At 69.7% G+C, this 56,431-nt stretch carries 52 protein-coding genes and 1 tRNA gene (1 of these 53 cut by a window edge); 30 read left to right on the top strand and 23 right to left on the bottom strand.

Annotated features, from left to right (window positions below):
• Window positions 1–600 carry the 5' portion of a CHRD domain-containing protein gene (locus ITJ67_RS14840; RefSeq protein WP_194678147.1) on the bottom strand. It extends 123 nt beyond the left edge of the window, so the window shows 600 of its 723 coding nt (coding positions 1–600); its start codon is at window positions 598–600; its stop codon lies beyond the left edge, outside the window.
• A gap of 250 nt (window positions 601–850) precedes the next feature.
• Between ITJ67_RS14840 and ITJ67_RS14835 the strand changes: the two genes are divergently transcribed.
• The 3 genes from ITJ67_RS14835 to ITJ67_RS14825 all read left to right on the top strand — a co-directional run bounded on the left by ITJ67_RS14835 (window position 851) and on the right by ITJ67_RS14825 (window position 4,342).
• The gene (locus ITJ67_RS14835) at window positions 851–1,369 is read left to right on the top strand and encodes an RNA polymerase sigma factor (protein ID WP_194678146.1); all 519 of its coding nucleotides are present in this window, start codon (window positions 851–853) and stop codon (window positions 1,367–1,369) included.
• Window positions 1,362–2,132, top strand: coding sequence for a hypothetical protein (locus tag ITJ67_RS14830; protein WP_194678145.1), 771 nt, complete (start codon window positions 1,362–1,364; stop codon window positions 2,130–2,132). The genes ITJ67_RS14835 and ITJ67_RS14830 overlap by 8 nt, the downstream gene beginning before the upstream one ends.
• Window positions 2,133–2,638: 506 nt before the next feature.
• Window positions 2,639–4,342: an HNH endonuclease signature motif containing protein gene (locus tag ITJ67_RS14825; protein WP_194678144.1), complete on the top strand. Its 1,704-nt coding sequence runs from the start codon at window positions 2,639–2,641 to the stop codon at window positions 4,340–4,342.
• A 439-nt stretch (window positions 4,343–4,781) separates the two neighbouring features.
• Here the strand turns inward: ITJ67_RS14825 and ITJ67_RS14820 are convergent, their stop codons facing one another.
• Entirely contained in the window at window positions 4,782–6,026 is a 1,245-nt protein-coding gene (locus ITJ67_RS14820; protein ID WP_194678143.1) for a helix-turn-helix domain-containing protein, read from the bottom strand.
• Between the two features lie 163 nt (window positions 6,027–6,189).
• Here ITJ67_RS14820 and ITJ67_RS14815 point away from each other — a divergent pair, with 163 nt between their 5' ends.
• Window positions 6,190–7,557 (top strand): MFS transporter, encoded by a 1,368-nt coding sequence (locus tag ITJ67_RS14815; protein ID WP_194678142.1) that lies wholly within the window; start codon window positions 6,190–6,192, stop codon window positions 7,555–7,557.
• A gap of 109 nt (window positions 7,558–7,666) precedes the next feature.
• Window positions 7,667–9,055, top strand: coding sequence for an ArgE/DapE family deacylase (locus tag ITJ67_RS14810; RefSeq protein WP_194678141.1), 1,389 nt, complete (start codon window positions 7,667–7,669; stop codon window positions 9,053–9,055).
• 93 nt (window positions 9,056–9,148) lie between these two features.
• Here ITJ67_RS14810 and ITJ67_RS14805 read toward each other — a convergent pair whose 3' ends face one another.
• Complete coding sequence (locus tag ITJ67_RS14805; protein WP_194678140.1) at window positions 9,149–10,042, bottom strand: MBL fold metallo-hydrolase; 894 nt, start codon at window positions 10,040–10,042, stop codon at window positions 9,149–9,151.
• Window positions 10,043–10,357: 315 nt separating this feature from the next.
• On the opposite strand from ITJ67_RS14805, the gene ITJ67_RS14800 reads away from it, so the two are divergent.
• The 9 genes from ITJ67_RS14800 to ITJ67_RS14760 all read left to right on the top strand — a co-directional run bounded on the left by ITJ67_RS14800 (window position 10,358) and on the right by ITJ67_RS14760 (window position 21,015).
• Window positions 10,358–11,896, top strand: coding sequence for an ABC transporter substrate-binding protein (locus ITJ67_RS14800; RefSeq protein WP_160075093.1), 1,539 nt, complete (start codon window positions 10,358–10,360; stop codon window positions 11,894–11,896).
• A 137-nt stretch (window positions 11,897–12,033) separates the two neighbouring features.
• Window positions 12,034–12,975: an ABC transporter permease gene (locus ITJ67_RS14795; RefSeq protein ID WP_160075091.1), complete on the top strand. Its 942-nt coding sequence runs from the start codon at window positions 12,034–12,036 to the stop codon at window positions 12,973–12,975.
• Complete coding sequence (locus tag ITJ67_RS14790) at window positions 12,972–14,978, top strand: dipeptide/oligopeptide/nickel ABC transporter permease/ATP-binding protein (RefSeq protein WP_194678139.1); 2,007 nt, start codon at window positions 12,972–12,974, stop codon at window positions 14,976–14,978. The genes ITJ67_RS14795 and ITJ67_RS14790 overlap by 4 nt, the downstream gene beginning before the upstream one ends.
• The gene (locus ITJ67_RS14785; RefSeq protein WP_104329997.1) at window positions 14,975–16,051 is read left to right on the top strand and encodes an ATP-binding cassette domain-containing protein; all 1,077 of its coding nucleotides are present in this window, start codon (window positions 14,975–14,977) and stop codon (window positions 16,049–16,051) included. The genes ITJ67_RS14790 and ITJ67_RS14785 overlap by 4 nt, the downstream gene beginning before the upstream one ends.
• Window positions 16,052–16,125: 74 nt before the next feature.
• The gene (locus ITJ67_RS14780; RefSeq protein ID WP_194678138.1) at window positions 16,126–16,872 is read left to right on the top strand and encodes an arylmalonate decarboxylase; all 747 of its coding nucleotides are present in this window, start codon (window positions 16,126–16,128) and stop codon (window positions 16,870–16,872) included.
• Window positions 16,873–16,901: 29 nt separating this feature from the next.
• Window positions 16,902–18,092: an FAD-dependent oxidoreductase gene (locus tag ITJ67_RS14775; RefSeq protein WP_194678137.1), complete on the top strand. Its 1,191-nt coding sequence runs from the start codon at window positions 16,902–16,904 to the stop codon at window positions 18,090–18,092.
• Entirely contained in the window at window positions 18,089–18,802 is a 714-nt protein-coding gene (locus ITJ67_RS14770; protein ID WP_104240496.1) for a GntR family transcriptional regulator, read from the top strand. The genes ITJ67_RS14775 and ITJ67_RS14770 overlap by 4 nt, the downstream gene beginning before the upstream one ends.
• 3 nt (window positions 18,803–18,805) lie before the next feature.
• Complete coding sequence (locus tag ITJ67_RS14765) at window positions 18,806–20,179, top strand: MFS transporter (RefSeq protein WP_194678136.1); 1,374 nt, start codon at window positions 18,806–18,808, stop codon at window positions 20,177–20,179.
• Window positions 20,180–20,238: 59 nt separating this feature from the next.
• Entirely contained in the window at window positions 20,239–21,015 is a 777-nt protein-coding gene (locus ITJ67_RS14760; protein WP_194678135.1) for an isochorismatase family protein, read from the top strand.
• Window positions 21,016–21,601: 586 nt separating this feature from the next.
• Here ITJ67_RS14760 and ITJ67_RS14755 read toward each other — a convergent pair.
• The gene (locus tag ITJ67_RS14755) at window positions 21,602–22,429 is read right to left on the bottom strand and encodes an SDR family NAD(P)-dependent oxidoreductase (protein ID WP_194678134.1); all 828 of its coding nucleotides are present in this window, start codon (window positions 22,427–22,429) and stop codon (window positions 21,602–21,604) included.
• Between the two features lie 112 nt (window positions 22,430–22,541).
• Here ITJ67_RS14755 and ITJ67_RS14750 point away from each other — a divergent pair, with 112 nt between their 5' ends.
• Window positions 22,542–24,023, top strand: coding sequence for an aldehyde dehydrogenase family protein (locus ITJ67_RS14750; protein WP_194678133.1), 1,482 nt, complete (start codon window positions 22,542–22,544; stop codon window positions 24,021–24,023).
• A gap of 163 nt (window positions 24,024–24,186) precedes the next feature.
• Here the strand turns inward: ITJ67_RS14750 and ITJ67_RS14745 are convergent, their stop codons facing one another.
• Window positions 24,187–24,507, bottom strand: coding sequence for a hypothetical protein (locus ITJ67_RS14745; protein ID WP_160071428.1), 321 nt, complete (start codon window positions 24,505–24,507; stop codon window positions 24,187–24,189).
• Between the two features lie 28 nt (window positions 24,508–24,535).
• The gene (locus ITJ67_RS14740; protein ID WP_194678132.1) at window positions 24,536–24,862 is read right to left on the bottom strand and encodes an ATP-dependent DNA ligase; all 327 of its coding nucleotides are present in this window, start codon (window positions 24,860–24,862) and stop codon (window positions 24,536–24,538) included.
• Between the two features lie 270 nt (window positions 24,863–25,132).
• Between ITJ67_RS14740 and ITJ67_RS14735 the strand changes: the two genes are divergently transcribed.
• Genes ITJ67_RS14735 through ITJ67_RS14715 form a run of 5 tightly spaced genes read left to right on the top strand, consistent with a single transcriptional unit; the run spans window position 25,133 to window position 28,111 of the window.
• Entirely contained in the window at window positions 25,133–25,396 is a 264-nt protein-coding gene (locus ITJ67_RS14735; RefSeq protein WP_194678131.1) for a hypothetical protein, read from the top strand.
• Window positions 25,397–25,443: 47 nt separating this feature from the next.
• Complete coding sequence (locus ITJ67_RS14730) at window positions 25,444–26,223, top strand: SDR family oxidoreductase (protein ID WP_194678130.1); 780 nt, start codon at window positions 25,444–25,446, stop codon at window positions 26,221–26,223.
• Window positions 26,224–26,255: 32 nt separating this feature from the next.
• Window positions 26,256–26,597: a hypothetical protein gene (locus ITJ67_RS14725; protein WP_194678129.1), complete on the top strand. Its 342-nt coding sequence runs from the start codon at window positions 26,256–26,258 to the stop codon at window positions 26,595–26,597.
• Complete coding sequence (locus ITJ67_RS14720; protein WP_194678128.1) at window positions 26,594–26,866, top strand: hypothetical protein; 273 nt, start codon at window positions 26,594–26,596, stop codon at window positions 26,864–26,866. Before ITJ67_RS14725 ends, ITJ67_RS14720 begins: the two co-directional genes overlap by 4 nt.
• 54 nt (window positions 26,867–26,920) lie before the next feature.
• Window positions 26,921–28,111 carry an alpha/beta fold hydrolase gene (locus ITJ67_RS14715; protein ID WP_323741475.1) on the top strand — a complete coding sequence of 397 codons (1,191 nt, stop codon included), beginning with the start codon at window positions 26,921–26,923 and terminating at the stop codon, window positions 28,109–28,111.
• Between the two features lie 85 nt (window positions 28,112–28,196).
• Here ITJ67_RS14715 and ITJ67_RS14710 read toward each other — a convergent pair whose 3' ends face one another.
• Window positions 28,197–28,568 carry a RidA family protein gene (locus ITJ67_RS14710; protein WP_194678127.1) on the bottom strand — a complete coding sequence of 124 codons (372 nt, stop codon included), beginning with the start codon at window positions 28,566–28,568 and terminating at the stop codon, window positions 28,197–28,199.
• A 93-nt stretch (window positions 28,569–28,661) separates the two neighbouring features.
• Window positions 28,662–30,662, bottom strand: coding sequence for a BCCT family transporter (locus tag ITJ67_RS14705; protein ID WP_194678126.1), 2,001 nt, complete (start codon window positions 30,660–30,662; stop codon window positions 28,662–28,664).
• Window positions 30,663–30,859: 197 nt separating this feature from the next.
• On the opposite strand from ITJ67_RS14705, the gene ITJ67_RS14700 reads away from it, so the two are divergent.
• From ITJ67_RS14700 to ITJ67_RS14690, 3 genes are all read left to right on the top strand, one after another.
• Complete coding sequence (locus ITJ67_RS14700; RefSeq protein ID WP_194678125.1) at window positions 30,860–31,315, top strand: YbhB/YbcL family Raf kinase inhibitor-like protein; 456 nt, start codon at window positions 30,860–30,862, stop codon at window positions 31,313–31,315.
• A 132-nt stretch (window positions 31,316–31,447) separates the two neighbouring features.
• Window positions 31,448–32,296, top strand: a complete 849-nt coding sequence (locus tag ITJ67_RS20305) for a phosphatase PAP2 family protein (RefSeq protein WP_160071437.1) — start codon at window positions 31,448–31,450, stop codon at window positions 32,294–32,296.
• Window positions 32,297–32,375: 79 nt separating this feature from the next.
• A complete protein-coding gene (locus ITJ67_RS14690) occupies window positions 32,376–32,639 on the top strand; it encodes a hypothetical protein (RefSeq protein WP_160071438.1) in 264 nt (87 codons plus the stop codon).
• 136 nt (window positions 32,640–32,775) lie between these two features.
• Here the strand turns inward: ITJ67_RS14690 and ITJ67_RS14685 are convergent, their stop codons facing one another.
• Window positions 32,776–33,987: a carbamoyl-phosphate synthase large subunit gene (locus ITJ67_RS14685; RefSeq protein WP_160071439.1), complete on the bottom strand. Its 1,212-nt coding sequence runs from the start codon at window positions 33,985–33,987 to the stop codon at window positions 32,776–32,778.
• 177 nt (window positions 33,988–34,164) lie between these two features.
• Between ITJ67_RS14685 and ITJ67_RS14680 the strand changes: the two genes are divergently transcribed.
• Window positions 34,165–35,319 (top strand): hypothetical protein, encoded by a 1,155-nt coding sequence (locus ITJ67_RS14680; RefSeq protein ID WP_160071440.1) that lies wholly within the window; start codon window positions 34,165–34,167, stop codon window positions 35,317–35,319.
• Between the two features lie 138 nt (window positions 35,320–35,457).
• Here the strand turns inward: ITJ67_RS14680 and ITJ67_RS14675 are convergent.
• The 12 genes from ITJ67_RS14675 to ITJ67_RS14620 all read right to left on the bottom strand — a co-directional run bounded on the left by ITJ67_RS14675 (window position 35,458) and on the right by ITJ67_RS14620 (window position 47,112).
• Window positions 35,458–35,529: transfer RNA gene (locus ITJ67_RS14675), tRNA-Gln, on the bottom strand.
• Between the two features lie 95 nt (window positions 35,530–35,624).
• Window positions 35,625–36,710: an NAD(P)/FAD-dependent oxidoreductase gene (locus ITJ67_RS14670; RefSeq protein ID WP_160071441.1), complete on the bottom strand. Its 1,086-nt coding sequence runs from the start codon at window positions 36,708–36,710 to the stop codon at window positions 35,625–35,627.
• Between the two features lie 300 nt (window positions 36,711–37,010).
• Entirely contained in the window at window positions 37,011–38,534 is a 1,524-nt protein-coding gene (gene gltX / locus ITJ67_RS14665) for a glutamate--tRNA ligase (protein ID WP_160071442.1), read from the bottom strand.
• Window positions 38,535–38,587: 53 nt separating this feature from the next.
• On the bottom strand, window positions 38,588–39,844 hold the full coding sequence (locus ITJ67_RS14660) for a GNAT family N-acetyltransferase (RefSeq protein WP_194678124.1): 1,257 nt from the start codon (window positions 39,842–39,844) through the stop codon (window positions 38,588–38,590).
• A 330-nt stretch (window positions 39,845–40,174) separates the two neighbouring features.
• The gene (locus ITJ67_RS14655) at window positions 40,175–40,723 is read right to left on the bottom strand and encodes a heme-degrading domain-containing protein (RefSeq protein ID WP_194678123.1); all 549 of its coding nucleotides are present in this window, start codon (window positions 40,721–40,723) and stop codon (window positions 40,175–40,177) included.
• On the bottom strand, window positions 40,716–41,768 hold the full coding sequence (mgrA, locus tag ITJ67_RS14650; RefSeq protein WP_194678122.1) for an L-glyceraldehyde 3-phosphate reductase: 1,053 nt from the start codon (window positions 41,766–41,768) through the stop codon (window positions 40,716–40,718). Before mgrA ends, ITJ67_RS14655 begins: the two co-directional genes overlap by 8 nt.
• Window positions 41,769–41,814: 46 nt before the next feature.
• Entirely contained in the window at window positions 41,815–42,426 is a 612-nt protein-coding gene (locus ITJ67_RS14645) for a bifunctional 4-hydroxy-2-oxoglutarate aldolase/2-dehydro-3-deoxy-phosphogluconate aldolase (RefSeq protein WP_194678121.1), read from the bottom strand.
• A complete protein-coding gene (locus ITJ67_RS14640; protein ID WP_194678120.1) occupies window positions 42,419–43,168 on the bottom strand; it encodes an IclR family transcriptional regulator in 750 nt (249 codons plus the stop codon). Before ITJ67_RS14640 ends, ITJ67_RS14645 begins: the two co-directional genes overlap by 8 nt.
• Window positions 43,169–43,181: 13 nt before the next feature.
• On the bottom strand, window positions 43,182–44,135 hold the full coding sequence (locus tag ITJ67_RS14635; RefSeq protein ID WP_323741474.1) for a sugar kinase: 954 nt from the start codon (window positions 44,133–44,135) through the stop codon (window positions 43,182–43,184).
• Window positions 44,104–45,612 carry a tripartite tricarboxylate transporter permease gene (locus ITJ67_RS14630; protein ID WP_194678119.1) on the bottom strand — a complete coding sequence of 503 codons (1,509 nt, stop codon included), beginning with the start codon at window positions 45,610–45,612 and terminating at the stop codon, window positions 44,104–44,106. Before ITJ67_RS14630 ends, ITJ67_RS14635 begins: the two co-directional genes overlap by 32 nt.
• On the bottom strand, window positions 45,609–46,121 hold the full coding sequence (locus ITJ67_RS14625) for a tripartite tricarboxylate transporter TctB family protein (RefSeq protein ID WP_194678118.1): 513 nt from the start codon (window positions 46,119–46,121) through the stop codon (window positions 45,609–45,611). The genes ITJ67_RS14630 and ITJ67_RS14625 overlap by 4 nt, the downstream gene beginning before the upstream one ends.
• Before the next feature lie 13 nt (window positions 46,122–46,134).
• The gene (locus tag ITJ67_RS14620) at window positions 46,135–47,112 is read right to left on the bottom strand and encodes a tripartite tricarboxylate transporter substrate binding protein (RefSeq protein WP_194678117.1); all 978 of its coding nucleotides are present in this window, start codon (window positions 47,110–47,112) and stop codon (window positions 46,135–46,137) included.
• A gap of 160 nt (window positions 47,113–47,272) precedes the next feature.
• Here ITJ67_RS14620 and ITJ67_RS20300 point away from each other — a divergent pair, with 160 nt between their 5' ends.
• From ITJ67_RS20300 to ITJ67_RS14595, 5 genes are read left to right on the top strand one after another with little or no spacing between them, the layout of a single operon-like run.
• Window positions 47,273–48,217: a siderophore-interacting protein gene (locus ITJ67_RS20300; protein ID WP_194678116.1), complete on the top strand. Its 945-nt coding sequence runs from the start codon at window positions 47,273–47,275 to the stop codon at window positions 48,215–48,217.
• Window positions 48,214–49,227 (top strand): FecCD family ABC transporter permease, encoded by a 1,014-nt coding sequence (locus tag ITJ67_RS14610; RefSeq protein WP_194678115.1) that lies wholly within the window; start codon window positions 48,214–48,216, stop codon window positions 49,225–49,227. Before ITJ67_RS20300 ends, ITJ67_RS14610 begins: the two co-directional genes overlap by 4 nt.
• Window positions 49,224–50,294 carry an iron ABC transporter permease gene (locus ITJ67_RS14605; RefSeq protein ID WP_323741473.1) on the top strand — a complete coding sequence of 357 codons (1,071 nt, stop codon included), beginning with the start codon at window positions 49,224–49,226 and terminating at the stop codon, window positions 50,292–50,294. Before ITJ67_RS14610 ends, ITJ67_RS14605 begins: the two co-directional genes overlap by 4 nt.
• Window positions 50,291–51,157, top strand: coding sequence for an ABC transporter ATP-binding protein (locus tag ITJ67_RS14600; RefSeq protein WP_194678114.1), 867 nt, complete (start codon window positions 50,291–50,293; stop codon window positions 51,155–51,157). Before ITJ67_RS14605 ends, ITJ67_RS14600 begins: the two co-directional genes overlap by 4 nt.
• Window positions 51,158–51,206: 49 nt before the next feature.
• A complete protein-coding gene (locus ITJ67_RS14595) occupies window positions 51,207–52,235 on the top strand; it encodes an ABC transporter substrate-binding protein (protein ID WP_160071455.1) in 1,029 nt (342 codons plus the stop codon).
• A gap of 105 nt (window positions 52,236–52,340) precedes the next feature.
• Here the strand turns inward: ITJ67_RS14595 and ITJ67_RS14590 are convergent, their stop codons facing one another.
• Window positions 52,341–53,111, bottom strand: coding sequence for a fumarylacetoacetate hydrolase family protein (locus ITJ67_RS14590; RefSeq protein ID WP_104240461.1), 771 nt, complete (start codon window positions 53,109–53,111; stop codon window positions 52,341–52,343).
• Window positions 53,112–53,155: 44 nt separating this feature from the next.
• Complete coding sequence (locus tag ITJ67_RS14585; protein WP_160071456.1) at window positions 53,156–54,757, bottom strand: APC family permease; 1,602 nt, start codon at window positions 54,755–54,757, stop codon at window positions 53,156–53,158.
• Window positions 54,758–54,956: 199 nt separating this feature from the next.
• Here ITJ67_RS14585 and ITJ67_RS14580 point away from each other — a divergent pair, with 199 nt between their 5' ends.
• Window positions 54,957–56,294, top strand: coding sequence for an LCP family protein (locus tag ITJ67_RS14580; protein ID WP_194678113.1), 1,338 nt, complete (start codon window positions 54,957–54,959; stop codon window positions 56,292–56,294).
• The last annotated feature ends 137 nt before the right edge of the window (window positions 56,295–56,431 follow it).

Here is a 56,431-nt window from a genome sequence, read left to right as displayed (position 1 = left end):
GCCGGCACCCGTGTCGACGCCGCCGACCGGAACCTGCACGAGCTGGCCGCGGACGACACCGGCCTTGAAGTCAGCCGTGTGCGAGTCACCCGTGAAGCCGGCCGGGTTCGCCTCGATCTGCTTGAGCGTGAAGCCCTCACCCGTGTCCGTGCCGGCGTCCGAGTTGAGGCCCGTCGTGAACGGACCCTCGAGGCATCCGCTGCTCGTGCGCGTGCCGTCACCGTTGTCGGTGGGGTTCGGGAAGGCGATGCGCGGCGGACCGGCCTGGCCCTCGGCAGCCTCGTGGATGTGCGTGGCAGTCTTCGCGGGGCTCTCGTACTCGCCCGTCACTCCCGTGAGGGTGATGTCGTAGCAGATGATGTTCAGGTCCGAGTTGATGCGGAAATCGAACTGGCCCATGGCCCCCGGCTCACCCGGCGTCACGTCGCCGTCGTTGTTGATGACCGCATCCGGAGTCGCCATGACCGTGTAGGCGCTCGTGAACGAGTCCGGCTCGGCGACCTCCGTCTCAGCGGTGGCGGGAGCTGCGGCGACAAGGGCGATGGCGGCGGCAGCTGTGGCGCCGAGGGCGAGCGACTTCGCGAACGTGTGCTTGGGCATGAGGGGTGCCTTCCTGCTTCGCAGCTCCCCGATGGAGCCGTCGTACAGGGGCATACGGCGGCGACCCGTCCCGCGTTCATCGGACTTCGAACTTTTTCTGACGAAGATTTCGGGAAGCCCCTGAACGCTGGACCCGATCCGGCGGTACTCCCCTGTACCAACCCGAGTTGAGTCGCCGGAGGGAGCAGCCGTGAGCACTGCCGTTATTGTTGACCGCGCACGGTGGTCGACGACGAGAGGACACGCCCGTATGGCGGATGCGCCCCACTCGTTCGACCTGCACTCGGCGTTCCGCGACCACGGCAGCGTGCTCCTCGGCTTCACCGTCAACGCCCTCCGCGACCGGCCGCTCGCCGAGGACTGCGTGCAGGAGACCTTCCTCCGAGCCTGGCGCGCCCGAGACAGCTTCGACTCCGCCAAGGGCGGCGAGCGGACCTGGCTCTTCGCGATCGCGCGCAACGTCATCTCCGACGCGTTGCGAGCCCGCGACCGGCTCCCCCGCATCGCAGCCTCCGACGCATCCACCGCCTCCGCGGACCTCCCCGCCGAGATCCCGGACCCGCTCACCGGGCTCGGCCTCACGGAAGCGCTCGCCCGCCTGCCGGACGAGCAGCGGGAAGCGATCATCGCCATCCACCTGACCGGGTACAGCTACGCTGAGTTCTCCGCCCGCTGCAGGGTGCCCGTCGCCACTCTCCGCACCCGCGTCTTCTACGGCCTCCGCGCCGTCCGCGGCCACCTCGACGAACCTGGAGGAGCTCGTGACTGACCACAACGCAGACCGCCGCGGCGAGCTCATCGCCGCCGCCCTCGTCGGCGAACTCAGCGCAGTCGAAGCCGCCGAGCTCGAGCGGATGCGCACTTCCGACCCCACCATCGACGCCGAGCTGGCCGAGCTGCGCGCCCTGACGGGACAGCTCTCCGAGCATCCCAAGTGGCTGGATGCGACGCCGAGCGAAGAGCTTCGTGACGCCGTGCTGGCATTCGGGGCTGCCGACGGTGGTGCCGATGGTGGTGCCGACGGTCCTCAATCGCGTGACCGTGGCAGTGACCGTGACACAGAAGCGCAGGCCGCGCCCGTCACGCCACTGCGTCGCCCGCGCTTCGGCGGCGCCCTGCTCGCCGGAGTCGCCGCCGTCGGCCTCCTGGTCGGCGTCGTTGGCGGCTTCTTCCTCCCCCGCCCCGAGACGCCACCGCCCGTCGGTGACCCAGGAACGCTCGGTGCCGTCGAACCCGTCGACTTCCAAGGCGAACCCGCCGGCGTCGAGATCGACGGCAGCGTCGTCGCGCACACCTGGGGCACTGAGACCCTCCTCACCGTCACCGGCCTGCCGAGCGGCGAGTTCTACTCGGTGGTCGTCGTGGATGCAACCGGAGACGACGTCGGATCGGGGACCTTCCTCGGCTCCGAGGTCGAGATCAACTGCGCCGTCAACGCTGCAGCACTGCGCGAAGAGGTCACGAGCGTCGAGATCCGCGGGGAAAGCGGCGACGTCGTCGCCGCTGCCGCGTTGCCGCGAGTCAAGGGGTAGTTGCCGGAGCTGACACTGCCGGGGCAGGCACCTTCGAAGGCGGGCGCTTCGGGGGCGGGCGCCTTCGGGCGCGAGCCCTGCCGGGGCAGGCGCCTTCGGGGCGAGCACTGCCGGGGCAGGCACCTTCGGGGGCGAGCACTGCCGGGGCAGGCACCTTCGGGGGCGAGCACTTTCGGTACGGGCCTGTCCGGGGCCGGAAGGGTCCGGCGCGAGTCGGGAGGAATCCGGGCCGGCTGTCTATCGCCAGACGCGCCTGGGATGAAGCTCGGGTCCACTGTCGGTGGCACGTGGTCTGCTGAGCCGGGAGGCGGGCCTGCCTGGCAGCCCGGGCGCTCCCTCCAGCGACGTGAGATGGAGCGCGTGCCGGTGAAACCGGGGCGTACCTGTTGAGAACCTTCATTTGTACATTCGAAACTAAAGACTAATTTATAGGAAAAAGTCCTGCTCAACTGTTGATTGAACCGGGCCAAGTTGCTACACTCGAGTCAATCTTGGGGGAGGTTATCGTGGCATCGCAGGCGGAGCAGGAATCGGGTCGACAGTCGTCGGCGCAGCCAGGACAGCCATCGGCGCGGTCGTCAGTGGAGACGGCTGTCGTGGACGCGCTCCTCGAGGCGCGGTGCCCGCTGACAAGCCTTCCGGACGCGGAGATCGTCGTTGTGCTGCGCGAGCTCGCGGCTCGCCGTCGCGTGCTGGACGCCGCGCTCGTTGAGGTAGCTGGTGAACTCTTGCGACGCGAAGACGAGTCTCCGAGATCGGAGACGGTCGCTCGGAAATCGGGGTTCCGAAACCTCCCAGCCATGCTCGAACAGGTGCTCGCAGTGAAGCCCTTCGAGGCGAAGACCCTGCTGCACGTCGCGGCGGCGACGCGGGAGCGGATGAGCATCACGGGTGAGTCGATCCCGCCGAAGTACACGGAAGTGGCGCGAGCGGTGGGTTCGGCGGTCGTGTCAGTCGCGCAGGCAGCCGCGATCACGAAGGGGCTCGACCGCACCGGCAACCGGGTGGACGTCGACGAGCTCGCCCGCGCCGAGGGTGAGCTGGTCGCGTCCGCGTGCGGCCTGAATCCGGAAGATGAACAGCCCACGGTGCCGAAGGTGCTCGAGGTGCAGGCCGCGACCTGGGTTTCCTACCTCGACCCCGACGGCGACGAGCCGCGCGCCGACAAGATCGCCGAAGAGCGCGGCCTCTGGTTTACGCGGCGCGCCGACGGTGCGGTGTCAGGGAAGTTCGTCGCGACGCCCGAGCAGGGCGAGCAGCTGCTCTCGGTGTTCGACGCCCTCCTCTCTCCGCGCCGTTCCGTGGAGTTCCCGGCCGCATCCGAGTGCGGGGAACCACTCGCGCCAGCACTCGGTGCCGACGAGCTCCCGTCCGGTGCCGGCCGCAGCGACGGTACTTGCGGGGCTGACGACCGCGACGACGATGCTCCCGGTGGTGACAACAGCGACGACCATGCTGACGGTGCTCGCGGCTGTACCGACGGCAGCGACGGTGACAACCACAGCGACGTCGGTGAGGACGAGATCGTTGACGTCCCACTGGTTGACCCGCGGTCGATCGAGCAGCAGCGCATCGACGCGCTCACGATGATCCTCCGCGCCTACGCCGAGTCACCCGACGCGCCCCGCACCGGCGGCGAGGCCCCAACGGTCATCATCGTCACCACCACCGCCGGACAAGACGGCACAGGCACCCGACCCGAAGACCTGCCCCACCTCGAGCGCACCGGAGAGCCAGTCCCACCGTCAGTCGCAGCCCAGATCATGTGCGACGGGCTCATCCGCATCGCGATCACCGACACCAACGGCGAGATCCTCGACCTCGGCCGCAAACAACGCCTCTTCACCACAGCCCAACGCCGGGCGATCGCAACCCGCGACCGACAATGCCGCGCACCCGGATGCAGCGCACCAGTCCGCTGGTGCGAAGTGCACCACGCCCTGCCCTGGAGCGAAGGCGGACCAACCGACGCGAAAGACGGCATCCTGCTGTGCTCCTTCCACCACCACGAAGTCCACCGCGAAAGACTCACCCTGACCCGCAGCAGCAACGGACGCTGGCACGTCGCACCCGCGCTCGGGCGGCACGTCCCGCCCAGAGCCAGCCGCCGCCGCGGATACCCGCCACCGGCAGCCAACTCCCGGGCAGCCAACTCGCGCGCCGCCAACTACCCGGCGGCCACCCGCCCACAGGTCAACCGAAGACCCTGAAGGCCTTGAATCCCTTCAAGCCCTTCAAGCCCTTCAAGCCCTTCAAGCCCTTCAAGCTTGAATTCCTGCGACCCTGCAATCCTGCAATCCGTGCAACCCCACGGTGCCGCAGACCGCGGCCCAACGGGTCATCGGGCCATCGGGTCAACGGGTCAACGGGTCAACGGGTCAACGGGTCAACGGGTCATCGGGTCATCGGGTCATCGGACCTACGATCCCGATCCCGAGCCCGATCCCGAGCCCGAGCCCAGATTCCAGCGGACCCACAAACCCGAGACCTCACGCGCTCATGGACACTTACAGGCTCACGGACCCGGAATCTCACGCGCTCACGGGTCGCGGACGCTCACGAGTCACGACTCACGGCTCTACGGCTCTACGGCTCTACGGCTCACGGTCCTACGGTCCTACGGTCCTACGGTCCTACGGTCCTACGGTCCTACGGTCGGCCGTCCTCCGCGCCCCTAGCCGCGGCAAGCACGACCTTGATCGTGGCCGCATCATCGGGAACCGTCGGGTCAAGACCTGCCACCGAGGCGAACTTCGCCAGCCGGTTCATGATCGTATTCCGGTGGCAGAACAGCACACCCGCGGCCTTCGACGCCGAACCGGAGGCCATGTACACCTCGACGGCTTCCACCAGAAGATCCCGTTCCGATGAAGGCAGGAGCGCGAAATCGCGGAGCGCATCCGCAGCCAGGCTCGACGCCACCGGCCCAAGCCTCCGCACGACAAGACTCGGCCAGTGCTGCGCGAGCACGGCAGCCCGCCCCGGAACAGCGAACTCAGCCAGCTCGGACGCCAACTGCCACATCTCACTCAGCGAGGACAGCGTCGCCGCCGACTGGGAAACACCCACCTGCAGATCCGCGAGCGCCAGCTGCACCGAGACGCCCAACGAACCCGACGACCCGGACGACCCGGACGAACCCGACGAACCGGACGCACTCGACAAACCCGACGCACCCGATGAACCGGCCACACCGGAGACACCCGACGTACCTGCGATCACCGCGAACTCGACACCATCCAGGCGCAGGCACACCGCCGCAGGGAAGACGTCCTGGACATCCGCGGCGAACCCGGCCGCCGCATCCTGGTGTGCGACGGCAACCCAGTACGGCCCAGTGAGCGGAATCTCGAGCGCCTCCGCCGCCTGCACGTGCAGCTGCGAGTCGTCGACCCCACCCCGCAGCAGACGGCGCAACAGGAACGCCTGCTCCTGCTCGAGCTCCGCCTTCACCTGCCCAAGCTCGAGCATGTACCCCGATTGCACGCTCGTCGTGTGCGCTTCCACAACCTCCCAGATCGCGACAACGTCGTCGGAAAGGCGATCCGCTTCCCCCGGCAGGCGGTCGTTGAGCGCCTGCCAGATGAACCGGAAATCCATGCGCACCGCCCGGAGCAACGACTCGAGCGGCACTCCCTGCCGAACCCGCTTCCGGCCGATGGCCCGCGAGTGCGCCCGCAGCTCGTCCTCGAGCCGCTCCCCGCCCAGCTGGCGGAACATGAGGCCCAGCGTCGTGAACGCCGTGCTGTGCACGTCGCGCTCCGCGATGACCGACTCCACGTAGCCGGTCAGCGTGCGCACCTGACTCACGTACAGCGTCGTGATCTCATCGAGGTCGGCGAGACACGACCGGATACCGCGCCGCAACGCTGGCGAAACAGACTCGTCATTCATTCGCCAAAACCCCACTCAGATTGTGCATTTGCCCATCCTAGCCGCGCAATCCAGTGGGCCTGGCGATTGCCCAACCCCGCCGATCCGGGGTTGCATAGGAACACCGACGTCACCGCAGACGTGCACGTTCACATGCAGGCCTTTCCCCAACATCGGAGCCACCATGTCCCACAACACCCAGACCCCCGCCTCGGGCGCAGCCTCGGGCCCACCCACAGGCGCACCCGCCAGCGCGCCGAAGGTCAGCCTCAAGGACGCGCGGCGCATCGCCTTCGCCGCCTTCGTCGGCACCGCCCTCGAGTGGTACGACTACTTCCTCTTCGGCACCGCCGCGGCCCTCGTCTTCAACCGCCTCTTCTTCACCGACCTCGACCCGGCCGGCGCAACCCTCGCCGCCTTCGCGACCTTCGGCGTCGGCTTCGCGGCCCGCCCGATCGGCGCCGTCGTCTTCGGCTGGATCGGCGACCGCTACGGCCGCCGCCCCGCCCTCCTCACCACCGTCGTCATGATCGGATGCGCGACAGGGCTCATCGGCGTCCTCCCCGACTACCTGGCAGTCGGCATCGCAGCCCCCATCATGCTCGCCGTCCTCCGCCTCGTGCAGGGCTTCGCCGTCGGCGGCGAATGGGGCGGCGCGACCACCATCGCCATCGAGCACTCCCCCGAGAAGATGCGCGGACGCTTCGCCGCCCTCGTGCAGATCGGCTCCCCCGTCGGCACCCTCGTCTCCTCGGGCGCCTTCGCCCTCGTGCTCATGATGCCGCCCGAGACCTTCGACGCGTGGGGTTGGCGCCTCCCCTTCCTCCTCGCGTTCCCGCTCCTCGGCATCGCGCTCTACATCCGCCTCAAGGTGGAGGAGTCCCCCGTCTTCAAGGAGCTCGCCGCGGCCGGCGAACAGGTCAAGGTCCCCGTCCTCGAACTCTTCCGCAAGTCCGGGCTCCGCCTCCTCGTCGCCGTCGCAGCAGCCATGCTCGGTGTCGGAGGGTTCTACATGATGACCACCTTCGTCGTCTCCTACGGCACCAACGTGCTCGAAGTCGACCGGCAGGTGATGGTCAACGCGACCCTCATCGCCGCCGTCCTCCAGATCGGCGTCACCATCTTCGCTGGCCGCCTCGCCGAACGCTTCGGCCCCGGCCGCATGACCGTCGTCGGCGGGCTCACCACCGGCATCGCCGCCTTCCCGCTCTTCTGGCTCATCGACACCGAGAGCCCCATCGCCATCACGGCAGCCGTGAGCATCGGCATCGCTCTCATCACCCTGTCGTACGCCGTCACCGGGGCCCTCCTCGCGGAGCTCTTCCCGCCCCGACTCCGCTACAGCGGCGTCTCACTCGGCTACAACCTCGCCGGCGCCATCAGCGGATTCCTGCCCCTCATCGCGACCGCACTCATCACCGTCGGTGACGGCTCATCCTGGCCCGCCGTGCTCGTCCTCATCGGCATCTGCCTCGTCACCGTCATCGGCGGCGCCTTCGGCGAGCGGATGCGCCTCCGCGACGACATCGTCGAGATCGACCACAACGCGTAACCGACACCGCCAGATCACGGACCGCGTGCGCCCCACCGCGAGCGCCCCACACAACGACAAGCGCCCCCGCCCGACCGCGAGCGCCCCCAAACGAAAGCAGGACCAGAGCATGACCACACCGACCAGCAGCGACATCGACTCCAGCGCCACCCCTGCCGCCACTCCCGTCACGACCCCCGCCACAGCGACCGCCACCGCCAGTCCCCTCAGCGACGAGCAGCGACAGCGCATCCTCGACGCCGTCGACGCCGCCTTCGACCAGCAGGTCGCCTTCACGCAGGAGCTCGTCCGGCACCCGTCGCTTCGAGCCAACGAGTCGTCGGCGCAGGACCTCCTGTACGGCGCCATGGCCGGACGCGGCCTCACCATGGACCGCTGGGAGCTCGACCCCGTCGAGCTCGCCGCCCACCCGGGAGCGGGGGCAGTCGAGATCTCCTACGAGGGCCTCGAGAACGTCGTCGGCACCTTCACCCCGCCCCAGGAACGCGGAAGCTCGCTCATCCTGAACGGACACATCGACGTCGTCCCGGAAGGCCCCGAGAGCCAGTGGGCGCGGTCCCCGTGGGACGCGACCGTGCGAGACGGCTGGCTGTACGGCCGCGGCAGCGGCGACATGAAGGCAGGCCTCGTCGCCAACCTGTACGCCTTCGACGCCGTCCGGGCGGCAGGCCTCGCGCCGACGGGTCGCATCCACTTCGAGTCCGTCGTCGAGGAGGAATGCACCGGCAACGGCTCCCTCTCCGCGCACCTGCGCGGCTACACAGCCGACGCCGTCCTCATCCCAGAGCCCGAGGAGGACATGCTCGTGCGCGCCAACACGGGCGTCATCTGGCTTCGCCTCCGCGTCGACGGCAAGCCCACCCACCCCCGCGAGATGCAGACCGGCTTCAACGCCATCGACGCCGCCTACTACGTCATCGGCGAGCTCCGGAAGCTCGAGGCAGACTGGAACGCCAAGCAGGGCGAGCACCGCTACTTCGAGGACCTCGACCACCCCATCAACTTCAACGTCGGCAAGATCCAGGGCGGCGACTGGGGCTCCAGCGTGCCGGCCTGGTGCGAGGTCGACGTGCGCGTCGCCCTCTACCCCGGCATCACCGCAGACGCGGCGTGGGCCGAGATCACCGACGCCCTCGACGGCGTCACCGCAGACGGCAACGGCAACCCCATCGTCACGACCGCGACGAAGACCGGCTTCTACGCCGAGGGGTACGTCCTCGAAGAGGGCGGCGCCGCCGAGCGAGCGCTCGAACGCAGCCACAGCGCAGCGTTCGGGGGCGCCAAGCTCGAATCGTTTGTCACCCCCGGCTACCTCGACGGGCGAGTCTTCGTGCAGTACGCCGACACCCCCGCGCTCGTCTACGGCCCCGTCTCCGAAGCCATCCACGGCTACGACGAGCGGGTGAACCTCGAATCGGTGCGCCGCATCACGAAGTCGATCGCGCTCTTCATCGCCGAATGGTGCGGGGTGGAGGAGCGAGCAGCCAGCAGCAAGTAGCCAGCAGCAAGCATGCGCCGCGCGCGACCTCGACCTCGGCACCCGCCGAGCAGTCGAGGCCGCGCGCGGTTTGCCACACCCCGGGGCGACACGTCAGCTGAGTCTCGGCCGTTCGGCGATCGCGAACCCACCCTTGCCGTCCGACTCGACGTAGAGCAGCTCGTGAGAGGCGACGTGCCCCGCGAGCATCGGCACACCAGTCGCCGCGCACTCCTCAAGCAGAGCGCGCCTCGTGGACTCCGCGACCTCCCTCATGGAGCAGAAGCTCGACGACAGACCGGGCTCGCCGACCTGCAGGACGTGGTGCAGCGCATCCCCGGAGATGATCGCGACCGTCGAACCCGACGCCGGGTCGAGCACCCGAACCACCATGTGCCCCGGAGTATCGCCGGGCGCGTGCTCCAGCACGACGGACGGCGACGCCCGATGCGGAAGCTCGACCACGTCCGCTTGCCCCGCCAGGAACACCGGCTCGATCGAGTCGGCCCAGAAGTCGCCGTTGCGCTCGAACATGACCCTGGCGCTCGGCCCCGCGATGAAGGCGCGATCAAGCTCGTTGAACAGGTAGCGCGCGTTGGGGAACGTCGGCGACCACCCGCCTGCCGCATCCGCCGCCGTGTTCCATCCGACGTGATCGCAATGCAGGTGCGTGTTGACGACGACGTCGACCTCAGCAGGGTCGACGATCGCGGCGAGCTGCTCGAGCCACGTCGTGGCGAGCCCGTTCCACATGTCCCGGATGCGCGGCTTGCCGTTCCCGACCCCCGTGTCGACCACCGCGACGAAGCCGCCTGAGCGCACGACGTAGCTGCTCGACGCCATCACGAGGCGGTCGGTGCTCGCGTCGTAGTCGTCCGGCCCGAGGGCGGCGATCCGCGGACGGAGCGGGTCGGTATCGACGAACATCTCCTCGACGGGGAGCATCGCCGAACGCGACTCCTCGATGCGGTAGATCTCCGTGTCGCCTGCAGTCAGCAGCGGTCGCATGGTGCCCTCCTCGACGTGTTCGAGTCCCGGAGCGCCACTTCTGGCTCGCGTGAGACCCCGGGCCAGATGGCCTGCATCCACTCTGAGTGCACCATGTTGCCTGGAGATTTCATTGCATGCAATGAGTGTTACCAGCGCGTAAAAAGCCGCCTATTTGGCCAAGATTGCATGCAGTTTGCGGCTAGCGTCGATCTCACCGGCTCAGAACATAGCCGAATCACCACCGCTTCACCGCCTCACCGCACCCTGCTTCTCACCGCACCCCAGCTCCTCCTCCCAGCTCCGCTCACCTCGTCGCTCCCGGAAAGGACGCGCATGCGTTCCCACAGACTTCGCGTCGGCACCGCCGTCGCCATGCTCGGCATCACCACCCTCGCCGTCACCGCCTGCTCCACCGGATCATCCTCGGCCTCCGAAGACGCCACCTTCGCGGTCAACATCGCCGCGCTCGAGGGCGCCCCCACCTTCGACCCTGCCGCCAACATGCGCGGCTCCGCCTTCAACTACGCGGCCGCCGCCTACGAGAGCCTCGTCACGAGCGACGCCGAAGGCGCCCTCCAGCCGGGCGTCGCCACGGCCTGGGAGTACACGAGCCCCACCGAGCTCACCATGGACTTCCGCCTCGACAGCGTCTTCGAAGACGGCTCCCCGATGACCGTCGAGCTCATCAAGGCCAACCTCGAGCGCTACCAGGAGACACCGGGCACCTACCAGGCGCGCCTCAACTCGATCGACTCGATCGAGGTCGTCGACGAGGACACCCTGAAGTTCAACCTCAACACCCCGGACCAGTCGCTGCCGGAGGCCTTCTCCCTCACGGTCGGGATGATGGTCAGCCAGGCCGCCCTCGACGACCCGACGCTGCTGCTCACCGACACCTACGGCTCCGGGCCGTGGATCCTCGACTCCTACACGGAGGACAGCGAGTACAGCTACATCCGCAACCCCGAGTACGCGGGCCCCATGGACGTGCAGGTCGACGAGCTCAACATGTTCGTCATCACCGACCTGACCGCCCAGCTCAACGCGCTCCTCGCCGGCGACGTCGACATCATCTCCGCCCAGTGGAGCCAGCGCGACCAGGCCGAATCCCAGGGCTTCGCGGCCGCCTCCAACGAGTCCAACGTCGGCGGCCTCATGCTCTTCGACCGCGGCGGCGACGTCATCCCCGAACTCGGCGACGTGCGCGTCCGGCAGGCCATCAACTACGCCCTCGACCGCGACGCCATCGGCACCGCCCTCTGGAGCGACTACCAGCGAGGCACCTCCTCCGTCTTCGGCAAGTTCACCTCCGCCTACGACGAGTCGCTCGACGACTACTACGAGTACAACCCGGAGAAGGCGAAGCAGCTCCTCGCCGAGGCCGGCTACGCCGACGGGTTCGAGCTCCCCATCCTCAGCCGCACCATGTTCGGCGAGAACAAGCGCCTCGAGGCGACCATCCCCTACCTCGAAGCCGTCGGCATCACCGCCACCCTCTCCGACCGCACGAACGACTACTTCGACGCCATCACCAACAAGGAGTTCGGCGCCTCCCAGGGCCAGCAGAACGGCGGCATCGACTCCTACGTCAACAGCATGAACATGCTCGCCCCCAACGCCCAGCTCAACCCGTTCGGCACCGACGACCCCGAGCTGACGGCCCTCATCGCCGACGCCTCCAGCGAGCTCGACGCCGACGCGGCAGCCACGAAGTGGCAGGCGGTCAACAAGTGGGTCGTTGAGAACGCCTGGTTCGCGCCGGTCGCGTTCTACCACACGCACACGGTGTGGGATGCGGAGAAGCTCGGCGGCGTCGAACTCGCCGCCGGCCAGGTCTTCCCGCTCCCCTTCAGCTGGACCCCCGCCGAATAGGCACCCCGGCACCCGCAGCACCCGCAGCACCGCGACGCCCAGCACGCAGCACTGCGATACCCGCAGCACCGGATGCGCGGGGAGGCCCCCTCCCCGCGCATCCGCCCAGCACCATCACCAACCTGAAAGGAGCACACGTGGCCCTCTACATCCTCCGGCGAGTCGGCATCACCGTGCTCATGGTCTTCCTCGTCGTCTCGGCAGCCTTCTTCCTCGTGGCCCTCATGCCGAACGACGTGACCCAGACCATCCTGGGCCCCGACGCCACCCCGGAGGCCCGCGCCCAGCTACGTGACGAGATGGGCTTCAACGACCCGATCCTCGTGCGCTACCTCGCCTTCCTCGGTGGCCTCCTGACCGGCGACCTCGGCGTCTCCTACCTCAGCCAGCAGTCGGTGACAATGCAGGTGCTCGAGCGGCTCCCCGTCACCCTCACCCTCTCGATGGGCGGCATCCTCCTCACGACCGTGCTCGGCATCGTGCTCGGCATCCTCGCCGCGAGCCGCGGCGGCTGGCTCGACACGATCATCCGCGGAGCAGCCGGCGTCATGCAGGCCATCCCGAGCTTCTGGCTCGCCGTGCTGCTGGTGCTCGTGTTCGCCGTGAACCTCAAGATGTTCCCCGCGTCCGGCTGGGAGCCCTTCACGGAGGACCCAGCAGAGTTCCTCCGCCGCATCACGCTGCCCCTCATCTCCATCGGCATCGCGGGCACCGCGGCGGTCGCCCGCCAGGCGAGGGTCGCGATGCTCGACGTGCAAGGCCGAGACTTCATGCAGACCCTGCGAGCGACGGGGCTCCCCGAGTGGCGCATCGTATGGCTGCACGGGCTCCGCAACGCCGCCATCCCCGTCCTCACCGTCATCGGCCTCCAGTTCGTGGCCCTCTTCGGCAGCGCCGTGCTCATCGAGCAGGTCTTCGCACTCCCCGGCGTCGGCAAGCTCGTCGTCGACTCCGTCAACCTCGGCGACATGCCCATCGTGCTCGGTGTCGTCGTCGCCCTCAGCGTCGTGATCCTCGTCATGAACCTCGTCATCGACATCCTCTACGGCATCATCAACCCGAAGGCGAGGCTCGCATGACCCGCGTCCGACGCACCGACACCGCCCTCTCCAGACTGCTCAGCAAGCCGGGAGCCGTCGTCGCCCTCGCCTTCCTCGCCCTCCTCGGCCTGTCGGTGATCTTCGCCGACCTCGTCGCCCCTCTCGACCCGCTCGCCCAGGACCTCGCTCTCGCGCGTCAGCTGCCGAGCGCCGAGCACCTCCTCGGCACCGACGACCTCGGGCGCGACGTCTTCTCCCGCCTCATCCACGGCGGCGCAGCGACCCTCGGCGGAGCCGTCCTCGCGGCGGTCGTCGCGATGGGCATCGGCATCCCCCTCGGCATGATCGGCGGCTACTTCCGCGGCTTCACCGACACCCTCGTCTCCCGCTTCGCGGACTTCTTCCAGGCCCTGCCCACGATCGTCATCCTCATGGCCGTGATCGGCGCCTTCGGCAACAACACGACGGTCGCGATGGTGACCCTCGGCATCGCTATGAGCGACGGCTTCGTCCGCCTCGCCAGGGCCACGACGCTGCAGGTGCGGCGAGAGCTGTACGTGGATGCCGCGAACGTCGCCGGCATCGCACCCGGCCTCATCCTGTTCCGCCACGTGCTCCCCAACATCCGCGGACCGCTGCTCGTACAGCTCTCCATCACGATGGGCGCCGCCCTCCTCATCCAGGCTGGCCTCGGCTTCCTCGGCCTCGGGACCCCACCCCCGGCGCCCAGCTGGGGCGGCATGATCAGCGAGGCCAGCGAGCTCATCTACCTGCACCCGTGGCTGCTCGTGCCGAGCGGCGTCATCATGATCCTCTCCATCCTCTCCTTCAACGTCGTCGGCGATGCGCTCGCCGGCAACCGCCCCGGGACCACCCTCGCCCGCTCCTTCTCCCGCAAGAAGCCAGCAACCCACGTCGCCACCAAGCCCGTTGCCGTCGACGACCCGCAGCCGGACGTGGACGACGCCATCGTCTCCGTGCGCGACCTCAGCGTCTCGTTCACCGACAGCACCGGCGAGTTCGCGGTCGTGCAGGGCGTCTCCTTCGACGTGCGCCGCGGCGAAGCCCTCGGCATGGTCGGCGAATCGGGATGCGGCAAGTCGGTGACCGCGAAGACCCTGCTCGGCCTCGTCGCCCCAGGCGGCCGCGTCTCGAAGGGCGAGATCGTCATCGACGGCACCAACATCGTCGGGCAGAGCAACAAGCAGCTGCGCGCCGTGCGCGGCTCGAAGATCGCCCTCGTCTCGCAGGAGCCCATGACGGCCCTCGACCCGACGTTCACGATCGGAGCCCAGCTGCGCGAGGCCATCGCCCACCACACGGGCCGCAAGGCAGGCGAAGTGCAGGAGCGGGCACTCGAGCTGCTCCGCCTCGTCGGCATGCCCAACCCGCAGCAGGCCGCCGCAAGCTACACGTTCCAGGTCTCCGGCGGCATGGCGCAGCGCGCCGCCATCGCCATGGCGCTGACGGGCGAACCCGAGGTGCTCGTCGCCGACGAGCCCACGACCGCCCTCGATGTGACCGTGCAGGCCGAGATCCTCGACCTGCTGCGGCGCCTCCGCGAAGAGCTCGGCCTCGCGGTCATCATCGTCACGCACGACCTCGGAGTCGTCGCGGACACGTGCGACCGCGCCGTCGTCATGTACGCCGGGCAGGTCATCGAAGAGGCCGACGTCGACACGCTCCTCACGGCCCCATCGCATCCCTACACCAGGGCTCTGCTCGCGGCGATGCCCGCCAACGCCGTCGCCGGAGTGCCGATGGATGCCATCAGCGGCGCCGTGCCAGCACCTCGCGACTGGCCGACCGGGTGCCGCTTCGCCGAGCGCTGCACCTTCGCGACCGAACGCTGCCGCACCTCCCCCGTCGCCCTCACGCTGCAGCGCCGCGGAAACGGAAACGCAAGCGCAGATCAGCGCCCAGCCGTCGGCCAGCAGCGCTCCGGCATGGCCCGCTGCGTGCGGGTCGAGGAGGTCGCCAAGGCGGCCCGCACCGGCTCGGCCACCCAGAAGTCCAGCGTGAAGGAGAGGAGCATCGCATGAGCGAAGAGCTGCTGAGCGTCGACCACCTCCAGATGCGGTTCAAGAACCCCCACAACCGCGCGCAGACCGTGCACGCCGTCGACGACGTGAGCTTCACCGTCGCCCCCGGCGAGATCCTCGGCGTCGTCGGGGAGTCCGGCTCGGGCAAGTCGACCATCGGGCGCTGCATCCTGGGCCTCGAGAAGCCGAGCGACGGCAGCATCCACTTCGGCGGCCGCGACCTCACGAAGCACTCGCTGCTCCGCAACCGTCGCGACATCGCCAAGCAGCTGCAGGTCGTCTTCCAGGACCCGTACAGCTCGCTCAACCCCTTCCGCACGATCGGACAGACCCTCGCGGAGCCGCTCCAGGCGGCCCTTCGCCTCTCCGATAAGCAGGCGGATGCGCGGGCCCGTGACATGCTCGAGACGGTCGGCCTCCCCAGGGCCGCGGCAGACCGCTTCCCCGGCCAGTTCTCCGGCGGGCAGCGGCAGCGCATCGGCATCGCGAGGGCCCTCATCATGCAGCCGCAGCTCGTCGTGCTCGACGAGGCCGTGAGCGCCCTCGACCTGTCGACGCAGGCGCAGATCCTCAACCTCCTCGCGCAGCTCGCGAAGGAACGCGGCCTCGCCTACATCTTCATCGCCCACGACCTCGACGTCGTCCGCTACATCTCGCACCGCACGCTTGTGCTCTACCGCGGACGCATCATGGAGCAGGGCCCGGCCGGTGACGTCCACAGCGCACCCCTCCACCCGTACACGGCGGCACTCAACGCGGCAGCCCCCGTGACCGACCCGGTCGAGCAGCGCAGGCGGCGCACGGCGAGAGCGGCGGCGGCAACTGCGGCTGCAGCCGCGTCAGCCACTCCGCCCTCCCCTGCTTCCCAAGCAACCCCGACCACCCCAGCCACCGGACAGCTCGGCTGCCCGTTCGCGGCCCGATGCGCCTTCGCGCAGGAGGTGTGCCTCACGAAGCGACCTGCCGACACCCCCGTCGGCGAGCGAACCGTGGCGTGTCACATGTACGACGCGACGAGCGGACACACGCGCCTCGGCGCCGGCATGCCAGCGGCCGAGCTCATCGCGAGCTGAGCGCCCCACCAGCTTCCACAATCCAGCCGCGGTGCCCCCGCACCGCGGCCACCCGAACACGAAGGAGCACGTCAATGCCAGACGTCACCGGATACCGCGCGAAGATCGGCGTCATCGTCCCATCGACCAACACGGTCGTCGAGCACGATGTCAACAAGCTCGCGCCCCACGGCATCACGTTCCACTGCGGTCGCATGTACGTCGAGCAGCAGGCCATGGGCGACCACACGAGCTTCATGGAGCTGCAGACGCAGATCCGGGGCTCCATGTCGGTGGCGCTGCGCGACGTCATGACGGCCCAGCCCGACCTCATGATGATGGGCATGTCGGCGCCCACCTTCAGCGGCGGCGTGGCCGGCAACGAGGCCTTCCAGACCGAGGTGAGCGAGCAGATCGGCGGCATGCCCGTCACCACCGGCGCATCCGCCTGCCGCGCCGCCCTCGAGGCCCTCGGCGTGACGAAGATCTCCGTCTTCTCGCCATACCAGCCGGTCGCCGACAAGTGGGTCGACCAGTACTTCACCGAGGCCGGCTTCGACGTCGTCAAGGTCACCGGCCTCCGCTGCCCCACCGCGACGTCGATCGCGAGCGTCACACCCCGCGACCTCGTCACGGTGCTCGAGGAGATCGACACCCCCGAGACCGAGGCAATCGTGCAGGTCGGCACGAACCTGTCGTTCATCCGCATGGCCGACGAAGCCGAGACCTGGCTCGGGAAGCCCGTCGTCGCCATCAACACCGCCACCGTCTGGCACACCCTCAGGCAGGCCGGCTTCACCGACACCGTCGGTGGCTACGGCACCATCATCCGCGAATTCTGACCGCCACAGCGCACACAAAGGACCACACCATGACTGCTTCCCCCCAGTTCGATGTCATCGTCGTCGGCGGCGGCCCCGTCGGCACCACCACCGCCCTCAAGCTCGCGAAGCGCGGCATGACGGTCGCACTCTTCGAGAAGCGCGAGGCGAGCACGCTCGAGCACCGCGCATCCACCTTCCACCCGCCGACGCTCGAGATGCTCGAGGAGCTCGGGCTCACCCAGCCGCTCATCGACGCCGGCATCATCGCCCGCTCGTACCAGTTCCGGGATGCGACGATCGGCAAGATCGTCGAGCTCGACTTCGCGGTGCTCGACGACGACACGGCCTACCCGTACCGCGTCCAGGTCGAGCAGAGCCGCCTCACCGCGGCCGCCCAGCAGGTCATCTCCGGCGAGCCCAACGTCACGTCCACCCTCGGCGCCGAGGTCATCGCGATTCGTGAGAGCGACGACGGCATCGAGGTGGACGTGCGCGGCGAGGACGGCTCCGTGAGCACCAGCACGAGCACCTACCTCGTCGCGGCGGACGGCTCGCGGTCCCTCGTGCGCGAGCACTACGACATCGATTTCTCGGGCCACACCTACCCGGAGCGCTACCTCGTCATCACGACGAGCCTGCCCCTGCACGAGATCCACGAGGACCTCGCCGTCGTCAACTACGTCGCCGACCCGGAGAACTGGCACGTCCTGCTGCGCAACCCCAGCGGGTGGCGCGTGCTCTTCCCCTGCGATCCCGCCCTCACGTCCGAGCAGCAGACCGACCCCGCCTACGTCGTGAGTCAGCTGCGACGCGTGGTGCCCGAGCTCGACGGCTACCCTGTTGTGCACGTCACCGTCTACGAAGTGCACCGCAAGGTCGCGCGGACGTTCCGCAAGGGCAACGTCTTCCTCGTGGGCGACGCGGCACACGTCAACAACCCGCTGGGAGGCATGGGCATGAACAGTGGAATCCACGACGGGCTGCTGCTCGCCGAGCTGCTGCCCGGCTACGCCAACGGCGAGGTCTCGAGCGAGGAGCTCGACGACTGGGCCGAGAAGCGCCGCGCCGTCGCCCGCCATTACGTCGGCGAGGAGACGGAGGGCAACTGGAACGCCCTCCGCGACACGAGCGAAGAGCGCCGCGCCGCGAAGCGCGCCGAGTGGGAAGCCCTCGGCCGCGACGAGACCGCCCGCCGACAGTTCCTCCTCACCTCGTCGATGCTCGCGAGCGTTCGATGATCGAGACCCCGACGCACGTGCTGCTGCCCGAGAGCCTCACGGGAGGCGACCTCGCCTACGCGGAGCTGCGCTCGCGCATCATGAGCGGCGAGTACGCGCCGCATACGGTGCTGCGCGCGCAGGCGCTCGCCGCCGAGTTCGGGCTCAGCAGGACCCCCATCCGCGAGGCGCTCCAGCGCCTCGCGGAGGCGGGGCTCGTGGCGTACATCCCCAACAAGGGCGCCACCGTCATCGGCTACACGACCGAGCAGATGGCCGAGACCTACTTCGTCCGCGCCTCGCTCGAGAGCCGCGCCGCCGGCCTCGCCGCCGACCGCATGACCGACGCCGACGCCGAGCTCCTCATCGACCGCATCGAGCGGATGGATCCCCTCGTCCACGCCAGCGACCAGGACGAGATCGTCGAGCTCGGCCGCCTCAACCGCGAATTCCACGAGCACATCGTGAAGGTCTCCGGCAGCCTGCAGCTGCAGACGCTCCTGCGCAGCGTCAGCCAGGTGCCCATGATGATCCGCAACTACCAGGCGTACGGCGACACGTTCCGCATCCGCTCGAACCACCACCACCGCGACATCCTTACCGCCCTGCAGACGGGCGACTCACTGTGGGCCGAGGTCGCGATGCGCTCGCACATCCTCGCTGCCCGCAACGCCGTGCTCCAGGGACCGGGCACCTCCACGACCGCTGGCGCTGCTCCCAACGAAGGCTGAGCCGTGTCGCGCACCACCGGGCCCACCACGGGGCCCGAGCAGCAGCATGCCCGGAATCCCCCGCTGGAAGGCGTTCCCGAGCCCAGTTCCGCGGTCCACTCCACCCCCGCGGCCGACGCACCCACGCACGTCTGGCGAACCCGCCGCCCGGGCCGAACCGCGACCATCGCAGGCATCGGCACGACCGTCGTCACCGCGCTTCCCGTCTTCCTCGTCGGCGGCCTGTCCATGCAGCTGCGCGCCAGCACGGGGCTCACCGAATCGATGCTCGGCATCGTCGTCGCCGCCTACTGGGGTGCGTCGGCGCTCCTCTCCCCGCTGGCCGGCAGCCTCTCCACGAGGCTCGGCTTCCGCTGGGGCATGGTCATGGCCTCCTCGATCGGCGGCCTCGCCCTCATCGGCATCGCCGCCCACACGCCGACGTGGCAGTGGCTGCTCGTCTGGCTCATCGTCGCCGGAGCGGGGAACTCGCTCGGGCATCCACCCTCGAACGCCCTCATCGGGGTCGGCGTCTCGACCCGACGGCGCGCCCTCGCGTTCGGCCTCAAGCAGGGAGCGGTCCCCCTCGCCACCTTCAGCGCCGGCCTCGCCGTCCCCGCCCTCGGCCTCACGGTCGGCTGGCAGTGGACCTTCGCGATCGCAGGAGCGCTCGCCGCCGTCGCCGTCGCGTTCCTCGCCTGGCGGGTGCCGCGAACGCAACGAACGCCACGCGCCACGCGCCGCACTCGAGAGCGGCTCCCCCACGACCTGCGCGTCTTCCTCATCCTCGCCTCAGCCGCGAGCGGGCTCGGTGCTGCCCAATCGAGCGTCATCGGCGCCTTCACCGTCACGACCGCCATCGGCGTCGGCTACACGGCCGCCGTCGCGGGCCTCCTCCTCAGCCTCGGCTCGCTCGCGAACATCATCGCGAGACCCCTCGCGGGCTGGCTCGCCGACCGCGGCATCGGAGGGACCCTCACCACGGTCTCGCTCATGATGCTCTCCGGCGCCATCGGCCTCGGCGGCATGGCGCTCGCCCTCCCCTGGAGCTTCGCCATCGGCGTCGTCCTCGCCTTCGGACTCGGCTGGGGGTGGAGCGGACTGCTCCACTACGCCGTATCCAACGCCGTGCCCCGCTTCGCAGCCCAGGCCACGGGGCTCGTGCAGTCGGGCGCCTACATCGGCAGCGCGGCTGGCCCCTTCGCGATGGGGTTCGTCTTCGAGTACTTCGGGCCGACCACCGGATGGCTCGCCGCCGCCGCCATCGCACTCATCGCCGCCACCACGGCCGCCATCGCCGCACGGTTCCACCCCATGCGACGCCGCGCACGCGCCGAAGCCCGCGAGGCATCCCGCAGCGAGGCCCGTATCGATGATCAGGCCGGGGCAGCCACGTGAACCCGCTGGGCTTCCGCTTCCAACTCCCGCACCCCCGCAACCACACGAAGGGCACCACCATGACCCCCACGACCACCGCGTCCACAACTGCAGCTGCACCTGCATCCGCTGGCGTGTCCACTGCCGATGTCTCACCCGGCGTCTCGGGAGAGGCCCCAACCGGCGTCTCCACCGCCCGCACCGGCGAGGTCTCCGGCGACCTCTCCGCCGACAACGACTACGCGGCCGCGGGCTTCGGACAGCGCCTCGGCTTCGGACGGAGGCCCGCGCTCATCGTCATCGACTTCGTCGACGCCTACCTCGTCGAGTCGTCTCCCCTGTACGCGGGCGTCGAGGACGAACTCGCCTCGGCCGCACGCGTGCTGCACTCGGCGCGGGCAGCCGGCATCCCCGTGCTCTACACGGTTGTCGAGCAGGACAAGGGCCCCACGGGCGGCGGAGTCTTCGCCCGCAAGGCCGCCGGTCTCGCGACCCTCGCCACGGGGTCCCCCCTCGGCGCCATCGCGGCGCCCCTCACCCCGCAGCAGGGCGAGCCGATCCTCTCCAAGAAGTACGCGAGCTCGTTCTTCGGCACCTCCCTCGCCACCGACCTGACGGTGCTCGGGTGCGACAGTGTCATCCTCGTCGGGCTCTCGACGTCCGGATGCGTGCGGGCCACCGCCGTCGACGCCTGCCAGCACGGCTTCATCCCGCTTGTGGTGCGCGATGCCGTCGGCGACCGCCGTTCGGAGCCCCACGAGGCGGCCCTCTTCGACCTCGACGCCAAGTACGCCGACGTCGTCAGCGAGCAGGATGTCGTCACCTACCTGGCGGGCCTCGCCGCCAGCTCGGCGTAAGGCCGCCGCCGCTGCCCCTGCCCCTGCCCCTGCCCAAAGTTGTGGCGAAGTGCCGTCGGGATCCCTCCCGACCGCACTTCGCCACAACTCTCAGCCCCCGACGGGAGCCTCTCGATGCGAACGCCGGGCCCGGACACCGAACGCGGACCGCAGTTCGCCGCTCGCCCCCGGAGGTCCCGCGGCCCGCTAGCCCCAAGGCCGCTGCGAACGCCGAGGACGCCGACACCGCATCCGCTTCGCAAAGTCGTGGCGAAATGCCGTCGGGATTCCTCCCAACCGCACTTCGCCACAACTCTCAGCCCCGGGCGGGAGCCTCTGGATGCGGCCGCCGGGGCGCGGGGCTCCGGCCCGGGCGCGAGCCCGAGGCTCCGCCGCACATCTCGCCGCCAGCCAGCCCCAGAGACGCCACCCACCACACTGCAGCCCCTGCCCCTGCCCCTGCCCAAAGTTGCGGCAAAGTGCCGTCGGGATTCCTCCCAACCGCACTTCGCCACAACTCTTTGCGCCGGGCGGGGGCGGGGGCGCGGGGACGAGTGGGCGGCACGGGCGCAGGGACGCGGGCGCGGGCGCGGGCGCGGGGCGCGGCTCAGCCTGCGACGACGTGCGAGGCGCTCGCCGCGGTGAAGGCCTCCGCGTCCGGAAGCGCCGGATCCCACAGCTTCGCGATGACACGCGCCCCGGAGACAAGCGCGCTGTCGGGCGAGCACAGCCAGACGGCCGGGGCCGCCATGACGTCGGGGGCCAGCAGGTTGCCATCCGCACCCTTCCTGTCGGGGCCCGAGGGCAGCAGCTCCGTGTCGGCGGCGCCACCCGGCAGCAGCAGGTTGACGGTCACCCCGCTGCCAGCCAGGTCGGTGGCCCACGAGCGCGTCATCGCCTCGAGCGCCGCCTTCGACGGCCCGTACGGTGCGTAGCCGGGCCTGATCATGGTCTGCGCGCTCGTCGAGACGTTGACGATCCGCCCTTCCCGCTGCGCGAGGAAGAGCGGCATCACGGCCTGCGACATGATGAACGGACCGTTGACGTTGGTGTCGATGATCTGCGCCCACGTCGCGGCCGGCACGTCCCAGAAGTGCACGGGGTCGGTCGTGAACGTCTCGCTGACAAGGCGCATGCCGCGTCCCGCGTTGTTGACGAGGGCGTGCACACCCCCGAATCGCTGGACGGTGGCGTCGACGACCTCCCGCGCTCGCTTCGGGTCGCTGACGTCCGCGACCATCGGCAGCAGCAGTTCAGCACCGCCCGGCAGCTCGGCGGCCTCCGCGACGACTTCGTCGAGGGCAGCGGATGCCCCGCTCGCGGTGATCGTGACGGCATATCCCGCCGCTCGCAATGCTAGGGCCATGACGCGGCCGAGACCGCGGGACCCTCCAGTGACGATGGCGACTCTCGGAGAGGTGGTGTGTGCATCCATGCAGCTAGATTGCGTGCAATTTTGACGTCAGAGGGGCAATTAACGGAACTTTTCACATGATCGCAACATAGATTGCATGCGATCTTTGCATTGGGCCTCGATCATGGACACCATGCATCTCGACTCCTTCATCAACGGCCGCCGCGTGGCCTCGCCCGCGTCGCTCGCAGTGGTCAGCCCCATCGACGGGCGCACCGTCGTCGGTTCCGTCGCGAACTCGAGCCCCGAGCAGGTCAGGGATGCGCTTGCCGCGGCCCGGACCGCAGCTCCACTCTGGGCGGCAGCCCCGGCAGCCGACCGCGCGCGACAGCTCTCGGACGCGATCGAGGACGCCGCGGCGAACCCCGACCACTCCGGGCACCTCATCGCGAGCGAGATGGGCAAGCCCGCACAGGACGCGCACGGCGAGTTCCAGTTCGCCCGGCGCCTCTCGAAGTTCTGCGCCGAGCGCCTCGACGCGGTCTGCGCCGAGCAGCTCATCGACGATGCCGAGGGAACCCTGCTGCGCGTCGTCGAACCCATGGGCGTCGTCGCCGCCATCACCCCGTGGAATGCGCCCGTCATCCTCGCCGCCCTCAAGGTCATCCCGGCGCTCATGACCGGCAACACCATGGTGCTCAAGCCCTCACCGCTCGCCCCCCTCGCCGTTACCGCGTTCTACTCGGCGATCGCCGCAAGGCTGCCCGCCGGTGTCCTGAACCTCGTCAACGGCGAAGGCGAGACGGGAAGTGCACTCGTCGAGAGCCCCGACGTCGACCTCATCTCCTTCACGGGCGGCCCCGCCGCGGCCCGAGCCATCGGAGCAGCCGCCGCGCGAACCATCCGCCCCACCGTCATGGAACTCGGCGGCAACGACGCGGCGATCCTCCTCGACGACGCCGACTGGGGGCCGGAGCTCGCCGAGCGGGTCGTGTTCGGGGCCATGCTGACGAGCGGGCAGGTGTGCATGGCCATCAAGCGCGTCTATGTTCCCCGCGAGCGCCACGACGCCTTCGTCGCCGACCTCGTAGCCGCCGCCGAGCGAGTCCTGCGGGTCGGAGACCCAAGGGTCGAGGGCGTGACGATGGGCCCCGTCATCAGCGGCGACGCGCGCGCACGCCTCGAGGCCCTCCGCGAGCGGTCAGTGGATGCGGGCGGGACCGTCACCGAGATCGGCACGCTCGACGAGCCCATCCCCCTCGGCGGCCACTGGGTTCGGCCCGCGATCGTCACGGGCCTGCGCGACACGGACGAGCTCGTCCGCGAGGAGCAGTTCGGGCCGCTTCTCCCGATCCTCGCCTACGACACCGTCGACGAGGCCATCGAGCGAGCGAACGGGGTCGAGCACGGGCTTGCCTCGTCAGTGTGGAGCGTCGACATTCCGCGAGCGCAGGCCGTCGCGCGCCGACTCCGAGCGGGGTTCACGTTCATCAACTGCGCCAACCGTGCCGGAGTCTCGCTCCGAGCCCCGATGGGTGGGCGCGGGGTCAGCGGCCACGGGCGAGAGTTCGGGGAGCTCGGCCTCTCCGAGTACGTGCAGAGCCACAGCATCAACTATCCGGCGACGGCACGTGTCGGAGCGGTGATGGCCGCGAACCGGTACCCGGGGTCCTGAACGGCACGGGGCCGCGGGGAACGGCGCGTACTCCCCGGGCACGGCCCGGCCCTGCCAAGCACGATGCGGATTCGCCGAGAATAGGCGAATCTGCCGAGCACGATGCGGATTCGCCGAGCACTGCGAGGGGGACCCCCTAAGCGTGCGGGGCAGCGCGTGCCACTCAGCGCGTGCCGGCCCCGCGCATCCAGTCGTCGCCGTTGCCGCTGAGGGACTCCTGCACCGCGGCCTCGGCGTCGCTGAGCGCACGCTCGGCGGCGTCGAGCTCGAGCTTCGTCGCGCGCTCAGCGTCGAGGCGCTCACGGTCGGCGGCCTGCCGCTCTGCGCGCTCCGAGAGCGACAGGGACAGGGAGTCGGGCAGCTGCAGGTCCTCGCTGCGGAGAGCCGCGAGCCGCGCCCTCAACTCGCGCGTGCGGAGGTACGCCTCGCGGACACGAAGCATGCGCTCCGACTGCTGGCCTGCTTCGTTCGCGCTCGCATTCACAGCACCGAGCCTAGAGCGTCCCGCGGGTTCAGACCGCCAGGGACGTCGCCCGGGCGGGTGCAGGCTCCTGGCAGATGCGCATCCCGACCGGCGAGTTGGCGGAGGCGATGATGGCGCGCACCCAGTCGTCGTTGATCGCGGGGAGACGCCCGCCGATGAAACGGAACCGCAGGTCGGTCGTCGGGCTGATCCAGAGCGTCTCCCGCCCGCTGCCCTGATTCACGGGGCGCGACATGGAGAACGCGACGCTGTGGCCTGCCCGGAGCATACTGAGGAGCGCGATCTTGAGATGCAAGAGCGGGCGGTCGTCGATCTCCAGCTCGTGCCCCTGACTGCCGTAGTACATGAATCCCATGGGGTCGCCTTTGGGTTGTGAGAAACCAAGGCGACGGATCCGTCTCGACCACTCGGTGTGCGCCCCGAACAAGCGAAGGAGGGGCCGGGGGTACCGATGTCCTCTGAGTGTCGCACGCGAGCGACGCATTCCCTATGCGCTCACCTGATCTCACAGGCTCGCGTTATCCGATGGGGGCCCTGCCTGTCAACGCCGTTGCCCGCGCCTCGCATCGGGAGTTGGGTGAGGATTCACCCACCGCCGCGTCACCGCCTTCGCCAAGAGGAGCCCATGGACTATCTCGTGCACATCAACGGCCGCGACTACGTCGTCGGCGAGAATGCGATCGAGGGTCTGCGCTCCAGCCTGCTCGGCGCCGCCAGCGGCGGTGGCGGCTTCGTCGAGATTCCCCACCCGACAGCCGCGGGCACGGCAGCGCTTGTGCTGCCCGAGTCGGCGGTGTGGATCGAGCCCGTCCCCGGGGCGGTCGTAGCTGACGATGCGAGCTTCGTGCCGGACATCGCCTTCGTCGACGTCGAGGCACCGCAGCGATAGCGGATGCCGCCCCGCCCCTCCTGCCCCGCACCTCGTACCGTGGGTGCATGAGCATCGCAGGAGAGCCCAGGGTCGCCCTCGTCACCGGTGTCGGCCGCCGCCGCTCCATCGGCGCCGCGCTAGCGGTCGGTCTGGCTCGAGACGGCTGGCACCTCGCGCTCAATCACTGGCAGGCCTACGACGACCGGCTCGGTCTCGAGCGGTCCGGTGACGACCCCCAGTCCGTGGCGCAGGAATGCCGCGAACTGGGCGCATCCGTGGAACTCGTCGAGGGCGACCTGAGCGACCCGGCGGTTCCGGCCATGCTCATCGGCAGGGCGCAGACCCTCGGCACGGTCTCGGGGCTCGTCATGTCGCACGCCGAATCCGTCGACAGCTCCATCCTCACGACGAGCATCGACAGCTGGGACCGCCACTTCGCCGTCAACGCGCGGGCGACGTGGCTGCTCATCAAGGCCTTCGCCGAGCAGCTGCCCTCGACAGCCCCAACGGGCGATGCTCGCGCGAGCATCGTCGCCCTCACGAGCGATCACACCGTCGGGAACCTGCCGTACGGCGCCAGCAAGGGCGCACTCGATCGAATCGTCACAGCGGCGGCCGCGGAGCTCGCCGACAGGGGTGTTCGCGCGAACGTCATCAACCCCGGCCCGATCGACACGGGGTGGATGGACGACGCGACCCGCGACTGGTGCCGGGAGGCGACGCCCGCCGGTCGCCTCGGGACAGCGGAGGACACCGCGAACCTCGTGCGGTTCCTGCTCTCACCGCAGGGAGCCTGGATCAACGGGCAGGTACTGTCCAGCAACGGCGGCTTCGCGGTCGGCTAGGTGCGGGAGGCCCGATCCGGTAGACATGACGCATGACTGCCGACCAGCGACGCCGACCGGTTGGCTTCTGGACGCTCCTGACCGTCATCATGCTGCTCGGTGTGGGGCTGGCGACGTGGCTGTTCCTGCCGGTCGCGCTGGAGGAGCACTGCGGCCAGCTCGTCGGCGCGCCGGAGACCTGCCTCGACCTACGGCACTCGCCCGCCGGAATCCCCACCGGCTTCTCGCTCTGGTTCAGCGCACTCGGTGCGGCTATCGGGGCGCCCATCATCGTCGTCGTCGTCCTGCGCTTCGTTCGAGCGCAGCGTGCGACGCCACCGCCACCGCCACCGCAACCCGGCTCAGCGATCGGGCCCGAGGGGCGGGCCTCGTGACGCCGCCTTTCCTGCGCCCACCCTCCACGGCCCGGATCTGGCTGTGGACGGCCGTGACCGCGATCCTCATCTCCCTCGCGCTGGCACCGGTGTACACGTCGACGACCTGCCTCGACGCCCTCGACCCGGCGCACACCTCGTGCGAGGTCTCGCAGCTCGGCTTCGCGGGCAACCAGACCAACGGAAGGCTGTGGCTCGCCGCCGTGATCGCGACCATCGTCGTCGGGTGGATTCTCGCGCGACGCCGCAGATCTCAGCCACGTCGCTGAGGCACCGCCAGGACCCCCAGACCGGTCGCGCCCTCCCCTGCTAGCTTGAAGCGCGTGGCCCCGCAGATCCCCCCGCAGCTCGCCGACCGGCACGCGCGTCACCTGCGCCGCCCTGCCACGGACACCACGCCGGAGTTCGACCTGGCCTACACGCGAGGTGGACCGCGGGGGTCGACCCCGGTCGTCGTGATCCCGGGCGGGCCCGGCCTCGGCTCACTGCTCCCATACCTCGGCTTCCGAAGACGCGCCGCGCAGGGCGGCCTCGACGTCATCATGGTCGAGCACCGCGGCATCGGCTTCTCCCGCACCGACTTGGGCGGGCACGACCTGCCGAGCTCCGCGATGAACATCATCGAGGTGATCGACGACATCGCGGCCGTGCTCGACCGGGAGGGCATCGCGCAAGCGCACATCGTCGGCGCCTCCTACGGCACGTACCTCGCGTCGGCGTTCGGCGCCAGGCACCCGGACCGCGTCGCCGGCATGCTGCTCGACTCCGCCCTGCAGTCCGCCGAGTCCCTGAACCTGGAGCGGCACACGGTGCGCGAACTGTTCTGGCACGCCGACACAGCCGCCGCAGAGGCGACGCACGCGCTCATCGACGCCGGCGTCGACTCGCGCATCCTGCTCGACGTGGCCCGCGCCGCCTACGAGCTGGGCGGCGACGAGCTCCTCCTCCCCGTGCTCCGGCAGCGCGCGAACCACGCGCACACCGCAGCCTGGAGCGCCCTGCAGCTGTACGCGACCCGCGACCGTTCCATCGCCCGCTTCCCCGGCATCTACGAGTTCGACCTGTCCGGCGTCATCGGCTTCCGGGAGCTCGGCTACGGCGGCCACCCCGACGGGCTGCCCCTCGACCCCGCGCTCACCTACTCAGAGATCGCCGACCTCTTCCCCGCCTTCGCGGGCGAACCCTTCGACCTCGCCGAGGAGACGCCCAAGTTCCCGTGGCCGCTCGTGCTGCTCGTCGGCACGCGCGACCTGCGCACCCCGCCGCCCATCGCACGGGCGGTCGCCGCCACGGCTCAGGATGCGGTGCTCGTGCACATCGAGAACGGCCACTCGGCCCTCGAGTCCCACCCGCTGGTCCTGCTCAACGCCATCCGAGCGCTCGTCCGCGGGCGCGAGCATTCGCTGCCCTCAGCATCCGCCGCGCTCGACCGACTCCCGCGCCGGGGGCTCGCCGCGCGCATCCCGGAGCTGCTCGGCGCCGCGACCCTCATCGAGAGCACCGTGAGGCCGTAGGACCCTGGGTTCCTAGGCCCCTGGGGTCCTAGGCCCTGGCGGGCTCTCGTGCGCGGGGCCGGACTCGACCCCGCGCAGGCAGCAGCTACTCGCTGACGATCGCGTCGACCTCGACCTCGAGCAGGAGGTCCTTCGCGACAAGGCCGGCGGTGCCGATGAACGCGCACGCCGGGCGGATCTCGCCGAAGACCTCGCCGTGCACGGCACCGACGGACTCGAAATCGCGCTCGATATCGACGAGGAACACCCGAGTGCGCACGACGTCCGCGAGGCTGGCGCCGGCCTGCTCGAGCGCGGTGCCGATGCGCTCGAAGATCTCCCTCGCCTGCTCCTCAGCGTCGACTCCCGGCGCCGTCGTGCCCGCCACGAAGACGTGGCTGCCGACCTTCACGGCCCGCGAGTAGCCAACCGTCGCCTCGTAGGGCGAACCGGAGGAGATGTTCGTGCGTTCGGTCATGAGGGGGCTCCTTCGTGAGGCAGGCGCTGAGTCCTGGCAGGGAATGTCAGCTCAGAGCATGCCACGACGGCGGAGACCTCGGATGCCGTCGCGTCAGACGCCGACACGGTCCCGGTCGCCGTCGCCGTCGGCGTCGCCATCGCCATCCCGCTCGGCGCCGCCCGACTCGAGCGCCTCGCGGGAAGCCGGCGCCTCGATCCGGGCCTGCTCCCCCGACTCAGGGGACGGCGTCGACGCCTCGCCGTCAGTCGACGCCTCCTCGCCCTTCACGACGTCGAGCATGCCCGTCGTCGCGTCCGTGTACCACTCGGTGAGCGCCGGGTCCTCGGAATCCAGCCAGGCGCCGGCCCCGTGCTCCGCCTCGACGACGCTCGCCCCGAAGACGAAGTCGTCCCCGTGCTCGGCGATGCCGGCGCGCACACCCTCGTCGATCGCCTCCCGCGCGTAGCGGCGGCGCATCATGTACGGGTCCGTGCGCAGGTCCTTCGCCCACGCCCACATGATGCCCATGACGACGAACGCGAACGGCAACGCCGTGACGACCATGATCGCCTGCAGCCCGGAGAGCGCATCCCGTCCGCCGGCGAGCAGCAGCGACGCCGCGATGAGGCCGAGCATGAGGCCCCAGAAGATCGTGACCCAACGCGACGGCTCCGGTTTGCCGACCTGGCTCATGGAGCCCATGACGATGGAGGCCGAATCAGCCGACGTGACGAAGAAGATGACAATCGACACAAGAGCGACAACACTCGTGATAGCGCCGAAGGGGAGCTCAGCCAGAACCGTGAAGAGCTGCGCCTCAGGCGACCCCGCTTCGCTCACGGCCGTCCCCTGCATCTCCATCCACATCGTCGTTCCACCGACGATCCCGAACCAGACCAGACAGACGGCAGAAGGCACGACGACAACGACAGTGACGAACTCACGCAGCGTCCGCCCCCGCGAGATCTTCGCGATGAACAGGCCGACGAACGGCGTCCACGACACCCACCAGGCCCAGTAGTACGTCGTCCAGGCCTGCATGAACGCTTCGGTGTCCTCGCCCATCGACGGGTTCCGCATCAGCATCGTGCCGAGCTCGCTGAAGAAGGCGACACCAGCGGAGGGGATGATGTTCAGCAGCAGGAGCGTCGGCCCAGCGATGAGCACGAACACCCCGAGGAGGCCCGCCACCACCATGTTGACGTTCGAGAGCACACGGATGCCGCGCTTCACGCCCGAGACCGCCGACAGGATGAAGAGGGCCGTGAGCACCGCGATCGCACCGATGATGAAGCCGTTGCCCAACTCACCGATTCCGGTCACCATCTCCACACCCGACGCGATCTGCAGGGCGCCGATACCCAGTGAGACGGCCGTCCCGAACAGTGTGACCAGGATCGCGAAGATGTCGATCAGCGGACCGAACCAGCCCTGCGTGCGCTGCGAGAAGACCGAGTCGAAGAGGGCCGAGATCAGCGGAGGCCGCCCCCGCCGATACGCGGCGTAGGCGATCGCCCCGCCCACGAGCGCGTAGTAGGCCCAAGCCATCGGCCCCCAGTGGAGAACCGTCTGCGCGATGGCCGTGTGCATGGCATCCACAGTCCCCGGCTCGACATCGAAGCCATGCGGCGGTGCCAGGAAGTAGGTGAGGGGCTCCATGGGGCCGTAGAAGAGCAGCCCGATGCCGATGCCAGCGGAGAAGAGCATCGCGGTCCAGGACACTCTTGAGAACTCCGGCGTCTCGTCGTCGGCGCCGAGCCTGACACCGCCCGTTCGCCCGTAGCCGACGACCAGCATGAACACGGCGACGATGATCGTCAACGCCGAGAACAGCCAACCGAAGTTCTCCGTCACCCAATCCAGCGAAACCGAACCGATGGCAGAGATGCTCTCGGGGTCGAGGAGCGCCCAGGCGATGACCGCGACGACGCCAGCACCGGCAACTCCGAAGACCCACCAGTTCGTGCGGAACGAGCGGCCGGTCTGCTCGACGCCGATGCCGGGGACGAGGGCCGGATGCACCGGATCCGGGTCGATCACCTCCCGGATGATGCGCGTCACCGGCTTGCGCTGCGGTCCGATCAAGGAGGGTGGTGTGTCCTGTGAGCTCATGGCGTTGGGATCATCCGTTTCTCTTGGGGGAAGGCAAACGGGGTGCAACGTTACCCGAAGAGAGCGCCGGGCCCACTTCCGCGAGGGGCAAATGCGGCCAGAAGCTGCCCCGTTCGCCGAGGAATCTCGGAGCCTGCTCGGACACACTTGGAGGCTGGTGCGCATCCGCCATCGCCCCCGAACGCGAAGGAATCTCCATGTCGCTCAACATCGCCGATCTCAAGATCACCAGCCCCGACTTCGAGGCTGGCACTCGCCTCGCCGACCAGTTCGCGGCCGACGGAGGGAACGCTGCCCCGCGCCTCGAGATCACCGGAGTGCCCGCGGAAGCCGTCGAGCTCGCCCTCATCGTCCACGACCCGGATGCACCGCTCCCCCTCGGCTTCACCCACTGGATCGTCTACGGGCTCCCCGCTAACGATGGCGTCGTGGACGCGGGCGCCGACCATGCACGCGTCGCCGAGAACACCGCGGGGAAGGCCGAGTACATGGGGCCCAAGCCGCCAGCTGGCCACGGCGACCACCACTACTTCTTCACCGTCTACGCGCTCGACCACCACGTCGAGGGAACCCCCTCACGCGAGGAGTTCCTTGACGGCTACGCGCACGCCATCCTCGAGCAGAACCGAGTCGTGGGCCTCTACTCGAACTAGCGCGCGGCGGGCTGCGGGGCCGGCGACCTCGCGCGGCCCCGCGCCGCGGAGACCGTCCGCGACCGGCACAGGAGCGTGGATGTCGAGGCCTCCTGACCGACGGCCGGAGCATCGCCGCCTAGGTTAGACGTCGTGAGCGAACCCGACGAGACGACCCAGGGAGTTCGGGGCGAGCTCGCCCAGGACACCGCACGAGGCAACGGAACCCCCAAGCGGCCAGACTCGAGGGCTGCACGCGCCATCACGAACGGCGTCCAGCGCGTGGGCGAACGGGTCGGCCCCAACAGCGCACTCATCCTGCTGCTCGTGATCGGACTCGCGATCGTGATCGGGCTCAGTGCGCTCGCGGCCGAGATCTACGAGAACGTCACCGACAGCGACGGCGTGGCCGGCCTCGACCAGCCCCTCCTCGACTACGCCATCACCCTGCGAGCGCCGCTCGCCGACATGCTCATCACGGCGTACACCGACATCGCCGGGCAGATCGGCATGCCCATCATCGCAGTCGCCGCGCTCCTCATCCTCTCCATCCGGCGCCGCTCCTGGACGCCCGTGATCCTCATCGTCGCCGCGGGCGGCGGGTCGCTGCTCATGACGGTCGCAGGGAAGAACCTCATCGGCCGAGTCCGCCCGGATCAGGCGGAAGCCGTGCCGCCGTACGAGCACTCGGCGTCGTTCCCCAGCGGGCACACCCTCAACGCGGTGGCGGTCGTCGGGGTCATCGCGTACCTGCTCATCCTGCGGCGACAGACCAAGCGCGCACGGGTACTCATCGCGCTCGGCGCGGTGGTCTTCGCGATCACGGTCGGAATCTCGCGCGTATATCTCGGGCACCACTGGTTCACGGATGTGCTCGCCGGCTGGGTGCTCGGCGCGGCCTGGCTCGCGTTCGTGATCTTCGCGCACCGCGTGTACCTGTCGATCCGTGAGCATCGTCACGAGCGGCGCGCAGCACTCGACCCGGCGACTGATCCACAGTGACGACGTCCCCGCAACCCCTTCGCACGGGTGTCCCAGCATGACGGAGGTACCACTCAAGCCCCGTGCCTAGGGTCGGGACATGGTTCATTTCAAGAAGCGAGTGTCCACTGTCATCGCCGGTGCCGTCGTCGCGGGCGGCCTCATGTTCGGCGGGGCGACCGCCGCGCAGGCAGCCACCGCCAACATGAGCGTCGGGCCCTTCTCGACAGCGAGCGAGTGCGAGGCGGCCAAGATCACGTACATCTCCTCCTGGACGAAGATCAGCCAGGGATGCACGTACTACCCGCAGCAGGGCGGCTTCACTGACACCGGCTACTACTTCCACTACCGCGCGATCGCCTGAGCTACGACTCCAGCAGATCTCGACGACTCCGCCCCGCATCCACGATGGATGCGGGGCGGAGTCTCGTTCAACGGGGCTCAGCTGGGTTCAGCCGGGCTCAGGGGCGCGGCGGGGCCGAGCAGGGGTCTGGCGCTGCTCAGACGCGCTGCTCGTGCACTGCCTCGAGCGCGACGCGATCCTCGGGGAGCATCCCGTCGATCGGCTCCCCGTTCCAGACGATGTCGTCGCCGAGCGCCGCGAGCAGCTCCTTGCGCTCACCGTGCGTGAGCTGCGCACCGTGCACGATCGTCGCCGGGCTCCACAGCATCGCGAGCTCGTCGTGCCAGCCCGCGCCGATGTCGCGCACGTGCAGCAGGTCGTGGAGCGACTTCGGGAGGTGCTTGATGGGCTCGGCGAACGCATCCGCCAGCACCGCCAGCTTCACCTGACGTTCGACGCCAGGCGCCACGACGAACGGCTCGGAGTTCGTGCCCTGGAAGGCGGCCGAGACCTCGTCGGCTTCGAGCAGGATGACACCGCTGGTGGGCCGCGGGTTGCATTCGATCGCGAAGAGCCCGCCATCGTTGTCGACGAAGTCGAACGACAGCTGGCCCGTGTAGTTCGGGTCGAGGGTGTCGACGAGCCGCTGCGTGTAGTCGAGCGTCTCCGTGCTGTCGATCGCGAGGAACGAGATGCCAGTGCTGTGCGCCCACTGCTCGGGTGCGCGGTACGTGCAGTGCGCCGTGACGCGGCCATCGACGACGATGCTGTACGTGCAGATCATGGGGCCGTCCACGAAGGGCTGCACGAGCCACGGCTGATCGGGCGTCGGCGCAGCCTCGTCGACCGACATCTTGCCCGCGAGCGGACCCGTGTTGGTGAGGAGCCCGACGCCGCCGCGCGAGAACGCGGCGCGAGCGAAGAACTTCGGGTACGTGTCGATGGCCGCGAGCAGCTCCTCGTGGCTCGTCGCGACGATCGTCTCGGGCACCGGCACGCCTGCCTCCTGCGCGAGCCGCTTGAAGCTGGCCTTGTCGTGGAGGCGCGCGAGCTGCTCGAAACCGCCCGTGAACACGCTCGTGCCGTCGGGAAGCTCGTGGCCGCGGGCGGCGAGGTAGAAGGCCTCCTCAAATGTCGGGATGACGACATCGATGTGCTGCTCTGCTGCGATCTTCGCGACGTCGGCGATGAACTCGTCCGTCTTGGCGCGCGGCGAGTTCGTCACGAAGTGCCCCGCGAGGTACCTCGAGTGGCTGCCGATGGCCCCCTCGTACGTGTCGCTCGCGAACACCGTGTGGCCAGTGCTGCCGAGCTTGCGGATGATGTCGAGCGCAAACGTGTTCCGGGAACTGGTGACAAGTACTCGCACGGTGGATCCTCTCGAAGGGGGAGATCGGGGTCCCGCCAGCCTAGTGAAGTGCTCCCCGCCGCCTCGCCCCGGGGATTCGCGGGGAAACTCCCCGTCGAACTCCCCGTTTCGGCCTCGCGGGCCGACGTGCCGGTCGCCACTCCCGGCGATGTCGGTGGCCGGTGCTGTACTGGGCGGATGGAGATTCAGGGGTGGGTTGCGCTGAGCTTTGTGCTCGGGGCGACGGTTGCAGTCATCATCGCGCTCGTGGTTCGGATGCGCGCGAACAGGCGCTGGCGGGCGACGCTCGACGAGCGGCAGAACGCCGCCGAGGTCGAGCGCAAGGCGCTCACCGCCGAGGCCGAGCGCGCCCACGCGGAACTCCGGCAGCAGAAGCAGGAGCTCCAGGAAGATGCCGAGGCGCGCCTCGAGCACCTCGCGCTCCAGCACGAGGCCGCGTTCCAAGACCGGCGGATGCTCGTCGACTTCCTCAAGGACCGCGCCAGGCGTTCCATCGAGACCGAACTCGTGTCCCGGGAGGCGATCCTGCGGGCCAGCGCAACGCTCGGGCTGAACGGCGTGCTCGCGACTCGCACGTTCATCCTCGTCCAGGAGGGCATGAGCACCAACCGCCACGTCATCCAGCTCGACCACGTGCTGCTCACCGACGCGGGCGCCCTCCTCGTCGACCACAGAACCTGGGACGGCATCATCTTCGACGGGGTCCGGCCCAGCGAGGCGCAGCCTGCCTTCGGGAACCTCGTCGACGATGTGGCGCTGCGTCCACCGTTCGCCCTGCAGATCACGAGCGGCGCCTCCGCCACCGCAGGCTTCACCGCCCCGGGCGGCGGCGCCCCGGAGGGCTCGCTCCGGGTGCTGACGCACCTCGGGCCGTCAGCACCGCGCAGCCAGGCGCTCGCACACGCGACGCACCTCGCGCGCTTCAGCGAGCAGACCCTCGGCGAGTCCATCGCCGTCGACACCTGCGTCTTCTACTCGAACGCCACCGCGACCGTCTACACCGATGCCGCGACGCTCACGCCATCAGCCGACCGAACGGCCGTCGTCGCCGACGAGGCGCAGTTCCTCGACCTCCTCGCGCGTCGCGAGCGCGCCAGACGCCGCCCGCTCGAGGTCGAGCAGATCGAACGGCTCACGGCACTCCTTCACGAGCAGGGCGCGAAGATCGACGCGTTCGGCGACTACTCGCGCCTGATGCCCGCGGGAGAACCGCTGGACGAGGCGGGCGCGGATGCGCACGCAGGCACTGGCGCAGGAGCAGATACGGGAGCGAGTGCGAGTGCCGATGCGGGCGCCGAGGCATTGGTGCCGGCCGGCAGCGTCTCGGGGTAGCGTCCGGGCGGCGCTGCTGGGCGGCGCTGGGCTCTCCCGCATGGCCGAAGAGATACAGCGCGTGCCCAAGGAGATACACGAAAGGCCCCGCTCAGCGGGGCCTTTTCGTCATGTTCACATTTGTGGTGTTCACACTTGCTGGGGTACCTGGACTCGAACCAAGAACAAAGGTACCAGAAACCTCCGTGTTGCCAATTACACCATACCCCACTGGCACCGAAGCGCCTCAGAGAGCATAGCGCACTCCCGGAGGCTGGACAAATCAGCGCGTCGAACGACCGGGTCGCGCCAGTCGCGCCCTCGACTCAGAGGCCCAGCAGGTCCCGGTCGACCGCCATGCCGGTCTGTGCCCCGTTGCCCGCGGCGACGATGAGCATCTGTGGACCCGGGCCGGTCAGCTCGCCCGTCGCGTAGATGCCGGGCACGCTCGTGCGCCCCTGCGCATCCGCCGCCACGAGGCCGGAGCCGTCGAACTCGATGCCGAGCTCGCTCGCGAAGTCGAGCTTCGCGACGTAGTCGGGCCTCACGAACACGGCCTCGGCGGTCACGACGTCGCCGTCGGCGAGTGCAACCCCCGTCACGCCACCCGGTCCGCCCTCGACGTCGACGACGTCACGCGTCTCGACGACCACTCCGCGTTCGACCAGGTCGAGCTCCTGCAGCTCGGCGAGCTGCCCCTCGGCCGCGAAAACCGTGAGCGCTCCGGTGAAGCGCGTGAGCTGCACCGCCCGCTCGTACAGGTCGGTGACGCCGGGTGCCGCGATGACCGAGACTCGGCGGTCGCGCTGCGTCCATCCGTCGCACTCGACGCAGCTGTGGATGCTCGTTCCGTAGAACGCGCGCAGCATGGGCAGGGCGGGCAGCACTTCGGTGAGGCCGGTCGCGAAGACGACCGAGCGCGCGAACACCGCTCGCGCGGGCGTGCCGCGCACGCCCTTCGCCTCGACCGCGAAGCGGTACGGAACCCGCACGCCGTCACGGCGGCGCGACGCGATCTCACGTGGGTCGGCGGTCATCGACTGCCCACCAGCGCTGGCCACCCCACCGGCGACGAAGCCGAACGAGCCCTCGAATGCCGACCCCTGTGACACCTCCGCGCCGACGACCTCCTCTTCCGTGAGCGCCCGGACCCGCGTGACCTGGGCGAACTGGATCTCAGCATCCTCGTAGGCCTCCACATCCTCGCGGCCGAGCCTGCGCAGCTCGTTCGGAGGGGTGTGGTCGCGGGTCAGGAACCCGTGGGCTTCAAGTGTCGCCGAGTGGCGGGGCCGATTGCCGTCGAGCACCAGGGTCGAGTAGCGGTGCCGCGCGAGGATCAGCGCGGCCTGCAGCCCGGCAGGGCCACCCCCGATGACGACGACGTCATAGTGCGTGCCCAACGCCTCGGTCATGCGGTCCTCCCGGAGTCTCGCGCCCACCAGCTCAGCACAGCGGGCATCCTCTTAGGTTAGCCTCACCCGCCGCGACGTGCGAGGGCGGCGCGAGTCGACGGCATGAACGCCCACCCCGCGAGCGAGCCCACTCCCCCACAAACGAGTCTCGGGATGGGGAACGCACGTCGAGATGGGAAAGAACCCACCCGGAAGCGCGCTACCCATCCCGAGACGAGAAGCGGATGCCCGACGCGGAGCCGAGCCAGAGCGCGGAGCCGAACCGAAGCGCCGCGCCCAGCCTGAGCGGCGCGGCGTCGGCTACGCGGCGAGGCGCGAGACGAGCGAGCGCATGCGGGCGAGCGACTGCTCGCGGCCCAGCAGCTCCAGCGACTCGAAGAGCGGCGGGGAGACCTTGCGGCCGGAGACGGCCACGCGGATCGGGCCGAACGCGACGCGCGGCTTGAGACCCAGCCCCTCGATGAGCGCCCCACGGAGGGCGGCCTCGATGTTCTCGGTCGTCCACGCCTCCGGCGCCTCGAGCGCGTCGAGGGCCGCGATGGAGGCGTCGAGCACACCCGTCACGTCGCCCTTGAGCGAGCCGACGGCCGTGTCCTCGACCACGAGGTCAGCGGCATCCACGAAGAGGAAGCCGAGCATCTCGGGAGCCTCGCCGAGGAGCTGCATGCGCTCCTGAACGTGCGGCGCCGCACGCCCGAGGAGCGCGAGCTGCGCATCGGTCGGCTCGAGTGGGAGCACGCCGGCGAGCTGCAGCGGAGCGACGAGGCGGTGCGCGAAGTCGTCCGCGCCGAGGAGGCGCATGTGCTCGCCGTTGATGGCTTCAGCCTTGGTGAGGTCGAAGCGCGCGGGGTTCGGGTTGACGTCCTCGACGTCGAACGCGACGACCATCTCGTCCATCGTGAACACGTCGCGGTCCGCGGCGATCGACCAGCCCAGCAGGGAAAGGTAGTTGAGGAGCCCCTCCGGCAGGAACCCGCGGTCGCGGTGGTGGAAGAGGTTCGACTCGGGGTCGCGCTTGGAGAGCTTCTTGTTGCCCTCGCCCATGACGTACGGCAGGTGCCCGAAGCGCGGGATGAACTCGGCGACGCCCACGTCGATGAGCGCGTGGTAGAGCGCGATCTGGCGGGGCGTCGAGGAGAGCAGGTCCTCACCGCGGAGCACGTGCGTGATGCCCATGAGCGCGTCGTCGACGGGGTTCACGAGCGTGTAGAGCGGCTTGCCGTTGGGGCGCACGAGCACGAAGTCGGGGAACGACCCGGCCTTGAAGGTGATCTCGCCGCGCACGAGGTCGTCGAAGGAGAGGTCGGTGTCCGGCACTCGAAGGCGCAGCGCCGGCTCGCGGCCCTCAGCCTTGAGGCGAGCGACCTCGTCGGCCGACAGGTCGCGCTCGTAGTTGTCGTACCCCATCTTCGGGTCACGACCGGCGGCGACGTTGCGGGCCTCGATCTCTTCACCCGTCGCGAACGACTCGTACAGGTGGCCGGCGTCGCGGAGCTTCTGGATGACGTCGAGGTAGATGTCGGTGCGCTGCGACTGACGGTACGGCTCGTGCGGTCCGCCGACGTTCACGCCCTCGTCCCAGCCGAGCCCGAGCCAGCCGAGGCCGTCGATGATCTGCTGGTAGCTCTCCTCGGAGTCGCGCTCCGCATCCGTGTCCTCGATGCGGAACACGAACGTGCCCCCGGTGTGCTTCGCGTAGGCCCAGTTGAAGAGGGCGGTGCGGATGAGCCCGACGTGCGGGGTCCCCGTCGGCGAGGGGCAGAAGCGGACACGGACATCGCTGCCCGTAGCGGTGGTCACAAGCGAAGAAGAGGATGCAGTCATGAGACCCCCAGCCTACCGGGGCGGGGCGGGTCACCGGGTGGGCACAGCGCAGCTCAGACGAGCACCTTCCGCCAGGCCCCCTCGCTGACGAAGGGCCGGAAGCCGAGCGCCTCGTTGACGTTCAGCATCGGACGGTTCTCCTCGGCGTTGTACGTGTAGACCCGCTCGACATCGGAGTGCAGCTCCCTCCAGGCGAGCAGGTTCTCCGCCTTCACGAGCATCCCGAGCCGGTTGCCGCGGTGCTCGCGCAGCACGAGCGTGTCCTCCTGGTCGGCGCGCCTCGTGCCGTCATCCATCCGCTGCAGCTCGCTGAAGGCCACCAGCTCGCCGGTCGGAACGTGCTGGACGGCCCCGACGAGCACGCTGTCGCCGCGGGCGATCGCCGTCGCCTCGAGCTCCTCGCGGACACGCCTCGCGTCCCACTCCTGCTCGTCTTCGGCGAGGTCACCCTGCGGGGCATCCGTGCTCATGCGCGCCTTCAGCACCGCGTAGCCGTCGATGAACTCGTCCGGCGTCGGGTACGACCACGACACGCAGCGATAGTCGGCGCCCGCGGCCTCCCTGGCGCCGTCGCGCAGCGCGAGCAGCGCGACGTCGTGCTCGGCGCCCAGCTCGAGCACGCTCATACGCTCGACCTGACCGAGCTCGAACCCGCGCCGCAGGAGCATCTGCGCGGCCGGGTCCAGCGCCGGGATGTCTCCGACACCGCTCGGCGACGGGATGCGCGGCCCAGCCACCTCCCGGTGCACCACCCACGTGCGGATCTCCGAGCGACCCGCATCTCGCACCGCCAGCTCCCCGACCTCGTACGCGGCCGCCCCGAGGCCGCGGCCGCGCGCATCCGGGTGGATCTCGAGCATCATCTTCGCCATCTCGACGTCCTCGGTGAGCGGTAAGTCGAAGAGCACACGCCCCACGAGTCGACCGTGCTCGCGGATGAGGCGCCCGTCCCGACGCTCGTACCCGCTCGGCTCGTACCCGGGCAGCAGCACCTCCGCGGGCAGCACGAAGTCGTCGTTGCGGTACGTGTCCCTCGTGACGGCGTTGCGCAGGTCCGTCATCTCGTGGAACGCCGCCGCCGCGGCATCGTCGAGCGAAGAAGGGATGCTCAGGGGCTCCGCGCTGAAGCCAGCCGGAACGGCGGGGTCTGGCTCGGCAGAATCCGGGAGGGCGGATTCGGGGAGGCCGGATTCCTGGGCCGCCGCTGCTTCGGGGCCAGCGGCGGCGGGGCCAGTCGAGGTGGGGACCGTGGAGTCGGGGCCAGTCGAGGTGGGGACCGTGGAGTCGGGGACGGTGGTGTCGGGCGACATCGAGGTGCTTCCTTTTGGTGCGATGAAGCTGCGGCGTCGCAGCCGACCAGGATATCGACCGCGCCGCCGTGGCCTCAAGCACCCGGCGTGGCGGCGTCGTCCACGTCACACGCTTGCGCCCCGCCCCGCCCCGCCCCGCGACGCCACGCCGACTCCGAGCCATGGCCCTGTTCCGAGCCCGGGCCGTGAGCCCCGAGCCGCAATCACTGCCCGCCGATGTGCCCCCTAACCGGGTCGGAAAGGGGCACATCCACGGGCAGCGATCGGCGGATGCGAGTGACGGATGCGGCAAATGAGCGCGGCGCGGTGGGTGCGGCAGGTGAGCGTGAGCTACGCCTCGGCCAGGAACTCCCGCAGCTGCTCGACGACAAACGCATGGTCCTCGACCTGCGGCAGCCCCGAGATGCCGACCGCGCCGACGACGCCGACCCCGTCGATGCGCACGGGGAACACGCCGCCGTTCGCGGCGACCTCGTCGGGGTCGAGTCGCGACTCCTGCTCGTAGACGCGCCCCAGCGAACGGAACAGCGCGCCGACGCCGAGCGATGACTGCTCGAAGTGCAGCACCGCCCGTGTCTTCCGCTCGAGCCACGCGTCGTTGTCCGGCACAGCGCCGTCGAGTGCGGCGTGGAAGACCCGCTGCTGTCCGACGACGATGCCGATGACCACGGGCAGCGAACGAGCCGCCGCCGCCTCGCGCATCCGGGAGCCGAGCCGCCACGCATCCTCGCGCGAGAACCTGGCGAAGACGAGCTCGGCCTCTTCGGCGCGGATGCGCGCGAGATCCGCAGCGGCGACGGCCGCGGCGTCGTCCGCCTGGGCCCGCACCTGCACCCGTTCCTGCACCTGAACCGGCTCCTGCACCGGCGCGTCAGGCATCCGACGACGCCGTCCAGATGTTGATGCCGCCGTCGACGGCGTACGTGTCGATCTCTGCGAGCTCGGCGTCGGAGAATGGCGCCGCGTCGAGGCACCTGACGAGGTCGTCGAGCTGCGAGGTGCGGGACGCCCCGATGAGGGCAGACGTGATCCGCTCGTCGCGCAGCACCCAGGCGATCGCGAGCTGCGCGAGCGTCTGCCCGCGACGCTCCGCGATGGCGTTGAGGGCGCGCACCCGCTCGAGGTTCTCGTCGCTGAGCATCCCGTCGCGCAGCGTCTTGCCCTGCGTCGCCCGCGACCCCTCCGGCACTCCCCCGAGGTACTTGTTCGTCAGCAGCCCCTGGGCGAGGCCGGAGAACGCGATGACGCCAGCTCCGGCCGTCGCGTTGGCTTCGAGCACCGACGGCTCGCCGTCCTCGATCCAGCGGTTCAGGAGGGAGTACGACGGCTGCGAGATGAGCAGCGGCGTGCCGAGCTCGCGCAGCAGGCCGGCGACCTCCTCGGTGCGCTCCGCGGAGTAGGAGGAGACACCGACGTAGCGGGCCTTCCCGCTGCGCACGATCGCATCGAGCGCGGCCGCCGTCTCCTGGAGGGGCGTCTCGGGGTCGAAGCGGTGGCTGTAGAAGATGTCGACGTAGTCGGTGCCGAGCAGGCGAAGGCTGTTCTCAAGGCTCCCGAGCAGGTGCTTGCGGCCGCCGCCCGAGCCGTTCGGGCCGGGGAACACCGGGTATCCGGCCTTCGTCGACAGCACGAGCTCGTCGCGCAGGCCCGCGAAGTCCTCGCGCAGGATCCGGCCGACGTTCGCCTCGGTCGAGCCGAAGGGCGGGCCGTAGCCGTTCGCGATGTCGAAGTGCATGATGCCGAGGTCGAACGCGTGCCGCAGCAGCTCCCGCTGCTTCGAGAGGGGGGTGTCGTCGCCGAAGCCGTGCCAGGTGCCGAACGAGATCGCGGGCAGCTTCAGCCCGCTGCGACCGACACGGCGATACTGCATCCGCTCGTAGCGGTCGGCTGCTGGGCTGTAGCGGGGAGTGAGCTGGGCAGTCATGGGAGGAGCCCTTTCTGTCAGAGGAGGTTGTGGATGCGCGGCAGCGTCAGCGCGCGGGAGCGGATGCGCGGAGCGCGGAGAGGAGGGGCAGCTGCGCTTCGTCCTCGAGCGCACTGCCGACGGCGACGACGTGGGCTCCTGCTGCGAGGTACTCCCCCGCATTGGCCGCGTTGATGCCGCCCGTCGCGACGAGACGCATCTCTGGGAACGGCCCTCGCATGGCCGAGAACCAGTCGGCGCCGAGCACGCTGGCGGGGAACGCCTTGACCCAGGTCAGGCCGAGCGCCTTCGCGAGCTGGATGTCGGTCCCGCTCGCCACACCGGGCAGCGGGGCGAGGCCCGCGGCCAGGGCCGCCTCGATGACGGCAGGGTCGAGGCCGGGTGCGACGGTGAACGTGGCTCCAGCCTGCTTGGCCTGGTCGACGTGGGCGAGCGAGACGACGGTGCCTGCGCCGACCGCGTGTCCGCCGGGCTCGGCGGCGCGGACGACGGCGCGGAGGGCGTCGAGCGCCGCGTCGTTCTGGATGGGCACCTCGACGCTCGAGATGCCGAGCGACCATGCGAGGTTCGCGAGCTCGACGCTGCGCTCCGGGGTGTAGCCGCGCAGGATCGCCATGACGGGCGATCCGGCGAACATGGTGTCGAACGTGTCAGTCATGTGGTCTCCAGCCGAGGTCGTGGGAGATGGCGAGGACGACGTCGTCGAGTCGCGGCTGCCATTCGGCGAGCGCGTCGAGGTCGGCACTCGCCTTGAGTGCGGTGATGGACACGGCCGCGACGACCGTGTCGCTGGAATCGCGGATGGGCATGGCGATGCAGTTGATGAAGTTCTCGTACTCGGCATCGTCGACGGCCCAGCCGCGTTCGCGGGTGCGTTCGAGCTCGGCGTCGAGGGCGGCGCGCGAGACGATCGTGTTGTCGGTGTACGGCGTGTACTCGTAGCCCTCGAGCATCCGGTCGGTCTTCTCCGCGTCCTGCTGGGCGAGGATGGCCTTGCTGACGCCCGCCGTGTGCAGGAGCACCGGCTGCCCGATCTGGGAGTACAGCCGGACCATCCCCGGCTGCTCGATCTTGTCGGCGTAGACGATGCGGTCGCCCTCGAGGACGGCGAGGTGCACGGTGTGTGTGCAGTCCCTGCCGAGCTCCTGCAGCACGGGGCGGGCGATGTTACGCAGGTCGAACTGGTCGCTGGCTGCCCGGGCGAGACCGCTCAGCCGGTAGCCGACCCCATACCTGCTGTCCGCGTGGCGGCGGGTGAGCCCGGTCTCGGTGAGCGTCTGCAGCATCCGCAGTGCCGTCGATCGGTGCACGCCGAGCTTGGCGGCGATCTCCGACTGGGTGCGCGGCGCGAGGCTCACGTACTCGAGGATCTCTGCTGCGCGGTGGATGCTCTGGGACATGGTGGAACTCCGATCAGGCCGGGACGAAGTCGTGTGTGCTGCCGAGGGTTCGGGCGGCGAGCCCGTGCCCTCGGTTCAAGCACGCATCGACGGGCTCGCCGCCAAGCATCGCACCGAGGTAGCCGGCGGTGAAGGCATCGCCCGCCCCGACGGCTTCGACGACGTCGACGGGATGCGCTGGCACGAACGCCGAGGACACGCCGCCGTCGACGACGGCGACCTCGGTTGCACCGACGCTGCCGTCCTTCACGACGAGGCTGCCGTGCAGCCCAAGCCGCGAGTGGAGCGTCGTCGGGTGCCCTTCGCCCCACAGCGTCTCGGCCTCGTCACGGCCCACGAAAACGAGGTCCGCGAGCGCTGCGAGCGTGGCGAGCCGCGGCCCCGCGGCTTCGATGCTCCAGAGCCCGGGCCGGTAGTTCACGTCGAACGACACGATGATGGCGCGCCGGCGCGCCTCGAGCATGACGGCTTCGAGCATCGCCGAGCAGCTTGCCGAGAGGCCGGCGGTGATCCCCGTCACGTGGAGCGCTGCGACGCCCTCCCAGTCGAGCTGGGAGAGCACGGTCGCATCCATTCTCGACGCGGCCGAACCGGCTCGGTAGTAGTAGACGGTGGTCTCCCCGTCGCCGGGGTCCTTGAAGTAGACGCCGGTCGGCGCCTCCGGCACGAGCTGGACGCCTGCGACGTCGACGCCGCTCGCGCGCACCTCGTCGAGGAGACGCCACCCGAGTGGGTCGTCGCCGAGCCAGCTCACCCAGCTGGAGGGGACACCGGAGTCGGCGAGGTACATGGCGACCGTCGACTCCGCGCCCCCGGCCTTGACGGCGAAGCTCACGGCTTCCCTGAGCGGGGCGACGTGGGTCGGGGTGACCATGGCCATGGTCTCGCCCAGGCACAGCACGCGACCGGCGCGCGGGGCGTTGGCGGGCACGGCGCTACTTGAGAATGGGCTCTTCGGTGCGCTCACGCGTCGACCGTCCTTTCAGCAGGGCGCGGATGCGCGGGGCGAGAACGGCGAGGACGCTCAGGATGATGAGGGTCAGCGCGATGGGGCTCGTGAAGACCGCTCCGTAGCCGTCGATGAGGAGCGCTCGCCGGAGGTTGCCCTCCGCGAGCGGCCCGAGGATGAGGCCGAGCACGAGGGGCCCCGGCGGGAAGCCGAAGCGTCGCATCGCGAGGCCGAGGAGCCCGAAGGCGAACATGAGCACGACGTCGAACACCGAGTTGGAGACGGCGAAGGTGCCGACCATGCAGAAGGTGACGATGACAACCGAGAGGTAGCGCTTCGGCATGGCGAGCAGCTTGACGACGCCGCGCATGCGCACGAGCGCGAGGGCGAGGGCGAGCACGGTGGCGATGAGCATGATCGCGGAGAGGCTGAAGACGAGATCGGGCCGGTTCGCGAACAGGCTCGGCCCCGGCTGGAGCCCCCACACGATCATGGAGCCGAGCATGACGGCCATGACCGAGTCGCCTGGCACGCCGAGCGACAGGGTCGTCGTGACGGATCCGCCCATCGTCGCGGTGCTCGAGCTGTCGGCGGCCGCGACTCCCTCGAGCGCGCCCTTCCCGAACTTCTCCGGGGTCTTGGAGGCGCGACGCGCCTGGTCCCACGCGATGACGCCGGCGATGTCGCCGCCAGCCGCGGGGATGACGCCGACGACGGCGCCGATTCCCGTGCCGATGGCCGTCGGCTTGCGCAGCAGCTTGCGCTCCGCCTTGTTCGGCCACCATTTGCCGAGCTGCGTGATCGGCTGCGGCTCGGGCCCCCTCTTGGCGGAGATGACCTGGTTGAAGACCTCGGCGATGCCGAAGAGGCCGATGATGGCGGCGATGAACGGCACGCCGCTCGAGAGCTCCGGGATCCCGAACGTGAAGCGCTGGTCGCCCGAGATGGGGTCGTTTCCGATCGTCCCGAGCCACAGGCCGAAAGCCCCGGCCGCGAGGCCCTTCATGACGCGGTCGCCGGAGACGCCGATCATCATGGTGAGCCCGAACACGACGAGCGCGAACATCTCGATCGGCCCGAAGCTCAGCGCGAAGCCCGAGATGGGCTGCGCGAGGAACAGCAGGATGAGGATCCCGGCGAAGGAGCCGACGGCAGAGACGAGCGCGGAGCTCGTCAGCGCGATGCCGGCCTTGCCCTGCTTCGCGAGGGGGTACCCGTCGAAGGTCGTCGCGATCGAGGCGGGTGTGCCCGGCGTGTTGATGAGGATCGACGGCACCCGGTCGCCGAACTGCGCGGCGATGTAGATGGAGAGCAGCACCGCGAGACCCTGGAGGGGCTCGAGGGTGAGGGTGAAGCCGGCCGCGAGCGCGACGGCCATCGTGGCCGTGATGCCGGGGATGGCGCCCACGAGCGTGCCAAGGAGCACCCCGATGATGAGGCACAGCGCGATCGTGGGGTCGAGGAGCGCGCCGAGCCCTTCCGTGATGCCGTTCACAGCGGCACCCCCAGGAGGAGCCCGAAGACTCCGTAGAGCACAACCGTCACGATGACCGGGAACAGCACGAGGTCGCGCCAGCCGCGACCGCCGAGCACGAACGTGAGTCCGGCGGCGAGCAGCAGCGTGACGATCACGAAGTGGAGGAAGTACCAGGCGACACCGTAGGCGGCGATGGCCGCGAGCATGAGGAGCATCCGCGAGATGCCACGCTTCGTGGGGGCGTCCTCGCTCGGCGCATCCGGCTTGCGGATGGCGACCCCGACGAGCAGCGCCCCGAGGAGCACGATGGCCCCGCCGAGCACGGTTGGCCACCAGCGCGGGCCGAACGGGTCGCCGCCCGTCGCCGGGACGACCGCGAACGCCAGGGTGATGGATGCTCCACCGACGGCGATCACGCCCGCCGCGATGAGCATGTCCCGCCGCCTGCTGACGGGCCGAGACTCGGAGGTCTCCTCGTCGACGCCGAGCGCCACGTCGAGAGGGTTCGCCTCGACTGATCTGTCCATGACGGTCACGCCTCTACTCGCCGAACAGCTCTGCGAAGCGCTCGTTCTCGGCCTTCACGAAGTCGGCAGCCTCGTCGCCGGGGATGAACACGGGGATGTTGCCGCCCGACTCGATGAGCTCGACGTACTCGGAGCTGCCTGCTGCGGTCTCGAGCGCCGCCTGCAGCGACTCCTTGACCGCGGGGTCGAGCCCGGTCGGCGCGCCGACGGCGGCCCAGCTGCCGATGACGACGTCGTAGCCCTGCTCGCCGGCCGTCGGCACGTCCGGCAGCGCGGGGGCGCGGTCCTCGGTGAAGACGGCGAGCACACGGAGTCGCCCATCCTCGTCAGCGGGAGCGGTCTCGCCGATGCCAGCGACGACGGCGTCGACCTGGCCGCCGACAGCCGCCGTGACCGCGGGGGCGCCGCCGTCGAAGGGCACGCCCTGGAACTCGACACCGGCGACGTTGCCGAGCTCGGTCGCCCCCGCCTCCCAGATCGAGCCTGGGCCAGCGTTGGAGATCGTGACGCTGCCGGGGCTCGCCTCTGCGGCGGCGACGAGCTCCTCGAGCGTCTGGTAAGGACTGTTCGCGGGGACCGCGATCGTGCCCGGCTGCTCGTTGACGATGCCGAGGAAGTCGTAGCTGGACGGGTCGATGTCGTACCCCTGGTGGCCGAGCATGCTCACCTCGACGGGGAAGACCATGATCGAATAGCCGTCAGCCGCAAGGCCGGCGACGTGCTGCATGCCGACGGAGCCAGCACCGCCGGGCCGGTTGTCGACGACGATCGACTGGCCCAGCTCGGACTCGAGCTGCGTCGCAAGGGTGCGGGCGGTGAGGTCGGTCGCGCCTCCGGCCTGCGTCGGCGTGTAGAACGTGATGGCTTGCGAGGGAAACTCCTCGCCACCTGCGGTTCCGCCCGCGCGGTTCGCGCAGCCGGAGAGGGAGAGCACCGTCGCCGCGGCGGCGAGCAGCGCGAGGGGCGCCAGTTTCGAAGGACGTCGCTTCATCGGGGGTTCCATCCACTTCGTTGGGAATGTGTTGCATATGCTGCAACGCGGTTGCACTAACTGCACACATCGTATGAAACCCGAAAGCAGCGCGCAAGTGGGAGCCGGAGATCGTCCCCAGAACTGGACGCAGGGGTAAGGCAAGGCTTATCTTTGCTCGGTGAGTGCTTCCACTGCTGTTCAGACCCGCCCCGCCTACCGGCCGTACTGCGCCGAGGTCAGAGCAGTGCGGCGCCTTGCTCCCGCATTCACCCGAGTGACCTTCACGTGCGACGACTTCGAGTACTTCGGCACGACCGGACTCGACCAGCGCATCAAGCTCATCCTGCCCATGGCAGACGGCACGACCAGCGACTTCGGGCAGCGCGACGAGGAGGTGCTCGATGCCGGCCTCTGGTACGAGCGCTGGCGGACGACCCCCACGGAACGCCGCAGCCCCCTGCGCACCTACACGGTGCGCCGCGTCGACCCGGAAGCTCGCGAGATCGACGTCGACTTCGTCGTGCACCACGGCGCGGGTCCGGCGGGCGCCTGGGCCGAGAATGCGGAGCCGGGCGACGACCTCGTCATCGTCGGCCCCGACCAGCGCAGCGAGCAGTCGCACCTCGGCGCGGACTGGCATCCCGGCACCGCCAAGCGCCTCCTGCTCGCGGGCGACGAGACAGCGGTTCCCGCGATCGGCTCGATCCTCGAATCCCTCAGCGACCGGTGCGAGGTGGATGCGCTGCTCGAGGTGCCCACGAGCGCCGACATCATCCCCATCGACGTGCCCGCCAGCTTCCGCATCACCTGGCTGCCCCGCGACGGCGCCGCCCACGGCGTGCGGCTGACGCAAGCCCTGCAGCAATGGTGCCTTGACTCCCCCGAGGCGCTCGCGCAGGCCGCGGCACCCCGCCCGCAGCAGATCGCCGACATCGACGTCGACGTCGACCTCCTCTGGGACAGCCCAGAGGACGGCGAAGGCGAGTTCTACGCATGGATGGCCGGCGAGGCTGCCACCATCAAGACCCTCCGCCGCCACCTGGTGACCACCAACGGCGTCGACCGCAAGCGCGTCGCCTTCATGGGGTACTGGCGACTCGGCCAGTCCGAGCACCAGGAATGATCGCGGGCGCACGCGCGCGCCGCGTCCGCCTCGTCGCCGTCGGGGCGGTCGCCCTGCTCCTGGTCGCCGTGATCGTGAGCCTTCTCGTGGGGGCCCGCACCGTCGCGCCATCCGTGGTCGTGGATGCCCTGCTCGCGCCGAACCCGGACCTGGCCGACCACACCGTGATCAGGGACCAGCGCATCCCCCGCACCCTCATCGGCGTCCTGGCCGGTGCGGCGCTCGCCGTCGCTGGCACCCTCATTCAGGGGATCACGCGCAACCCCCTCGCCGACCCGGGGCTCCTCGGCATCAACGCGGGAGCCTCCGTCGCCGTGCTCGTGGCCATCACGTTCTTCAGCATCTCCGCACCCACCGGGTTCGTGTGGTTCGCCTTCGCTGGCGCTGCCATCGCCGCAGTCGTCGTCGCCGTCATCGGCACGCGCGGCCCCGACGGCGACAATCCGGCGAAGCTCGCGCTCACGGGCGCCGCCGTCACCGCCGGCCTCACCGCCGTGACGACCCTCATCCTCACCACCTCCATCGTGGCGCTCGACGTCTTCCGCTACTGGCAGGTCGGAGGCCTCACCTCGCGCGGCCTCGACACGGTCGCCGTCGTCGCGATCCCCCTGCTCATCGGCGGCATCATCGCCATCGCGAGCGCGCGCGGCCTCGACCTCATCGCCCTCGGCGCCGACACGGCAGCGGGCCTCGGCCAGAACGTTCCGCGCACGCGCGCACTCGGCATCCTCGCGACCGTGCTGCTCTGCGGCGGGGCCACCTCGATCGCCGGGCCCATCGTCTTCATCGGGCTCCTCGTGCCGCACGCCCTGCGCGCGATAGTCGGTGACGACTACCGGCGGCTCCTCCTCATCGGCGCGCCCCTCGGCGGCGCGGTGCTGCTCATCGCCGACATCGTCGGCCGCGTCATCGCGCCGCCCGGGGAGGTCCAGGCCGGTGTCGTGGTCGCCTTCGTCGGTGCCCCGGTGCTCATCGCGCTGGTCCTCCGCCGCAAGCAGGTGGCCCTGTGACCGCCCGCGATGTCCTCCCCAAGAACACGGCAGCGCCCCTCCGCGGCTCCGAGTCGCCGCTCGAGGCGGTGCGAGCCCGCGTCAGACGGCGGCGCGGGCTTGTCGTCGGCGGCGTCACCGTGGCCCTGATCGCCGTCGTCCTCCTCGGCGTCACGACCGGCGACTACCCGCTCACCCTCGAGCAGCTCGCGCGCACCCTGCTCGGGGGCGGCGACCGCCTCGAGTCCTACGTGCTCTTCCAGGTGCGGCTCCCGCGCGTGCTCATGGGCGTCCTGGTCGGCGCCTGCCTCGGCGTCGCAGGTGCCCTCCTGCAGGGCGTGCTCAGAAACCCACTCGCGAGCCCCGACCTCCTCGGCATCAGCGGCGGCAGCAGCGTCGCAGCCGTGTTCCTGCTCCTCATCTTCGGCGTCACCGGGCCGATCCTCGCGGTCGCCGCCTTCGCCGGAGGGCTCGCGGTCGCCGCCATCCTGCTCCTCGCAGCAGGCAGGCGAGGCGAGGCCGGCTTCCGGCTCATCCTCGCCGGCATCGGCATCTCGTTTCTCACCGTCGCCATCATGAACTACCTCATGGTCCGCAGCCAGGTCGAGCTCGCTCAGGCCGCGCTGCTCTGGGTCACGGGCTCACTCGCCTCCACCGCGTGGTGGCACCTCCTCGTCGTCGCCGTCGTCGCCGTCGCTCTCCTCCCCGCCGTGCTCATCTCCGCGCGCTGGCTGCCGATCACCCAGCTCGGCGCAGCCACGGCAGCCGGGCTCGGCGTCACCACCAGCCGGGTGCGGATGATCGCCGTCATCTCCGCCGTACTCCTCACCGCTGTCACGTGCGCCTTCGCGGGTCCCATCTCGTTCATCGCGCTCTGCGCACCGGCCATCGCCAGGTCCCTGCTCGGCCACGGCTCCATCGGAGTCGGGACAAGCGCCATCACGGGCGCCGCCCTCCTCACGGGCGCCGACCTCGTCGCGCAGTTCGCGATCCCGGACACCTCACTGCCCGTCGGAGTCGTCACGGGGGCCGTCGGCGCCGTGTTCCTGCTCTGGCTCCTCGCCTCGACGAAAGGACGCCAGCTGTGACCGGCGACCACCAAGCACCCGCAGCCCCGGTCGACCCCACCGCCGCAACGCCAGCGGGGCCGCGCCTCTCCGCGCGCGGCCTCTCGGCTGGCTACCCCGGCCGCACCGTCATCGAAGGACTCGACCTCGACATCACCCCGGGCCGCATCACGATGATCATCGGCGCCAACGCCTGCGGCAAGTCCACCCTCCTCGGCGTGCTCGCGCGCCTCACCTCGCCCCTCGCCGGCAGCGTCCAGCTCGACGACGTCGACGCCGCCAGCATCCCCAGGCGCCGGTTCGCGCAGACTGTCGGGATGCTCCCCCAGCATCCGACCGCCCCCGACGGGCTCACGGTCGCCGAGCTCGTCTCGCGAGGCCGGCACCCGCACCGCGGACTCTTCGACCGCTGGGGAAGCACCGACACGAAGCACGTCGACGACGCCATGCGGCGCACCGGCGTCGCGGAGCTCGCCGATCGACCGGTCGGCGACCTGTCCGGCGGGCAGCGGCAGCGCGTCTGGATCGCCATGTCCCTGGCGCAGAACCCCAAGGTGCTCCTCCTCGACGAGCCCACGACGTTCCTCGACCTCAGCCACCAGCTCGAGGTCCTCGACCTGCTCGTGAGCCTCAACCGGCGCGAAGGGACCACCATCGTCGTCGTCCTGCACGAGCTGAACCTCGCGGCTCGCTACGCCGACGAGCTCATCGTCATGCGCGACGGTCGCATCGTCGCCAACGGCTCCCCCACCGAGGTGCTCACGAAGGAGGTCGTCGCCGACGCCTTCGCCCTCGACGCGCTTGTCATGCCGGACCCCCTCACCCGAACACCCCTCATCGTCCCCGTCCCGGGAGGCGCTCACACGGGCAGCGAGCCCGAGTAGCCCCTCCTCACCCCAGCACTTCACGCATCCGCAAGAAAGGAACCACCCCATGAACCGCACCCTCCGACCGATCGCCGCCGCCGCGGTGGCGGTCACGGCGCTCGCGCTCAGCGCCTGCGCCCCCGCCACCACCGACACGAGCGACGCGGCCGCCGCACCGGGCGACGCCGCGAGCTTCCCCGTCACCTTCGAGCACATGTACGGCACCACCACGATCGAAGAGGCGCCGACGCGCGTCGCGACGTGGGGCTGGGGCGTCACCGACGCGGTCCTCGCGCTCGACATCGTCCCCGTCGCCATGGCATCGATGGACTACGGCGGAGGCGAGGACCGCATCGCGCCGTGGGTCTCCGACAAGATCGAGGAGCTCGGCGGCGAAGCTCCCGTCATCCTCGACAACGCCACCTACGAGCTCTCCGTGGAGGCGCTGCTCGCGACCGACCCCGACGTGTTCATCGCGTCCTACTCCGGGCTCACGCAGGAGGAGTACGACGCCGTCACCGCGGCCGGCGTGCCCGTCGTCGCCCCCGAGGAAGCGATCTGGTCGACGCCGTGGCGTGACGTCATCACCGACACCGGCAAGGCCCTCGGCCTCGAGGCGGACGCCAACGAGATCCTCGCCGACCTCGACCAGCAGGTCGCCGACCAGGCCGCCGAGCATCCCGAGTTCGAAGGCACGACGATCGCCTACGCGTCCGAGGACGTGGACACCTTCTACCTCCTCCTCGAGAACGACCCGCGCGTCGAGCTGCTCACCGACCTCGGCTTCACGAGCGCACCATCCGTCGCGGAACTCGCAACCGGGGAGTCGACGTTCTCGACGACCGTCTCCAGCGAGAACCTCGACAAGATCGACGCGGACGTCGTCTTCACGCAGACCGAGACCGAGGAGCAGCTGCAGACGTTCCTGACCTCGGACCGCACGAAGCTCATCCCGGCCGTCTCCAAGGGCGCCGTCGCAGCGCTCGTGGGCGAGGAGAACGGCGCGGCCATCTCGCCGACCGCGCTCTCCATCCCGTTCTTCCTCCCGATGCTCGTCGAGCAGCTCGCCACGGCGACCGAGGTCGCGAAGAGCTAGCGACGGGGACTCACCCCCACGCAGAACGCTGCCAGTCAGCTGCGCCCTCTCGACTTCCGAGGGGGCGTATCTGACTGGCAGCGTTGGTTCTGCTCGTCCGAGCGGCTAGCGCGCGGTGACGGGGTTGGAGAGCGAGCCGATGCCCTCGATCGTGCAGGTGACCGTGTCGCCCTTCGCGAGCGGACCGACCCCCGCGGGCGTGCCCGTGAGGATGATGTCGCCCGGCAGCAGCGTGAACACGCTCGACGCGTACTCGACGAGTTTCGCGACCGACGTGATCATCTGCGAGAGGTCGCCCTCCTGACGCAGCTCGCCGTTGACCTCGGCGGTGATGCGCCCCTTCGAGGGGTCGAAGTCGGTCTCGATGATCGGGCCGAGCGGGCAGAACGAGTCGAAGCCCTTCGCGCGAGCCCACTGGCCGTCGCTCTTCTGCAGGTCACGGGCCGTGACGTCATTCGCGATCGTGTAGCCGAAGATGACCTGAGCCGCGTCGGCGGCCGGCACGTTGCGGGCGACCTGGCCGATGACGACGGCGAGCTCCGCCTCGTGGTCGACGCGCTCCGACTGGGGCGGCAGCACGATGGGGTGGCGGGGGCCGATGACCGAGGTGTTCGGTTTGAGGAACATCATGGGAACCTCGGCGGCCTCGTTGCCGAGCTCGTTCGCGTGCTCCGCGTAGTTGCGTCCGAAGCCGATCACCTTCGAGCGCGGCAGCACGGGCGACTGCAGCTGCACCTGGTCGATCGGGATGCGTTCGTCGAGCGTCTCGTAGCCGAGGTAGAGGGGGTCACCCGCCAGCTTGACGTAGACCTTCTCCTCCTCGTCGAGGATGCCGAAAGTGAGCTGACCCTGGTATTCGAAGCGCGCGATCTTCACCGTGCCAGCCTACAGCGGCGCGGCCGAGCCCGCGCCGAGCCGCCTTACTGCAGCGCCGGGGCGGGCTCCGCGTCGCCATCCGCACCCGTCTTGATCGTCTCGCCGCGGAAGAACCCCGGGCTGCGGAAGTACTGCACGACCATGAGCACGACGCCGAGCAGGAGCACACCGACCCCGAGCACGAACACGAGACCGATGCCGTCCTGCGCGATGCCGTCGGCGTCGTACCTCGTCGCGAAGACCGCGGAGCCCGAGCCGAACGACGGCGACAACGACGCCCTGGCGGTCTCGAAGAAGAAGTAGAGCAGCGCGAGCCCGCCGAGGAGCGGGAACAGGAACCGGAAGAACAGGTTCCTCGTCGAGGAGAACAGCGAGCGGCGGAAGTACCAGACGCACGCGAGCCCCGTGACGCCGTAGTAGAAGCACACCATGAGGCCGAGCGCCGCGATGGTGTCCCAGAGGGCGTTCTCGGAGAGCAGCCGCAGCACGATGTAGAAGACAATCGCGGCCGCCGCCGAGGCGATGGTCGCCACCGATGGTGACTTGAAGCGGGGACTCACGCTGGCATACGACTTGGGCAGTGCCCCGTAATGGCCCATGGCGAGGAGCGTGCGAGAGGGCGACACCATCGTCGACTGCAGCGAGGCCGCTGAGCTGAACATGACGGCGACCGTCATGAGCAGCGCGAACGGGCCCATGATCGGCTCCGCGAGGGAGGCGAGGATGCTCTCCTGATTGTCCGGGTTGCCGGCGCCGAGGCCCTCCTCGCCGATGCCCGCGTAGGCGAGGACCGCGAGCGTCATCAGCACGTAGATCGCGACCATGACGAAGATCGTGAGCATGGAGGCACGACCCGGGGTCTTCTCCGGATCCTTCGCCTCCTCGTTCATCGTAATGACCGTGTCCCAACCCCAGAACAGGAAGATCGACAGCGAGACGCCGGCAGAGATCGCGGCGAGCGAGCCCACCTCGAACGGGTTGAACCACGACAGCTCGATGGGGGTCGCGTCGAACGCGGTGCCGTTCCCGACGTGCACGAACGCCGCGATGATGAACCAGACGATGGCGATGAGCTGCACGACGACGAGGACGTACTGCACCTTCTTCGTCGACTCGACGCCGCGGTAGGAGATCCACGCGGCGAGGGCCGTGAAGATGACGGTCATCGGGATGTTGATCCACAGCACGCGCGTCAGGTCCGCGAGCTCCGGGCTCTGGAAGATCTGCGCCAGCATGATGAAGAAGAAGTCGACGGCGACGGCCGCGAGGTTGGAGAGCACGAGGACGGTCGCGGCGATGAGCCCCCATCCGCCCATCCACCCGATCCACGGGCCGAACGCGCGGGTCGCCCACGTGAACGAGGTGCCGGAGTCCGGCATCGCCGTGTTGAGCTCCCGGTAGCCGAACACGACGAGCAGCATCGGGATGAACCCGACCAGCATGATGGCGGGCGTGTAGACACCGACCTGCGCGATGGTGGGGCCGAGGCCGGACGTGACGGCGTAGGCGGGCGCGATGCAGGAGACGCCGATGACGGCCGCCCCGAGCACCCCGACCTTGCCGGCGGAGAGACCCTTCGCGCTCAGTCCCCCACCATGCAGCTCCTCGTTGAGCTTCGCCGCCGCTGCGGTTTCCGATGTTGTCATTTGGTGATGATGGCCCATCCCCGGAGAACCGTCAATGGGCCGAAACGGCCCGGAAATAGTGCGTGAATCGACAGAACGGCCGGGGCTTGCGCGGCAGCGTTCGGTTTGCATTGCGACGCGCCTCGCGAGACATTAGCAGCTGTCAGATATCGCCCCTCCCTTGACCGACGACGGGCATCGACCTCGAGCGAGAGGGACCATGAAGAGGCCCACAGATCCGCATCCCGTGATCGAGACCCTGCTCAATGGCGGGGGCGACGACGAGCCGCAACCGAGTACCCGATCCCCTCGGCTGGCAGCGGCGGCCGGGCCTCGCCGCCCGATCGCCGGCAGCGGCCGCCACGTCTCGCGGCGCAGGCGCACGAGCTCGAAGTTCGTGCGCCGCCGCCTCATGGTCGCCGCCGCAGCGGCTGTCTGCGTGACCATGGTCGCCGGCATCGGCTTCATCTCGGCGACCTACTTCCAGGTCGTCGGCAATCTCGCCGACAACGCCGTGGGCCGCGCGGACGGAACCGGCACCGAGATCTCCGGATGGGATGGCCCCGTTAACATCCTCATCATGGGCTCCGACTCCAGGGACGGGCAGTCGAGCGCCGACTACGGGGAGGCCGGCGGGGCTCGATCCGACGTCATGATGCTGCTGCACGTATCGGCCGATCGCGAGGACGCCACCCTCATCAGCATCCCCCGGGACACGATGCTGCCGACCCCGGAATGCACGACCCCGGACGGCGATGTCGTGCCCGCGCAGGAGGCCGCGCAGATCAACGGGGCGCTCGAGAACGGGCCGTTCTGCTCGCTCGACACGATCCGCGACTTCACCGGCCTGGACATCGACCACTTCATCGTCGTCGGCTTCGACGGCGTCATCGGCATCACGGAGGCCATCGGGGGCGTCGACGTGTGTGTCGAGAACGACATCGCCGACGACTACTCGGGGCTCTACATGACTGCTGGCACCCACAGCCTGCAGGGCGAGGCGGCCCTCGCGTTCCTTCGCACGAGGCACGGCTTCGCCGACGGGAGCGACCTGGGGCGCATCCAGGCCCAGCAGGCGTTCCTCGCCTCCCTCGCTCGGAAGGTCACGAGCGCCGGCACGCTCACGAACCCCGGGGCCCTCTACGGGCTCGCCGACTCCGCATCGAAGGCCATGACCGTCGACGAGGCGCTCGCTCAGCCGAGCAGCCTCGTCGCGCTCGCGCAGACGCTCGCGAACGTCGACCTCGACCGCATCGTCATGCTGCAGCTGCCCGTCGCGCCCTATTGGGCGGACCCGAACCGAGTCGAGCCGATCACGGCGGAGACCGACGCCATCTTCGCGACCCTCCGCGCCGACCAGCCCCTGTCGTTCCAAAATGATCAGGCAGCGGATGCACCCGCCGGGGATGCACCCGACGGCGACGGCCAGCAGGAAGGCCAGGAACAGCCCGACGACGCGACGCAACCGGACGACGCGGCTGCCGCGCCCGGCGAGCCGCTGACCCTCTCCGACGACATCGTGGGCCGGACGGCGGAGGACACCACCTGCGCGAGCTGACCTCGCCGCCCCGACCCCGCGGCGCAGCGCCCACCCGAGCTGCGCAACACCCCCGCGCTGTGCAACGCCCCTACAACCGCATCCGCCGCAGATGGGTCGCTTTCACCCCGTATCAGCGCTCGATACGGGGTGAAAGC

This window comes from Pseudoclavibacter sp. VKM Ac-2867, assembly GCF_015351275.1.
GTDB lineage: Bacteria > Actinomycetota > Actinomycetes > Actinomycetales > Microbacteriaceae > Pseudoclavibacter.
Note: the sequence above shows the minus strand (reverse complement) of the source record. Positions and strands in the feature narration are given on the sequence as shown.

What these genes read in the sequence shown, in the direction of transcription:
- ITJ67_RS14835 (WP_194678146.1), top strand. Translation starts at nt 851, where the DNA reads ATGGCGGATGCGCCCCACTCGTTCGACCTGCACTCGGCGTTCCGCGAC.
- ITJ67_RS14820 (WP_194678143.1), bottom strand. Translation starts at nt 6,026, where the DNA reads ATGAATGACGAGTCTGTTTCGCCAGCGTTGCGGCGCGGTATCCGGTCG.
- ITJ67_RS14815 (WP_194678142.1), top strand. Translation starts at nt 6,190, where the DNA reads ATGTCCCACAACACCCAGACCCCCGCCTCGGGCGCAGCCTCGGGCCCA.
- ITJ67_RS14810 (WP_194678141.1), top strand. Translation starts at nt 7,667, where the DNA reads ATGACCACACCGACCAGCAGCGACATCGACTCCAGCGCCACCCCTGCC.
- ITJ67_RS14805 (WP_194678140.1), bottom strand. Translation starts at nt 10,042, where the DNA reads ATGCGACCGCTGCTGACTGCAGGCGACACGGAGATCTACCGCATCGAG.
- ITJ67_RS14800 (WP_160075093.1), top strand. Translation starts at nt 10,358, where the DNA reads ATGCGTTCCCACAGACTTCGCGTCGGCACCGCCGTCGCCATGCTCGGC.
- ITJ67_RS14790 (WP_194678139.1), top strand. Translation starts at nt 12,972, where the DNA reads ATGACCCGCGTCCGACGCACCGACACCGCCCTCTCCAGACTGCTCAGC.
- ITJ67_RS14785 (WP_104329997.1), top strand. Translation starts at nt 14,975, where the DNA reads ATGAGCGAAGAGCTGCTGAGCGTCGACCACCTCCAGATGCGGTTCAAG.
- ITJ67_RS14780 (WP_194678138.1), top strand. Translation starts at nt 16,126, where the DNA reads ATGCCAGACGTCACCGGATACCGCGCGAAGATCGGCGTCATCGTCCCA.
- ITJ67_RS14775 (WP_194678137.1), top strand. Translation starts at nt 16,902, where the DNA reads ATGACTGCTTCCCCCCAGTTCGATGTCATCGTCGTCGGCGGCGGCCCC.
- ITJ67_RS14770 (WP_104240496.1), top strand. Translation starts at nt 18,089, where the DNA reads ATGATCGAGACCCCGACGCACGTGCTGCTGCCCGAGAGCCTCACGGGA.
- ITJ67_RS14760 (WP_194678135.1), top strand. Translation starts at nt 20,239, where the DNA reads ATGACCCCCACGACCACCGCGTCCACAACTGCAGCTGCACCTGCATCC.
- ITJ67_RS14755 (WP_194678134.1), bottom strand. Translation starts at nt 22,429, where the DNA reads ATGGATGCACACACCACCTCTCCGAGAGTCGCCATCGTCACTGGAGGG.
- ITJ67_RS14750 (WP_194678133.1), top strand. Translation starts at nt 22,542, where the DNA reads ATGCATCTCGACTCCTTCATCAACGGCCGCCGCGTGGCCTCGCCCGCG.
- ITJ67_RS14740 (WP_194678132.1), bottom strand. Translation starts at nt 24,862, where the DNA reads ATGGGATTCATGTACTACGGCAGTCAGGGGCACGAGCTGGAGATCGAC.
- ITJ67_RS14735 (WP_194678131.1), top strand. Translation starts at nt 25,133, where the DNA reads ATGGACTATCTCGTGCACATCAACGGCCGCGACTACGTCGTCGGCGAG.
- ITJ67_RS14730 (WP_194678130.1), top strand. Translation starts at nt 25,444, where the DNA reads ATGAGCATCGCAGGAGAGCCCAGGGTCGCCCTCGTCACCGGTGTCGGC.
- ITJ67_RS14725 (WP_194678129.1), top strand. Translation starts at nt 26,256, where the DNA reads ATGACTGCCGACCAGCGACGCCGACCGGTTGGCTTCTGGACGCTCCTG.
- ITJ67_RS14710 (WP_194678127.1), bottom strand. Translation starts at nt 28,568, where the DNA reads ATGACCGAACGCACGAACATCTCCTCCGGTTCGCCCTACGAGGCGACG.
- ITJ67_RS14705 (WP_194678126.1), bottom strand. Translation starts at nt 30,662, where the DNA reads ATGAGCTCACAGGACACACCACCCTCCTTGATCGGACCGCAGCGCAAG.
- ITJ67_RS14700 (WP_194678125.1), top strand. Translation starts at nt 30,860, where the DNA reads ATGTCGCTCAACATCGCCGATCTCAAGATCACCAGCCCCGACTTCGAG.
- ITJ67_RS14690 (WP_160071438.1), top strand. Translation starts at nt 32,376, where the DNA reads ATGGTTCATTTCAAGAAGCGAGTGTCCACTGTCATCGCCGGTGCCGTC.
- ITJ67_RS14680 (WP_160071440.1), top strand. Translation starts at nt 34,165, where the DNA reads ATGGAGATTCAGGGGTGGGTTGCGCTGAGCTTTGTGCTCGGGGCGACG.
- ITJ67_RS14670 (WP_160071441.1), bottom strand. Translation starts at nt 36,710, where the DNA reads ATGACCGAGGCGTTGGGCACGCACTATGACGTCGTCGTCATCGGGGGT.
- gltX (WP_160071442.1), bottom strand. Translation starts at nt 38,534, where the DNA reads ATGACTGCATCCTCTTCTTCGCTTGTGACCACCGCTACGGGCAGCGAT.
- ITJ67_RS14660 (WP_194678124.1), bottom strand. Translation starts at nt 39,844, where the DNA reads ATGTCGCCCGACACCACCGTCCCCGACTCCACGGTCCCCACCTCGACT.
- ITJ67_RS14655 (WP_194678123.1), bottom strand. Translation starts at nt 40,723, where the DNA reads ATGCCTGACGCGCCGGTGCAGGAGCCGGTTCAGGTGCAGGAACGGGTG.
- mgrA (WP_194678122.1), bottom strand. Translation starts at nt 41,768, where the DNA reads ATGACTGCCCAGCTCACTCCCCGCTACAGCCCAGCAGCCGACCGCTAC.
- ITJ67_RS14645 (WP_194678121.1), bottom strand. Translation starts at nt 42,426, where the DNA reads ATGACTGACACGTTCGACACCATGTTCGCCGGATCGCCCGTCATGGCG.
- ITJ67_RS14640 (WP_194678120.1), bottom strand. Translation starts at nt 43,168, where the DNA reads ATGTCCCAGAGCATCCACCGCGCAGCAGAGATCCTCGAGTACGTGAGC.
- ITJ67_RS14625 (WP_194678118.1), bottom strand. Translation starts at nt 46,121, where the DNA reads ATGGACAGATCAGTCGAGGCGAACCCTCTCGACGTGGCGCTCGGCGTC.
- ITJ67_RS14620 (WP_194678117.1), bottom strand. Translation starts at nt 47,112, where the DNA reads ATGAAGCGACGTCCTTCGAAACTGGCGCCCCTCGCGCTGCTCGCCGCC.
- ITJ67_RS14610 (WP_194678115.1), top strand. Translation starts at nt 48,214, where the DNA reads ATGATCGCGGGCGCACGCGCGCGCCGCGTCCGCCTCGTCGCCGTCGGG.
- ITJ67_RS14595 (WP_160071455.1), top strand. Translation starts at nt 51,207, where the DNA reads ATGAACCGCACCCTCCGACCGATCGCCGCCGCCGCGGTGGCGGTCACG.
- ITJ67_RS14585 (WP_160071456.1), bottom strand. Translation starts at nt 54,757, where the DNA reads ATGACAACATCGGAAACCGCAGCGGCGGCGAAGCTCAACGAGGAGCTG.
- ITJ67_RS14580 (WP_194678113.1), top strand. Translation starts at nt 54,957, where the DNA reads ATGAAGAGGCCCACAGATCCGCATCCCGTGATCGAGACCCTGCTCAAT.